Origin of the sequence: Mycolicibacterium palauense (assembly GCF_002592005.1) — a bacterium.
Classification (GTDB): domain Bacteria; phylum Actinomycetota; class Actinomycetes; order Mycobacteriales; family Mycobacteriaceae; genus Mycobacterium; species Mycobacterium palauense.
Genome location: NZ_NVQF01000048.1, coordinates 1 through 44,478, shown reverse-complemented (window position 1 = coordinate 44,478; position 44,478 = coordinate 1). Strand labels below are relative to the sequence as shown.

37 protein-coding genes and 2 tRNA genes are annotated in these 44,478 nt (G+C 69.3%); 18 read left to right on the top strand and 21 right to left on the bottom strand.

The window, feature by feature from the left end:
- The first annotated feature begins 101 nt into the window (after positions 1-101).
- From CSR00_RS18450 to pknB, 4 genes are read left to right on the top strand one after another with little or no spacing between them, the layout of a single operon-like run.
- Positions 102-1,523, top strand: coding sequence for a peptidoglycan glycosyltransferase RodA (locus CSR00_RS18450; protein WP_099023881.1), 1,422 nt, complete (start codon positions 102-104; stop codon positions 1,521-1,523).
- Positions 1,520-2,998, top strand: coding sequence for a D,D-transpeptidase PbpA (pbpA, locus tag CSR00_RS18445; RefSeq protein WP_099023875.1), 1,479 nt, complete (start codon positions 1,520-1,522; stop codon positions 2,996-2,998). Before CSR00_RS18450 ends, pbpA begins: the two co-directional genes overlap by 4 nt.
- Positions 2,995-4,314, top strand: a complete 1,320-nt coding sequence (locus CSR00_RS18440) for a protein kinase domain-containing protein (protein ID WP_099023874.1) — start codon at positions 2,995-2,997, stop codon at positions 4,312-4,314. Before pbpA ends, CSR00_RS18440 begins: the two co-directional genes overlap by 4 nt.
- On the top strand, positions 4,311-6,200 hold the full coding sequence (pknB, locus tag CSR00_RS18435) for a Stk1 family PASTA domain-containing Ser/Thr kinase (RefSeq protein ID WP_099023873.1): 1,890 nt from the start codon (positions 4,311-4,313) through the stop codon (positions 6,198-6,200). The genes CSR00_RS18440 and pknB overlap by 4 nt, the downstream gene beginning before the upstream one ends.
- Here pknB and CSR00_RS18430 read toward each other — a convergent pair.
- Positions 6,178-6,852, bottom strand: a complete 675-nt coding sequence (locus tag CSR00_RS18430) for an aminodeoxychorismate/anthranilate synthase component II (protein ID WP_099023872.1) — start codon at positions 6,850-6,852, stop codon at positions 6,178-6,180. The two genes, pknB and CSR00_RS18430, sit on opposite strands and share 23 nt — an antisense overlap.
- 103 nt (positions 6,853-6,955) lie before the next feature.
- Positions 6,956-7,696: a DUF881 domain-containing protein gene (locus tag CSR00_RS18425; protein ID WP_099023871.1), complete on the bottom strand. Its 741-nt coding sequence runs from the start codon at positions 7,694-7,696 to the stop codon at positions 6,956-6,958.
- A 119-nt stretch (positions 7,697-7,815) separates the two neighbouring features.
- Here CSR00_RS18425 and crgA point away from each other — a divergent pair, with 119 nt between their 5' ends.
- Complete coding sequence (crgA, locus tag CSR00_RS18420) at positions 7,816-8,079, top strand: cell division protein CrgA (protein WP_099023870.1); 264 nt, start codon at positions 7,816-7,818, stop codon at positions 8,077-8,079.
- 147 nt (positions 8,080-8,226) lie between these two features.
- Positions 8,227-8,658 carry a PH domain-containing protein gene (locus tag CSR00_RS18415; protein WP_099023869.1) on the top strand — a complete coding sequence of 144 codons (432 nt, stop codon included), beginning with the start codon at positions 8,227-8,229 and terminating at the stop codon, positions 8,656-8,658.
- A 58-nt stretch (positions 8,659-8,716) separates the two neighbouring features.
- Here CSR00_RS18415 and CSR00_RS18410 read toward each other — a convergent pair whose 3' ends face one another.
- Positions 8,717-9,265: a peptidylprolyl isomerase gene (locus tag CSR00_RS18410; protein ID WP_099023868.1), complete on the bottom strand. Its 549-nt coding sequence runs from the start codon at positions 9,263-9,265 to the stop codon at positions 8,717-8,719.
- A gap of 170 nt (positions 9,266-9,435) precedes the next feature.
- Here CSR00_RS18410 and cwsA point away from each other — a divergent pair, with 170 nt between their 5' ends.
- The 3 genes from cwsA (at position 9,436) to CSR00_RS18395 (ending at position 12,976) form a co-directional block, all read left to right on the top strand.
- Positions 9,436-9,885 (top strand): cell wall synthesis protein CwsA, encoded by a 450-nt coding sequence (gene cwsA, locus CSR00_RS18405; protein ID WP_099023867.1) that lies wholly within the window; start codon positions 9,436-9,438, stop codon positions 9,883-9,885.
- A 15-nt stretch (positions 9,886-9,900) separates the two neighbouring features.
- Positions 9,901-11,253, top strand: coding sequence for an L-serine ammonia-lyase (locus tag CSR00_RS18400; RefSeq protein ID WP_099023866.1), 1,353 nt, complete (start codon positions 9,901-9,903; stop codon positions 11,251-11,253).
- A 100-nt stretch (positions 11,254-11,353) separates the two neighbouring features.
- The gene (locus CSR00_RS18395) at positions 11,354-12,976 is read left to right on the top strand and encodes an esterase-like activity of phytase family protein (protein WP_176562134.1); all 1,623 of its coding nucleotides are present in this window, start codon (positions 11,354-11,356) and stop codon (positions 12,974-12,976) included.
- Between the two features lie 37 nt (positions 12,977-13,013).
- Here the strand turns inward: CSR00_RS18395 and CSR00_RS18390 are convergent.
- From CSR00_RS18390 to dnaA, 10 genes are all read right to left on the bottom strand, one after another.
- Positions 13,014-13,086: transfer RNA gene (locus CSR00_RS18390), tRNA-Ala, on the bottom strand.
- A gap of 162 nt (positions 13,087-13,248) precedes the next feature.
- Positions 13,249-13,322 (bottom strand) — tRNA-Ile (locus CSR00_RS18385).
- A gap of 172 nt (positions 13,323-13,494) precedes the next feature.
- Positions 13,495-14,433, bottom strand: coding sequence for a DUF3566 domain-containing protein (locus CSR00_RS18380; RefSeq protein WP_099023865.1), 939 nt, complete (start codon positions 14,431-14,433; stop codon positions 13,495-13,497).
- 39 nt (positions 14,434-14,472) lie between these two features.
- Complete coding sequence (gene gyrA / locus CSR00_RS18375; protein WP_099023864.1) at positions 14,473-18,087, bottom strand: intein-containing DNA gyrase subunit A; 3,615 nt, start codon at positions 18,085-18,087, stop codon at positions 14,473-14,475.
- Positions 18,088-18,165: 78 nt separating this feature from the next.
- Positions 18,166-20,199: a DNA topoisomerase (ATP-hydrolyzing) subunit B gene (gyrB, locus tag CSR00_RS18370; RefSeq protein WP_099023879.1), complete on the bottom strand. Its 2,034-nt coding sequence runs from the start codon at positions 20,197-20,199 to the stop codon at positions 18,166-18,168.
- A 245-nt stretch (positions 20,200-20,444) separates the two neighbouring features.
- A complete protein-coding gene (locus tag CSR00_RS18365) occupies positions 20,445-21,008 on the bottom strand; it encodes a DUF721 family protein (RefSeq protein WP_099023863.1) in 564 nt (187 codons plus the stop codon).
- Positions 21,005-22,150, bottom strand: coding sequence for a DNA replication/repair protein RecF (recF, locus tag CSR00_RS18360; RefSeq protein WP_099023862.1), 1,146 nt, complete (start codon positions 22,148-22,150; stop codon positions 21,005-21,007). The genes CSR00_RS18365 and recF overlap by 4 nt, the downstream gene beginning before the upstream one ends.
- 8 nt (positions 22,151-22,158) lie before the next feature.
- Positions 22,159-23,052, bottom strand: a complete 894-nt coding sequence (gene gnd, locus CSR00_RS18355; RefSeq protein WP_099023861.1) for a phosphogluconate dehydrogenase (NAD(+)-dependent, decarboxylating) — start codon at positions 23,050-23,052, stop codon at positions 22,159-22,161.
- Positions 23,053-23,087: 35 nt separating this feature from the next.
- A complete protein-coding gene (dnaN, locus tag CSR00_RS18350; RefSeq protein WP_328514732.1) occupies positions 23,088-24,287 on the bottom strand; it encodes a DNA polymerase III subunit beta in 1,200 nt (399 codons plus the stop codon).
- 530 nt (positions 24,288-24,817) lie between these two features.
- A complete protein-coding gene (gene dnaA / locus CSR00_RS18345; protein ID WP_099023859.1) occupies positions 24,818-26,359 on the bottom strand; it encodes a chromosomal replication initiator protein DnaA in 1,542 nt (513 codons plus the stop codon).
- A 554-nt stretch (positions 26,360-26,913) separates the two neighbouring features.
- Between dnaA and rpmH the strand changes: the two genes are divergently transcribed.
- From rpmH to CSR00_RS18300, 9 genes are all read left to right on the top strand, one after another.
- On the top strand, positions 26,914-27,057 hold the full coding sequence (rpmH, locus tag CSR00_RS18340) for a 50S ribosomal protein L34 (protein ID WP_003874369.1): 144 nt from the start codon (positions 26,914-26,916) through the stop codon (positions 27,055-27,057).
- 21 nt (positions 27,058-27,078) lie between these two features.
- Positions 27,079-27,435 carry a ribonuclease P protein component gene (gene rnpA / locus CSR00_RS18335; RefSeq protein ID WP_099023858.1) on the top strand — a complete coding sequence of 119 codons (357 nt, stop codon included), beginning with the start codon at positions 27,079-27,081 and terminating at the stop codon, positions 27,433-27,435.
- Positions 27,436-27,437: 2 nt separating this feature from the next.
- Positions 27,438-27,728 (top strand): membrane protein insertion efficiency factor YidD, encoded by a 291-nt coding sequence (yidD, locus tag CSR00_RS18330; protein ID WP_099023878.1) that lies wholly within the window; start codon positions 27,438-27,440, stop codon positions 27,726-27,728.
- Positions 27,721-28,827, top strand: a complete 1,107-nt coding sequence (yidC, locus tag CSR00_RS18325; RefSeq protein ID WP_099023857.1) for a membrane protein insertase YidC — start codon at positions 27,721-27,723, stop codon at positions 28,825-28,827. Before yidD ends, yidC begins: the two co-directional genes overlap by 8 nt.
- A gap of 160 nt (positions 28,828-28,987) precedes the next feature.
- Positions 28,988-29,575, top strand: a complete 588-nt coding sequence (locus tag CSR00_RS18320; protein WP_407662470.1) for a Jag family protein — start codon at positions 28,988-28,990, stop codon at positions 29,573-29,575.
- Positions 29,576-29,639: 64 nt separating this feature from the next.
- Complete coding sequence (gene rsmG, locus CSR00_RS18315) at positions 29,640-30,347, top strand: 16S rRNA (guanine(527)-N(7))-methyltransferase RsmG (protein ID WP_099023855.1); 708 nt, start codon at positions 29,640-29,642, stop codon at positions 30,345-30,347.
- Positions 30,344-31,288, top strand: a complete 945-nt coding sequence (locus CSR00_RS18310) for a ParA family protein (RefSeq protein WP_099023854.1) — start codon at positions 30,344-30,346, stop codon at positions 31,286-31,288. The genes rsmG and CSR00_RS18310 overlap by 4 nt, the downstream gene beginning before the upstream one ends.
- Positions 31,285-32,274, top strand: a complete 990-nt coding sequence (locus tag CSR00_RS18305; RefSeq protein ID WP_099023853.1) for a ParB/RepB/Spo0J family partition protein — start codon at positions 31,285-31,287, stop codon at positions 32,272-32,274. The genes CSR00_RS18310 and CSR00_RS18305 overlap by 4 nt, the downstream gene beginning before the upstream one ends.
- Positions 32,275-32,500: 226 nt before the next feature.
- On the top strand, positions 32,501-33,241 hold the full coding sequence (locus CSR00_RS18300; protein ID WP_099023852.1) for an acetyltransferase: 741 nt from the start codon (positions 32,501-32,503) through the stop codon (positions 33,239-33,241).
- A 111-nt stretch (positions 33,242-33,352) separates the two neighbouring features.
- Here CSR00_RS18300 and CSR00_RS18295 read toward each other — a convergent pair whose 3' ends face one another.
- From CSR00_RS18295 to CSR00_RS18260, 8 genes are all read right to left on the bottom strand, one after another.
- Positions 33,353-34,576, bottom strand: coding sequence for an N-acetylmuramoyl-L-alanine amidase (locus CSR00_RS18295; protein ID WP_099023851.1), 1,224 nt, complete (start codon positions 34,574-34,576; stop codon positions 33,353-33,355).
- Positions 34,577-34,927: 351 nt separating this feature from the next.
- A complete protein-coding gene (gene trxA, locus CSR00_RS18290) occupies positions 34,928-35,272 on the bottom strand; it encodes a thioredoxin (protein ID WP_099023850.1) in 345 nt (114 codons plus the stop codon).
- Positions 35,273-35,336: 64 nt separating this feature from the next.
- Complete coding sequence (gene trxB, locus CSR00_RS18285) at positions 35,337-36,272, bottom strand: thioredoxin-disulfide reductase (protein ID WP_099023849.1); 936 nt, start codon at positions 36,270-36,272, stop codon at positions 35,337-35,339.
- 61 nt (positions 36,273-36,333) lie between these two features.
- Positions 36,334-36,867 carry an RsmA family anti-sigma factor gene (locus CSR00_RS18280; RefSeq protein ID WP_245906228.1) on the bottom strand — a complete coding sequence of 178 codons (534 nt, stop codon included), beginning with the start codon at positions 36,865-36,867 and terminating at the stop codon, positions 36,334-36,336.
- 74 nt (positions 36,868-36,941) lie between these two features.
- Entirely contained in the window at positions 36,942-37,481 is a 540-nt protein-coding gene (sigM, locus tag CSR00_RS18275) for an RNA polymerase sigma factor SigM (RefSeq protein WP_099023848.1), read from the bottom strand.
- A gap of 76 nt (positions 37,482-37,557) precedes the next feature.
- The gene (gene murJ, locus CSR00_RS18270; RefSeq protein WP_099023847.1) at positions 37,558-41,298 is read right to left on the bottom strand and encodes a murein biosynthesis integral membrane protein MurJ; all 3,741 of its coding nucleotides are present in this window, start codon (positions 41,296-41,298) and stop codon (positions 37,558-37,560) included.
- Positions 41,295-43,631, bottom strand: coding sequence for a hypothetical protein (locus CSR00_RS18265; RefSeq protein WP_245906226.1), 2,337 nt, complete (start codon positions 43,629-43,631; stop codon positions 41,295-41,297). Before CSR00_RS18265 ends, murJ begins: the two co-directional genes overlap by 4 nt.
- 56 nt (positions 43,632-43,687) lie before the next feature.
- Positions 43,688-44,437 carry an NUDIX hydrolase gene (locus CSR00_RS18260; protein ID WP_099023846.1) on the bottom strand — a complete coding sequence of 250 codons (750 nt, stop codon included), beginning with the start codon at positions 44,435-44,437 and terminating at the stop codon, positions 43,688-43,690.
- Between the last annotated feature and the right edge of the window lie 41 nt (positions 44,438-44,478).

Here is a 44,478-nt window from a genome sequence, read left to right as displayed (position 1 = left end):
GCAGCACCGTCACCGACCCCCTCGGCGACCTCGACACCGCCCCCGGTGACCACCCTGCCGCCGCCGGCGCCGGAACCGGGGGTCAACTGCCGGGTGGCCGCATGACGGAACCGGGGCATACCCAGCCGCAGTCACCGGTGGCGGTCACCCCGCCCCTTCCCACCCGGCGCAATGCCGAACTGCTGCTGCTGTGCTTCGCCGCCGTCATCACCACCGTCGCGCTGCTCATCGTCGAGGCCAACCAGGAACAGGGCGTGACCCTGGACCTGATCGGCTACACCACCGCGTACCTGGCGCTGTTCGTCGCCGCGCATCTGGCCATCCGCCGTTTCGCCGCCTACGCCGATCCCCTGCTGCTGCCGATCGTGGCCGTGCTCAACGGGCTCGGGTTGGTGATGATCCACCGGCTCGATCTGGCCGCCAGCATCGACGACGCCACCTCCAAACCCACCGCCAATCAGCAGATGCTCTGGACGCTGGTCGGCGTGCTCGGCTTCTCGCTGGTGGTGATCCTGCTCAAGGACCACCGGCAGCTCTCGCGCTACGGCTACGTCTGCGGGATGGCCGGGCTGGTGCTGCTGGTGATCCCGGCACTGTTGCCGCGGGCGTTCTCCGAACAGAACGGCGCCAAGATCTGGATCCGGTTCCCCGGCTTCTCGATTCAGCCGGCCGAGTTCTCCAAGATCCTGCTGCTGATCTTCTTCGCCGCGGTCCTGGTGAACAAGCGCGGCCTGTTCACCAGCGCCGGCAAGCACGTGCTGGGCATGAACCTGCCCCGCCCCCGCGACCTGGCGCCGCTGCTGGTCGCCTGGGTGGCATCGGTCGGGGTGATGATCTTCGAGAAGGACCTCGGCACCTCGCTGCTGCTGTACGCGTCCTTCCTGGTGATCGTCTACGTGGCCACCGAGCGGGTCAGCTGGGTGGTGATCGGCATGGCACTGTTCGCGGCGGGAAGCGTCGCGGCCTACTACTTGTTCAACCACGTGCAGGTGCGGGTACAGAACTGGCTGGACCCGTTCTCCGACCCCGAGGGTTCCGGCTACCAGATGGTCCAGGCGCTGTTCAGCTTCGCCACCGGCGGCATCTTCGGAACCGGGCTGGGCAACGGCCAACCCGGCACGGTGCCGGAGGCCTCGACCGACTTCATCATCGCCGCGATCAGCGAGGAGCTGGGTCTGGTCGGCCTGGCCGGGGTGCTGATGCTCTACACCATCCTGATCATCCGCGGCCTGCGCACCGCGCTGGCCGTCCGCGACAGTTTCGGCAAGCTGCTGGCCGCCGGGCTGGCGTCCACGCTGGCCATTCAGCTGTTCATCGTCGTCGGCGGTGTCACCAAGCTGATCCCGCTGACCGGGCTGACCACCCCGTGGCTGTCCTACGGCGGCTCCTCCCTGCTGGCCAACTACCTGCTGCTGGCCATCCTGGTGCGGATCAGCCACAACGCACGGCGCCCGATCGTCAGCCTGGCACCCAACCAGCCGCCGCTGGCGGCGGCGAGCACCGAGGTGATTCAGAAGGCATGAACACCTCCCTGCGACGCATCTCGATGGTGATCATGGCGCTGATGGTCGTGCTGCTGCTCAACGCCACCCTGACCCAGGTGTTCACCGCCGACAGCCTGCGCGCCGATCCGCGCAACCAACGGGTGCTGCTCGACGAGTACTCGCGCCAGCGCGGGCAGATCGCCGCCGAGGGCCAGCTGATGGCCTACTCGGTCGCCACCAGCGGGCGCTACCGGTTCCTGCGGGTCTACCCCAATCCCTTTGTGTACGCGCCGGTTACCGGTTTCTACTCGCTGCGCTACTCCAGTACCGGGCTGGAACGCGCCGAGGACGCCGTCCTCAACGGCTCCGATCAACGGCTCTTCGGCCGCCGGCTGGCCGACTTCTTCACCGGGCGCGACCCGCGCGGCGGCAACGTCGACACCACCATCGTGCCGCGGGTCCAGCAGGCCGGCTGGGAGGCCCTGCAGGAGGGGTGCGGCGGCAACCCCTGCAAGGGCGCGGTGGTGGCGCTGGAACCCTCCACCGGCAAGATCCTGGCCCTGCTGTCCTCACCGTCGTACGACCCCAACCGGCTGGCCTCCCACGACACCGACAAGCAGGTGGCCGCCTGGGAGCGGCTGCGCGACGATCCGGACCAGCCGCTGACCAACCGGGCCATCTCGGAGCGCTATCCCCCGGGCTCGACGTTCAAGGTGATCACCACGGCCGCCGCCCTGCAGAAGGGGGTCACCGAGGACGACCAGTTCACCGCGCTGCCCACCATCCCGCTGCCCGACAGCACCGCGACACTGGAGAACTACGGCGGCTCGCCCTGCGGCTCGGGGCAGAGCGCGTCGCTGCGGGAGGCGTTCGCCCGTTCCTGCAACACCGCCTTCGTGCAGCTGGGGCTGCAGATCGGCACCGACGCGCTGAAGAACGCCGCGCTGTCGTTCGGCCTGGACGAGCCGCCCCCCTCGATCCCCCTGCAGGTCGCCGAGTCGACCGTCGGCCCCATCCCGGACCGGGCCGCGTTGGGGATGACCGCCATCGGGCAGAAGGATGTGGCGATGACCCCGCTGCAGAACGCGCTGGTCGCGGCCACGGTGGCCAACAAGGGCGTGACGATGCAGCCCTACCTGGTGGACAGCCTCAAGGGACCCGACCTGGCCAATATCGCCACGACCGAACCCACGGTGCAGCGGCGTGCGGTGTCTGCGCAGGTCGCGGCTAAGCTAACAGATTTGATGGTCGGCGCCGAGCAGCACACACAGCAGAAAGGGGCCATCCCCGGCGTGCAGATCGCATCCAAGACCGGTACCGCCGAGCACGGTACCGACCCGCGCAACACGCCCCCGCACGCCTGGTACATCGCCTTCGCGCCCGCGTCGGCGCCCCGGGTCGCGGTGGCGGTGCTGGTGGAAAACGGTGGCGACCGGCTCTCGGCGACGGGCGGGGCGGTGGCCGCGCCCATCGGACGGGCCGTGATCGCCGCGGCCCTTCAGGGAGGATCATGAGTCCGCGAGTCGGCGTGACGCTATCCGGTCGTTACCGCCTGCAGCGCCTGATCGCCACCGGTGGCATGGGGCAGGTGTGGGAGGTCGTCGACAGCCGTCTGGGACGGCGGGTGGCGGTCAAGGTCCTCAAGGCCGAGTACTCCTCGGATCCCGAGTTCGTCGAACGGTTCCGCGCCGAGGCGCGCACGGTGGCCATGCTCAATCACCCGGGCATCGCCAGCGTGCACGACTACGGCGAGACCGAAATCGACGGCGAGGGCCGCACCGCCTATCTGGTGATGGAACTGGTCAACGGCGAGCCGCTGAACTCGGTGCTCAAGCGGACCGGCCGGCTCTCGCTGCGGCACGCGCTGGACATGCTCGAGCAGACCGGGCGGGCATTGCAGGTCGCCCATTCGGCCGGCCTGGTGCACCGCGACGTCAAGCCGGGCAACATCCTGATCACCCCCACCGGCCAGGTGAAGCTGACCGACTTCGGCATCGCCAAGGCCGTCGACGCGGCCCCGGTGACCCAGACCGGGATGGTGATGGGCACCGCGCAGTACATCGCACCCGAGCAGGCCCTGGGCCACGACGCCACCGCGTCCAGCGACGTGTACTCGCTGGGAGTCGTTGGCTACGAAGCGGTTTCGGGCCGCCGACCGTTCACCGGGGACGGCGCCCTGACGGTGGCGATGAAGCACATCAAGGAGACGCCGCCGCCGTTGCCGGCCGACCTGCCCCCCAACGTCCGCGAGCTCATCGAGATCACCCTGGTCAAGAATCCGGGCATGCGCTACCGCAACGGCGGCGCGTTCGCCGACGCGGTGGCCGCCGTGCGGGCCGGGCGCCGGCCGCCGCGCCCCAACCAGGCACCGACGCTGGGCCGCGCCGCCCCGGCCGCGATCCCCTCCGGGGCCCAGGGTCGCGGAGCGGCCGAACCGCGGCCGGCCACCGCCGGTCGGGCCCGCCCGTCCTCGGGCAGCCACCGGCAGCCGCCCCCGGCGCGCAGCACGTTCTCGTCGGGCCAGCGGGCGCTGCTGTGGGCCGCCGGGGTCCTGGGCGCGCTGGCGATCGTGATCGCGGTGATCCTGGTGATCAACTCCCGCGACAGCCTCAACTCACCCGACAGCACCCCGCAGACGGTCACCAACACCGTCACGCCCTCCACCGAGGAACCGGCGCCGGTCCCGGCCGAGCCGTCGAACTGGACCGGGCTACACGATCGTGATTCGGGGGTACTAAAGCTGGAGGGGCAGCTACCCGACTCCGCCGGACGATCTCCGGCACCGGCCCCGCTGATCCGACTGACCGCCGACCACGAGATACGACCATGACCACCCCCGAGTTGCTGTCCGGCCGCTACGAGCTCGGCGAGATCCTCGGCTTCGGTGGCATGTCCGAGGTGCATCTGGCCCGCGACATCAGGTTGCACCGCGATGTCGCGGTGAAGGTGCTGCGGGCCGACCTCGCCCGCGACCCCAGCTTCTACCTGCGGTTCCGGCGGGAGGCGCAGAACGCGGCCGCGCTGAACCACCCGGCGATCGTGGCCGTCTACGACACCGGTGAGGCCGAGACCGCCAACGGGCCGCTGCCCTACATCGTCATGGAGTACGTCGACGGGGTCACGCTGCGTGACATCGTCCACAGCGACGGGCCGATGCCCCCGCAGCGGGCCATCGAGGTGATCGCCGACGCCTGCCAGGCGCTGAACTTCAGCCACCAGCACGGCATCATCCACCGCGACGTCAAGCCGGCGAACATCATGATCTCCAAGACCGGCGCGGTGAAGGTGATGGACTTCGGCATCGCCCGCGCGCTGGCCGACTCCAGCAGCGTCACGCAGACCGCCGCGGTCATCGGCACCGCGCAGTACCTGTCCCCCGAGCAGGCCCGCGGTGATGCCGTGGACGCCCGCTCCGACGTCTACTCGCTGGGCTGCGTGCTCTACGAGATCCTCACCGGCGAACCGCCGTTCGTCGGTGATTCCCCCGTCGCGGTGGCCTACCAGCACGTGCGGGAGGATCCGGTCCCGCCCTCCCAGCGCCACACCGGCATCTCCCCGGAGCTGGACGCGGTGGTGCTCAAGGCACTGGCCAAGAACCCCGACAACCGGTACCAGACCGCCGCCGAGATGCGCACCGACCTGGTGCGGGTGCACAGCGGGGAGCAGCCCGAGGCCCCCAAGGTGCTCACCGACGCCGACCGCACCTCGCTGTTGTCGGCGTCGCCGCCGCCCCGCGACAGCGACGCCACCGACGAGATCCCCCGGCAGATGCCGCACTACATCGAGCCCGCCGACCGCGCCGGCGAGGGCCGCGGATCGGTGGCCCGCTGGATGGTGGTGGTCGCACTGCTGACCGTGCTGACGGTGGTGGTGACGCTGGCCATCAACTTCTGGGGCGGCAGCCCCCGCGACGTGCAGGTGCCCGACGTGACCGGCAAGTCGTCGGCGGACGCGATCGTCGAGCTGCAGAACCGCGGATTCAAGACCTCGACCCTGCAGAAGCCCGACTCCGAGGTGCCGCCGGATCACGTCATCGCCACCGATCCTGCCGCCGAGTCGATGGCCTCGGCCGGCGACCAGATCACCGTCGAGGTGTCCACCGGCCCCCAGCAGCGCGAGGTGCCCGACGTCTCCACGCTGTCCTACGCCGACGCCGTCGAGAAGCTCAAGGACGCCGGCTTCAGCCGGTTCACCCAGAGCAGCTCCCCGTCGACCCCGGAGCTCAAGGACAAGGTGGTCGGCACCAATCCCCCGGCCAATCAGACCTCGGCCATCACCAACGAGATCACCCTGATCGTCGGCTCCGGCCCGCAGACCGAGCCCGTTCCCGACGTCAGCGGGCAGACCGTCGACCAGGCCCAGCAGAACCTGACCGTCTACGGATTCACCAAGTTCGCCCGCGTCGACGTCGACGGCATTCCCAGTTCGGGCACCGTGCTGGGCACCGACCCGCCGGCCGGACAGAACGTCGCCATCGACACCGTGATCGAGCTGCAGGTCTCCCGCGGAAACCAGTTCGCGATGCCGAATCTGGTCGGACAGTTCTGGACCGACGCCGAACCCAACCTGCGGGCGCTGGGCTGGACCGGGGTGCTGGTCAAGGGGCCCGACGTGCAGGACAGCGGTCAGCGCTCGCACGCCGTGGTCACCCAGTCCCCCGCACCGGGGACCGGGGTCAACTACGGTTCGTCGATCACGCTGAGTTTCGCGTCATAGCCGCCGCGACGGTGTCGGCGACCTCCTGCTCGAGGCGGCGCACCAGGTTCTCCTCCGGTGCGGCACCGCAGAAGCCCAGCCAGTTGGCCAGCATCCGGTGACCGCCCTCGGTGAGGATCGACTCGGGGTGGAACTGGACGCCGTGGATCGGCAGGGTCTTGTGCCGGACACCCATGATGACCCCACCGCGGGTCTCCGCGGTGACGTCCAGCTCGGACGGCAGGGTCTCGGGCAGGATGGTCAGCGAGTGGTAGCGGGTGGCCGTGAACGGGTCCGGCAGGCCCTTGAGCACGCCGGTGTCGCGGTGATACACCGTGCTGGTCTTGCCGTGCAGCAGCTCCGGGGCCCGGTCCACGGTGCCACCGAAGGCGACCCCGATGGCCTGGTGGCCCAGGCAGACCCCCAGCAGCGGCGTTCCGGCGGCCGCGCACGCGCGGACCAGCGGAATCGAGGCACCGGCGCGTTCGGGCGTTCCCGGTCCGGGGCTGAGCAGGATGCCGTCGACCTCGCCGGCCACCGCGGCGACGCGCTCGTCGCCGGTGAGCCGCTCGTCGTCGTTGCGCCAGACCTCGGCGGTGACGCCGAGCTGGCCCAGGTACTGGACCAGGTTGAACACGAAGCTGTCGTAGTTGTCGACGACCAGGACGCGCATCGCCACAGGTTACCGGTGCCGCGCCCGGTGGCGAAAACGTATTAACCGGGGCCCGCCGGCCCACGGATCCTGCGCGGATCCCGCGCGAACCCGCCGCGGACTCTCAGTACCCGATCGGGCCCGCCGGCTGGGCGTACTTCATCCGGACCGGCTCGCTGTAGCCGGGGATCTCGATGTCGTCCTCGGCCTTCTCGGTGTAGCCCAACCCGAACCGGATCACGTACTGCTTGTAGAGGGTGACCAGCGGCGCGTCGGCGAGGGCCGCCTGCATACCGGCGACGTCGCCGATGGCCCTGACCGTGTAGGGCGGACTGTAGGTGCGGCCGTTGAGCAGCAGCGTATTGCCGACACAGCGCGGCGCCGACAGATTGATCAGCCGCTGGTCCTGCATCTGGATGGCCTCGGCCCCGCCGCTCCACAGCGCGTTGAGCACGGCCTGGATGTCCTGCTGGTGCACCACGAGGTCATCGGGTGTCGCATCACGCGGGAACCGGCCCTGGGCGTCGCGCTGGGCGTCGGTGAGCGTGACGACGAGGCCGGGGCCGTGCACCGCGTCCAGGCCCGCCGCACCGGAGAGGTCCCCGGCACGGGCCTGGATCGCCCGCAGGGCGGCGTCGCTGGACCTGCCGTGCGTCGAGTCGATCCGGGAGGCCAGGGCGTCGCGCTCGGCGGTGAGCCGGTCGACGTTGGCCTGGGACTCGCGGACCAGGTCCACCAGCCGGGGGGCGTCACTGCGCCGGATCTCCTCGCCGCCGGACACGCCGTGGGTGGCCGCCAGCAGCAGGCCGGCCAGCAGGCAGACCGCCGGCACGCCGTAGCGCCAGGGCGAACGTCGGGTGCTCACCGGTCACGGTCCTCTCAAGAATTCTCGGGCAGCTGCCGGGCTGGGTTAGTCTCATTACCAGCATCCGTTATCCGCCCCCGAACAATCGTCGCATCGATCACCCTCCTACGAAGGTCAGCATGCCCAAGTCCAAGGTCCGCAAGAAGAACGACTTCACGATCAACCCGGTCAGCCGCACGCCGGTGAAGGTCAAGGCCGGGCCGTCGAGCGTGTGGTTCGTGGTGCTGTTCATCAGCCTGATGTTGATCGGGCTGGCGTGGCTGCTGGTGTTCCAGCTGGCGTCGTCGTCGCTGCCGTGGATGGCCGAGCTGGGGCCGTGGAACTACGCGATCGCGTTTGCCTTCATGATCGCCGGGCTGTTGCTCACCATGCGGTGGCGGTGAGCCGGCGCCGTCCCGCGGATGGATTCAACAGTCGATTTCGGCGGCCGCTGACCCGCCCGGCCCGCCGGCCGCAATCACACCCGTGTTATTCATCCCCATTGTGGATAGCACTTGTGGATAACTGCGTTCCCAATGGTAAGGGTCCCTATGGATCAATCTCAGCAAACTAATTGGGCACCCCAGCCTGCGGCCGTCGCGGCACTCGGCGTGGTGGGGATTTTGATGGCCATCGGCTGTGTGACCCTGGTCACAGACACTCCGGGGCGGCTCCTGATCGGGCTTGCCGCGGCGGGTTTACTTGTGTTTGCAACGTTCTCGTGGCGAGCCCGGCCGAAACTAGCAATCACCGACGACGGTCTGGTGCTGCGCGGCTGGTGGCGCACCACCACTTTGCGGCGCGAGGACATCGCCCATATCCGGATCACCGAATTCCGGCGGATCGCCCGCAAGGTACGGCTGCTGGAGATCGACGCCACCGATGACCGTCTGTCCGTGTTCACCCGCTGGGACCTCGGCACCGATCCTTTGCACGTTCTGGACGCACTGACCGCGGCCGGCTACGCCGGGCCGCGCCGGTAGCAGCACCGGGCACGGGACGCACGCTCGTCGTCGGCATGCGTCCCCGGGCCGGGCTACGTCAGGAGATGGTGATCGACTCGATGACGACGGGCTCGGCCGGCCGGTCGTTGCGGTCGGTGGCCGTGGTGGCGATGGCGTCGACCACCTTCTGCGACTCCGGATCGACGACCTCACCGAAGATGGTGTGCCGACGGTTCAGGTGCGGCGTGTTGGTGACGGTGATGAAGAACTGCGAACCGTTGGTGCCCGGCCCGGCGTTGGCCATCGCCAGCAGGTAGGGCTTGTCGAACTGCAGCTCCGGATGGAACTCGTCGGCGAACTTGTAGCCGGGCCCGCCGCGGCCGGTGCCGGTGGGATCCCCGCCCTGGATCATGAATCCGTCGATGACGCGGTGGAACACCGCACCGTCGTAGAACGGACCCGACGTGCTTCCCGAGGCGTTCTCGGTGGAGTACTCCTTGGTGCCCTGGGCCAGGCCGACGAAGTTGGCCACGGTCTTGGGGGCGTGGTTGCCGAACAGGGCGATCTTGATGTCGCCGCGGTTGGTGTGCAGCGTTGCGGTGGCTGTCTGGATAGGGCTCGTAGTCACGGCATCACAGTGTGCCATTACGGGTGTCCTGGGGGTTCCGTGCCCCCGCGCGCCGCCATGGCTTCCGCGCCGAACACGGCGCCGTCGCGGCCGGCGGGCCACCTATCGGCCGCGAAACCGCCGTGATGGTGGCAGGCTGGAATCTCCGAGCCGGCGCATCGCGGCGCCGGGCCGCAGAAAGGTGGGAGATGAGTTCCAAGACCGACACCAGGCTGACCCACGGACAGCGCCTCGCCCGGGGACTGACCTACACGGCCGTCGGGCCCGTCGACGTCACCCGCGGGGCAGTGGGCCTAAGTGTCGACTCGCTCGGGGCCGCGGCCACCGAACTCCGGCGCCAGTACCGCAAGAGCGCGGTGCGCCGGGAATTGCGCAAGGAGCTGGCCAGCGCGCAGGAGACGGTCAGCCGGGAGCTGACCGCCGCCCAGGCGGCGGCGCAGGAGACCCTGGCCGAGCTGCCGGACAAGCTGCGCGGCGCCGCGCGGCGGCGCCGCAGCCGCAAGACGTGGTTGTTGGTGGCCACCGGCGGTGCCGTCGTGCTGGCCGGGGGAGCGGTCGCGTTCACCATCGTGCGACGGTCGACCCGTCCCGAACCCTCACCCCTGCCGCCGAGCGTGCAGGTCGACCCGAAACCCTGATTCGGAGGGCACCGCATGCCGGTCAGCGTGTTCGACCTCTTCTCGATCGGGATCGGTCCGTCGAGTTCGCACACTGTGGGGCCGATGCGCGCGGCCACCCGGTTCGTGGGTTGGCTCTCCGACACCGCGCTGCTCGAGCGCACCGCCGGCCTCCGGGTCGAGCTGTGCGGCTCGCTGGGGGCCACCGGCCGCGGACACGGCAGCATCGCCGCCGTCATGCTCGGACTCGAGGGTTTCGCCCCGGAGACCGTCGATCCGGTCGCGGCGCGGGCCCGCGTCGCCGAGATCGAGAACGACCGGGGGCTGCGGCTGCCCGGCGGACGGCTCATCGGCTTCGACCCGGAGTCCGACATCGTTCTGATCGTGCGGCCCTTGGACTTTCACAGCAACGGCCTGCGCTTCACCGCCCTCGGTGACGACGGCGCCGAACTGGGCACACGCACCTACTACTCCGTCGGCGGCGGCTTCGTCGTCGACGAGGACGAGGCCGCCCACCCGCCGGAGGCCGAGCGCCACGTTCCCCATCGGTTCGGCACCGCCGACGAACTGCTGGCCCTGGCCGGCGAGCACGGCGTGTCGATCGCCGAGCTGATGGCCCGCAACGAGCCCGCCGGCCGCGACGAGGTTCGCGAGGGACTGCTTCGGGTGTGGTCGGTGATGCAGGAATGCGTGTCGGCGGGGCTGAACACCGGGGGAGTGCTGCCCGGCGGCCTGCGCGTACGTCGCCGCGCCGGCGCACTGGCCGCGGCGCTGGAGTCCGACCCCCACGATCCGCTCTACGCGATGGACTGGGTGACCGTCTATGCGCTGGCCGTCAACGAGGAGAACGCGGGCGGCGGTCGGGTGGTCACCGCACCGACCAACGGCGCCGCCGGGGTGATCCCGGCCGTACTGCACTACTACATGCGATTCATCCCCGGCGCCGACGACGCCGGCGTCGTCGAATTCCTGCTCACCGCGGGGGCCATCGGGGTGTTGTTCAAGGCCAACGCCTCGATCTCCGGGGCCGAGGTCGGCTGCCAGGGCGAGGTCGGTTCGGCCTGTTCGATGGCCGCCGCGGGGCTGGCCGCCGTCATGGGCGCCACCCCCGAGCAGGTCGAGAACGCCGCGGAGATCGGGATCGAACACAACCTCGGCCTCACCTGCGACCCGGTCGGCGGCCTGGTTCAGATCCCGTGCATCGAACGCAACGCCGTGGCCGCGGTCAAGGCCATCACCGCGGCCCGGATGGCCCTGCGCGGCGACGGGGTGCACCACGTCAGCCTCGACACCGCCATCAAGACGATGCGCGACACCGGCGCCGACATGGCCGACAAGTACAAGGAGACCTCGCTGGGCGGGCTCGCGCTCAACGTCGTGGAGTGCTGAGCACGCCCGCCCCGGGCCGGTGGTCGCAGAGGGCGGCGGTACGCACCATTCACCCGCACGCCACCCCCCGGTTGCCCGGCGCTGGTAGGGGTATTTCCCCATGACCTGCAACGCGAAGCCCTGGGCCGCCGTCGGCGCCGTCATCCTCACGTTCTCCGTCGCGGCATGTTCGTCTGCCACCGACACATCCGGCGACGCGGCCGGCGGCACGTCCTCGCCGACCGCCGCGCCGGAGGCGGCCCTGCACACCGCCGCCGGCCAGGCGCTCACCCTCACCCCGGCCCAGATGCTCACGGCGACAGCCGGTTCCACCCCGGTCGCGTTCGCGCAGCCGGCACACGGCACCATCTCCTTCGCCGACGGTGGCGCGGTGGTGTACACCCCCGACGACGGCTTCACCGGATCCGACGAGTTCGAGGTCACCACCACCGACGCGCTGCGCACCTACGCCGTCGACGTCCCGCCGATCACCACCGTCGGGGACGTGGCCATCGGTGACAGCGCCGACGGCTCGGCGATCGCCGCGGTCCCCGGCAGCAGCGACGAGATCTACGGGCTGTCCGACCGCGGCCCCAACGTCGACGGACGCACCGACGACGAAAAAGTGTTGCCCGTCCCGGACTTTCAGCCGCGGATCACGAAATACCGGCTGGCCGACGGCAGCGCGACCGCGGAACAGACCATCCCGCTGACCGGCACCGACGGCCAACCGCTCAACGGGCTGGTCGACCCCCAGGCCACCACCGGCGAGACGATGGTGGACATGCAGGGCACTGCGCTACCCACCTCGGATCACGGCCTGGACACCGAGGGCCTGGTGGCACTGCCCGACGGGACGTTCTGGGTGTCCGACGAATACGGCCCCTTCATCGTTCACTTCGACGCCTCCGGCAAGGAGCTCGAGCGGCTGTCGCCGTTCGACGGCACGCTGCCGGCCGAGCTGGCGCTGCGGACACCGAACCGGGGAATGGAGGGGCTGACGATCACCCCCGACGGTTCCACCCTGGTGGGGATCATGCAGTCCGCGCTGGACACCCCCGGGCTCGAGGGTTCGTCCAAGGCCGTTCCCCTGGTGCGCATCGTCACCGTCAACCTGCGGACCAAGGACGTTGCCGAGTACCTCTACCCCCTGTCGAACCCGCAGAAATCGAAGGTCGCGGTGTCGGAGATCATGGCCCTGACCCCCACCACCTTCCTCGTCGACGAGCGCGACGGCGAGCTGGCGCCCGACGGGGACAAGAAGATCTACGTCGCCGACATCTCCGGGGCCACCGACGTCGGCCCGGCCGCCGACGTGCCGGGTGCGAGCTATGCGGCCGACTCCGGGGGCCTGCAGATCGACGGCAAGCCGATCGAATCGGCCGTCGGGGTCAGCACCGACGCCGAGGCCACCGACATGCTCAAGGCCAAGGGCATCGCCGTCGCGGGCAAGACGCTCAAGCTGGACCTCGGAGCGATGCTCACCGACCTCAACCCCCGTGGCGAGATCTTCGGCAGCGACAAGGTCGAGGGCCTGGCAACCTGGGACGACGCCAAGACCCTGGTCGTGTCCAACGACAGTGACTTCGGCCTGGCCGGCCTGGATTCGGACACCCCGCCGTTCACGCTGAAGCCCAAGACCCTCGCCAGCGGGGTGCAGGACTACGGCCAGTTCCTGGTGATCGACACCGAGAACATGCCGCCGACGACGCAGACCACCACCGTGTCCGTGGAGGTGGGCTGAGAAGGCCCCGGGCTGTGCCCGGGGGCTCTCGAGGATGTGGAGCCTAGGAGATTCGAACTCCTGACATCTGCCTTGCAAAGGCAGCGCTCTACCAACTGAGCTAAGGCCCCTCGGGGGATGGCGCGGGGGAGTCGGTGCTCTCGCCGGAGGCGGTGTGCCAGACTTCGCCGCGCCGTCGGGACCACAGCACCGCGATGCCGAGTCCCACGAGCGTGGCGGCGACGAGCGCGCGGGTCATGAGATGTACCTCCCGCCGGATGATCCCGGTTCCGTGGGCCTAGGAGGACTCGAACCTCCGACCTCTTCGTTATCAGCGAAGCGCTCTAACCGCCTGAGCTATAGGCCCGTATGTACTCACAACCGAGCGACGAGATTACCGTACCGACGGGCCAGTTCCCAAACCGCGCCGGTCCGGGCAGCGGCCGGTCGCCGAAGCCCGCGCTGACCTGCGTGGAAAGTGATATCGCGGGCGCTATCACTTTCGCAATCGCGTCCCGATTCCGGCGCCGCGCCGGCCCTCACTCCCGGTCGGCCAGTGTCACCTCGACGCCGCCGACGATGTCGGTGGACAGGTTGTAGATGAACGCCCCGATCGTGGCCATCGCGGTCAACAGCACGATGTTGACCAGCCCGATCATCAGGGCCCCACCGAAGATGGACCCGGCCGAGACCAACTCCCCGCCGCTACCGCTGGTGCTGGTCAGCAGATCACCGACGTTGCTGTTGAGCTTGCTCCAGACACCCATCCCGCCGAGCACCAGGTACAGAAACGCCACGGCGATCATCCACACGAAGAACAGCGCGATCGACAGCAGCAGCGACACCTTCAGCGCGCTCCACGGGTCGATGCGGCGGATCTGCATGCTGGCCCGCACCGGACCGGCCTTGGCACGCGAGCCCACCTGAAGCTTCCCGGAGCCCGCCGGGCGGGTGCTCTGCTCGGTGCGCTCCGCTGTCTTGCGCTGGACCGGGCGGGGCGCCGACGCCGACAGGTCGGGCAGCTCGCTGGAGTACTCCGGGGCCCGGGCCACCTCGTTGCGTCCCGAGGTCTGCACCGACTCCCCGGACGCCGGTTTTTGCTGCCCCTGCTGCTGCAGCGCACCCGGCGCCGCCGTCCCGGTGATGTAGCGGTGCGCCCGCGACTCCCCGGACGGCGGACCGGCCGGGGGAGCCGTACCCGGGCGCTGCTGCTCGGGCCGCTGGTCGGGCCGCGGCGCCGCGTCGGCGGTGCGCGCCGGCGGCTGGGAGCCGGGCTGCGGAGCCGCCCGGCTGGCCCCCCGCTGCCACGGCGGCACGTCGCTGACCTCGGGCAACCGGGTGGTCGGCGGGCCCTGGTCGGTGAGCCGGTTCGGGCCCGCAGGCCGCGAACCACCGCCACCCGAGCGGTCACCCGGACCGCTTCCGTTCCCGGCGTTGTCGCCGGAACCGGCCTGTCCGGGTTCGTTCGGTGAACTCACCAGTGCTCCTCACGTGGGCCGGGCAGCCCGTGCCGCCCGCTAGTTCGCGTCGTTGTCGAGCGCGGCGTCGACTTCGTCACTTGCGTCGTCCTCGGCGTTGCGCGCGATTGCTATCAGTGTGTCGCCCTCACCCAGGTTCATCAAGCGAACCCCCTTGGTCTGGCGGCCGGCCTTGCGGACCGACTTCGCCGTGGTGCGGATGACGCCACCGCCGGAGGTGATGGCGTACAGCTCGCTGTCGTCGTCGACGATCAGCGCTCCGACCAGGGTTCCGCGCCTACGGTCGTACTGGATCGTGAGGATGCCCTTGCCGCCGCGGCCCTGCGCCGTGTACTCCTCGATGGCCGTACGCTTGGCGTAACCGCCCGAGGTCGCCACCAGCAGGTATGTGCCCTCGCGGACCACGTTGAGCGACAACAGCGTGTCCTCCTCGTTGAACCGCATGCCCTGCACGCCCGAGGTCGCCCGCCCCATCGGCCGCAGTGCCTCGTCGGTGGCCGAGAACCGGATCGACTGACCCTTGGCGCTGACCAGCAGCAGGTCGTCCTCGGCGGAGGCGAGCACCGCACCCACCAGCTCGTCGCTGTCCCGCAGGTTGATGGCGACGATCCCGCCGGAGCGGTTGGAGTCGAACTCGGTGAGCCGGGACTTCTTCACCAGGCCGTTGCGGGTGGCCAGGACCAGGTACGGCGCATCCTCGTAGCCCTTGATCTGGATCACCTGGGCGATCCGCTCCTCGGGCTGGAACGCCAGCAGGTTGGCCACATGCTGACCGCGCGCGGTGCGCGACGCCTCGGGCAGGTCGTAGGCCTTGGCCCGGTACACCCGGCCCTGCGTGGTGAAGAACAGGATCCAGTCGTGGGTGGAGCACACGAAGAAGTGCGCCACGATGTCGTCCTGCTTGAGACCGGCGCCCTGCACGCCCTTCCCGCCGCGTTTCTGCGTGCGGTACAGGTCGGTCTTGGTGCGCTTGGCGTAGCCGGTCTCGGTGATGGTGACGACCACGTCCTCCCGCGCGATCAGATCCTCGTCGCTGACCTCACCGTCGGCGGCCACGATCCGGCTCAACCGGTCGTCGCCGTGCTTGTCGACGATCTCCTTGAGCTCGTCGCGCACCAGCGCCCGCTGACGTTCCGGCTTGGCCAGGATGTCCTCGAGGTCGGCGATCTCGGCCTCGATCTTGGCGAGGTCGTCGATGATGCGCTGACGTTCCAGGGCGGCCAGCCGGCGCAGCTGCATGTCGAGGATCGCCTGCGCCTGGATCTCGTCGATGTCGAGCAGCTCGATCAGGCCGGCCCGGGCGATCTCGACGGTCTCCGAGGCCCGGATCAACGCGATCACCTCGTCGAGGGCGTCGAGCGCCTTGACCAGACCGCGCAGGATGTGGGCCCGCTCGTTGGCCTTGCGCAACCGGTAGGTGGTGCGCCGGACGATGACGTCCAACTGATGATTGACGTAGAGCCGGATCAGCTGATCGAGGCGCAGGGTGCGCGGCACTCCGTCGACGATCGCCAGCATGTTGGCACCGAAACTGGTCTGCAGCTGGGTGTGTTTGTAGAGGTTGTTCAGCACCACCTTGGCCACGGCATCGCGTTTGAGTTCGATGACGATCCGCAGACCGACCCGGTCACTGGACTGGTCCTCGATGTTGGAGATCCCGGTGAGCTTGCCGTCGCGCACCTGCTCGGCGATCGAGGTGATGAAGTTGTCGTGGTTGACCTGGTAGGGCAGCTCGGTGATGACCAGCGAGTTGCGGCCCTTGCTGTCCTCCTCGATCTCGGCGACGCCCCGCATCTTGATCGACCCGCGCCCGGTCGAGTAGGCGTCGTGGATGCCCTGGGTTCCCACGATCAGGCCCGCGGTGGGGAAGTCGGGCCCCTTGATCCGCTCCATCACCGCGGCCAGGGTGGCTTCCTCGTCGGCCTCGTGATTGTCCAGCGCCCAGTACACCGCTTCGGCGAGCTCGCGCAGGTTGTGCGGCGGGATGTTGGTGGCCATGCCGACGGCGATACCGCCGGACCCGTTGGCCAGCAGGTTGGGGAACCGGCTGGGCAGGACGGTGGGCTCCTGCACCCGGCCGTCGTAGTTCGGGATGAAATCGACTGTTTCCTCGTCGATTTCCCGCAGCATGTCCATCGCGAGCGGGGTCAGCCGCGCCTCGGTGTTGTGGCTGACGAACCCGTTGGTGACGAATGCGTGGTCATCGCTTTGCACCCGCAGGCTGTACACCGGCTGCACTCCGGCCTCGGTGACCGAGGCGACCTGCGCGTAGTAGAACCGTCCGTCGGTCAGTTCCTGCGCGATCGCCCGGACGTCTGGATCGGCGATCCGCGAGAGGATCTCCGCGCCTTCGTGCCGCCAGCGCTGCACACTGCCGATGTTGTTCTTGACCAACCATTCCCGGTCGGCACCCGAAGCTGCACCGTGACTACGGATGAAGGCCGCCAGGCCGGGAACCACATCGCTATCCCGGCCCTGCGCACGTTCGGGCAGTGCCGCCAGGATGGCGCGCAGCTCCTCCTGCTTGGCACCACCGAAACCGATCTGCCCCGCGAACGTTTCGGCCTGTGCCCGGCTGGTGACGACGACCTTGTGCTCACCGGTGGCGTGACGGTGGCGACGGGAAACAACCCCGAACTCCAGCAGAAGCTGCTGGACGTCGGCCGCCAGGTGGGCACTCTGCGTGGAGTAGCAGACCTGCACCGTGCCACGCGAAGACGCGGAGCAGGAGCCGCCTCCTTCGAACAGGGCCCGCAGGAAGGCCCGTTTGACGGGCGCAGACGAGTTCCAGATCCACCGCGGCACAACCCTGTTGGACGATCGCAGGCCAACCAGGTCGGCGTTGTTGAACCCGGCGCGATTCGCCGACGTGAACCCCTCGCTCATGAGCGAGCCGGCCAGCTGCGCCTCCGTCACCTCCGAGGAGTCAGCATCGCCGATCTCGGTTGGTGCGGTACGTTGCAGCACCACGTGATCGCCGGGCCGGATCTCCTCGATCAGCTTCCACAGCAGCGTCGGTACGCCGGCAAGGTCCACCAGGCACAGCACAGGGTGGTTGCCCGTGCCGGTGAGTTCGAAGCCCTCGCTGGTGGCCACCGTGAACGTCTCGTGGTCACCGGAGTGGAACACCCGGTCGACCGACACCGGGTCGCCGTGCCGATCGAGCACCTTCAGTTCGACCGGTGCATCGGAGTTGGGTTGCTGGCCGGCCACGATACCGTCGATCCGGACCGATGAACCCAGCGGCAACCGCACCATCGAATCCCCGGTGACGCAGTACCGCATGGCCGCTGGCGGATCGTTGCCCGGCGAACCGAAGTTGCCCTGCCCGTCGACCAGGGGGTAGCGCAGCGACCACGGCTGGGCCATCCGCACCAGGGTGTCGTAGATCGAGGCGTCGCCGTGCGGATGGTAGTTACCCATCGTCTCGGCAACGGAGCGCGCCGATTTCGCGTGGCTGCGGTCCGGGCGGAACCCGGAGTCGTACATCGCGTAGAGCACGCGCCGATGTACGGGTTTGAGACCGTCGCGGACCTCCGGCAGGGCGCGGCCCACGATCACGCTCATGGCGTAGTCGATGTAGCTGCGCTGCATCTCCTGCTGGATGTCGACCGGCTCGACGCGGTCCCCTTCGGGCGGCATGGTGTCAGTCATCGAGTTCCTTCTGCGATCTGTGAGTGTGCACCGGAGGCCAGATCCGCCGCATACACGACGACATCGGGCCTACGGGCGCTAAACATCAAGGAAACGAACGTCTTTGGCGTTGCGGGTGATGAAGCTGCGCCGGGCCTCGACATCTTCGCCCATCAGCACCGAGAACAGCTCGTCGGCTGCGGCGGCGTCGTCGAGTGTCACCTGACGAAGCACCCGGACCGAGGGATCCATGGTGGTCTCCCACAGCTCCTTGGCGTCCATCTCGCCCAGGCCCTTGTAGCGCTGGATGCCGTCGTCGGTGTTGATCTTCTTGCCCGCCTTGCGTCCCGCGTCCAGCAATCCGTCACGCTCGCGGTCGGAGTAGGCGAACTCGGGGTCGCTGCGCTGCCATTTCAGCTTGTACAGCGGTGGTTGGGCGAGGAAGACGTGCCCGTTCTCGATCAGCGGACGCATGAAGCGGAACAGCAGCGTCAGCAGCAGCGTCGAGATGTGCTGGCCGTCCACGTCCGCGTCGGCCATCAGGACGATCTTGTGGTAGCGCAGCTTGGCGATGTCGAACTCGTCGTGGATGCCGGTGCCCAGCGCGGTGATGATGGCCTGGACCTCAGTGTTCTTCAGCACCCGGTCGATACGCGCCTTCTCGACGTTGATGATCTTGCCGCGCAGCGGCAGGATCGCCTGGAACATCGAGTCCCGGCCGCTCTTGGCCGAACCGCCGGCCGAATCACCCTCCACCACATACAGTTCGGATTTCCGGGGATCGGTGGAACGGCAGTCGGCGAGCTTGCCGGGCAGCCCGCCGAGGTCGGTGGCACTCTTGCGGCGGACCAGTTCACGGGCCTTTCGCGCGGCGATACGCGCCTGCGCCGAGGAGACCGCCTTGTTCACCACGGTCTTCGCCTCCGCCGGGTTGGCTTCGAACCAGTGGGTGAGCTGTTCGTTGCAGACCTTCTGCACGAAGGACTTCACCTCGGTGTTGCCGAGTTTGGTCTTCGTCTGGCCCTCGAACTGGGGGTCGGCGACCTTCACCGAAATCACCGCGGCCAGCCCCTCGCGGATGTCGTCCCCGGTGAGGTTGGGGTCCTTGTCCTTGAGCAGCTTCTTGTCCTTGGCGTACTTGTTGACCACCGAGGTCAGCGCCGTGCGGAAACCCTCCTCGTGGGTGCCGCCCTCGTGGGTGTTGATGGTGTTGGCGAAGGTGTGCACGGATTCGGAGTATCCCGCGTTCCACTGCATCGCGATCTCGACCTCATGACCGGTGCCCTTACCGGCGAAGTCCACGACACTGTTGTGGATCGCGTTCTTGGTGCGGTTGATGTGCTTGACGAAATCGACCAGACCACCGGGATAGTGGAAGGTCCGATGCTTGACCTTGTGCGAGCCAACGGCTTCGGCGGCACGGTCCTCCGCGGACTTCGGGGCCGCGGCGGTGTCGCTGACCACCTCTTCGACGACCTCTTCGGCCCGCACCCGCTCGTCGGTCAGGTTGATCGTCAGGCCCTTGTTGAGGAAGGCCATTTCCTGCAGGCGGCGGGCCACGGTCTCGAAGTCGTAGTCGGTGGTCTCGAATATGTCCGGGTCGGCCCAGAACCGGATGGTGGTGCCGGTCTTGCGGGTGTTCTCACCCTGTTTGAGGGTCCCCGGCTGGGCCTTGTCGTAGTACTGCGACCACCGGTGCCCGTCGCGGGCGATGTCGACCTCGAGACGCGTCGAGAGGGCATTGACCACCGACACACCGACGCCGTGCAGACCGCCGGAGACGTTGTAGCCGCTGTTCTCGCCACCGAACTTGCCGCCGGCATGCAACTGGGTCATGACCACGTCGACGGTCGGCGCCCCCGAGGCGTGCATCGCCACCGGGATGCCACGACCGTTGTCGGAGACCTCGACGCCCCCGTCGTCGAGCAGCCTGACGTCGACCTGCGTGGCGTAGCCAGCCATCGCCTCGTCGACGGAGTTGTCCACGACCTCCCAGATCAGGTGGTGCAGGCCGCGCTCACCGGTGGACCCGATGTACATGCCGGGACGCTTGCGGACGGCTTCGAGCCCCTCGAGGATGGTGATGGATTCGGCGCCGTACTCTTTGGATGCACTCTTCTTCTGGGCGGCCACGGTCGGGACGTTCTCCTTGGGGGTTGCATGCACGCGGTCCAGTCACCGCAGCAGGTCTTGGACACAGTCTAGCGCTTGACCACGACTGGACTGATTCTGTAGCCGCGTTTTGACCTATCTAATTGAGCCGTGCACGCAATTTCTCGGGGCTGGGTGCGTCAAGACGGCTGACCTCGCCCAAGATGGCCTTGTCGTGGCAGTCAGACCACACCGGTAACCCACCCGATCGGCCGCCCGCACCGCGCTCAGCCGTAGGTGTCGCGGGGCCCGCGCCCGGCGATGTGCAATCGGCCCTTACGCCACGACGGTGCCGCCGGCCCGGTGATCTTCAGGCTCCTGACCACGCCGTCACCGACGGCGGCCGCGATCTTGGCCAGCAACTGGGCCTGCACCATCCGGAGCTGGGTGGCCCACGCCGTCGATTCCGCCGAGACGCTGAGCACCCCGTCGCGCAGGCCGGTCGGCACGGCATGCTCGGCGATCTGCTCACCGACCACCCGCGGCCACTGCCCGAACACGGTCCCGCCCGCGACCCGGGGAGTCCATCCCCGCGAGCGCGCAAGATCGCGGGTCGCGGCACCGAGCGTCTGGGGGTCCCGGGCGTCGGGACCGGGTCCCGACCACCGGCGGCGGCGCCCCGCTGTCGGGACCGCTCTCGGCTGCGGTGAACGCCGGCCACGGCCGATATCCTTGCCCTGCGACCGGGCCGCTCCGCGGGCCTCCTCGAGAGTGCGGCGCACCAGATCCATCCCCGCCAGGTGGGCCAGGTGAGCCGGTGGGCCCGGCTCGTGTTCACCGTTGTCGCTCATGTCACCACCCTGGAGATCCGGCCCGCATCATTGTCCTCCATCACGACCTGGATCCGGCGCACGTCCCAATCGGTGGGCACGTCCTCGGCCACCGCGGCGGTGACGAGTACCTGCTCGGCCGAGGCCGCCACCGTTGCCAGGGCCCGGCGCCGGGCACTGTCGAGCTCGGCGAACACGTCATCGAGCAGCAGCACCGGATCCGAGCCCTCCGCACGGAGCAGCTCATACCCGGCCAACCGTAGCGACAGTGCCATCGACCACGACTCACCGTGACTGGCAAAGCCTTTCGCCGGCTGATCGCCGAGCCAGAGAACCAGATCGTCACGGTGTGGGCCGACCAGGCACACTCCGCGTTCCAGCTCGGCGTCGCGGCGACGGGCCAGCGCGTCGAGCAGCGCGGCCTCGAGGAACGCCACGTCGTGCTCCGGAGCCTCGAGCTCGACGCTGGCCCGGTATTCGATGCGCGCCGCCCGTGACCCCGGCGCCAACAGCTGGTAGGCCTTCTCGACCTCCGGTCCCAGCTGGCCGACGAGTTCGATCCGGGCGGCCATCAGTTCGGCACCGTGCGCGGCCAGGTGCCCGTCCCAGACATCGAGAGTGTCGTACACACTGCGGTCACCACGAAACCGCGCCGAGGACGCCGACTTCAGCAGCGCGGTGCGCTGCTTGAGCACCTTCTCGTAATCGGCACGGACCGCAGCGATCCGGGGGCGCCGTACGGTCGCCAGTTCATCGAGGTAGCGTCGCCGTTCCCCGGGGTCACCACGCACCAGGGACAGATCCTCCGGAGCGAACAGAACCGCACGCAGCGCACCGAGAACCTCGCGCGTGCTGCGCACCGGTGATCTGTTCAGCCGGGCCTTGTTGGCGCGGCCGGCCGCGATCTCCAGGTCCACCGCGAGTTCGCGGCCCTCGTTGACCACGATCGTCGAGATCACCGCCCGCGAACAGCCCGCCCGGATCAAGGGTGCGTCGGTGGCCACCCGGTGAGAACCCAGTGTGGACGAATACCACAACGCCTCAATGAGATTCGTCTTACCGAAGCCGTTGGGAGCGAGAATGACGGTACGGCCCGGCGTGAGCTCGAGATCCACCGACTCCCACGAGCGGAAGTCGCGCAGAGCCAACCGGCGAACGTGCACAGGACAGGTCAGCCCGACAGCGGGACACGCTTGACGGCATGGCCACCGAACTGGTTACGCAACGCCGAGACCGCTTTCATACTCGGAGAATCCTCCTGGCGGGAGGCGAACCGGGCGAACAGCGAGGCGGCGATCACCGGCATCGGAACGCGGTGCCGGATGGCCTCCTCGACGGTCCACCGCCCCTCCCCGGAGTCCTCGGTATAGCCCGAGATCGCATCGAAGGCAGGATCTTCCTTGAGGGCCTTCGCCAGCAGCTGCTGCAGCCACGACCGCACCACGGTGCCGTTCGTCCAGGCCTGGATCACCGCCTGGGTGTCCTTGATCAACGGTTCGGCGGCCAGCAGTTCATACCCTTCGGCATAGGCCATCATCAGGCCGTACTCGATCCCGTTGTGCACCATCTTGGCGTAGTGCCCGGCCCCGACCGGCCCGGCGTGCACGAAACCGTCGGCCTGATCGCCGGGCGGCCGCAGGGCGTCGAAGACCGGCATGGCGCGTGCGACGTCCTCATCGCTGCCCCCGACCATCAGGCCGTAGCCCTCGGTCAGTCCCCACACACCACCGGAAACACCGGCATCGATGAACTTGATTCCCTTGTCGTCCAACATCTTTGCGTGCGGTCCATCTTCGGTATACCGCGAATTCCCGCCGTCGATGACCAGATCGCCCGGGGAGAGCACACCGGCGAGATCGGTGATCGTCTCGTCGGTGATCGGGCCCGAGGGCACCATCACCCAGACGGTTCGGGGCGCCTTCAGCGCCGCGGCCAGCCCCGCCAGGTCGGGCACGTCGGTCACCTCGGGCCGCGGGTCGTATCCGACGACCTCGTGACCGCCCTCCCGCAACCGCTCACGCATGTTGAAGCCCATCTTCCCCAGACCGACCAATCCCAACTGCATGAACGCCCCTTTCACACTTCGACGAAGTTCGATCCTCAGCCCGGCAGCCGGACCGGCATCAACAGGTACACGTAGTCGGTCTCACCCGCCGGGAACGGTCCCTCCCCGGTGGGAGGCTCCGACTCCCCATCCTCGCCTGCCGGTCGCAGCACCGCAGGCCGACTGGGTGTGGTGAATCCGAAGGCCACCTTCGGAGAATGCAGCGAGCTCAACCCGTCGGTCAGGTAGGTCGGGTTGAACGCGATCGTCAGCGGGTCGCCGGCGAAGTCCACGGGCAGGTCCTCCTCGGCCCGCCCGACGTCGTCGGCGCCGGCCGACAACCGCAGCACCCCTTCGGAGAACTCCATCCGGACCTGTGCACCCCGGTCGGCGACCAGGGCGACACGTTTGATCGCCTCGGTGAGTTCGGCCACGCCGATGGTGGCGACCGCGGTGTGCTCGCTGGGCAGCAACTGGCGGAACTTCGGGAACTCGGCGTCGAGCAGCCGGGTGGTGCTGCACTTGCCGTCGCTGCGAATCCCGAGGAGACCGTCCTTCCCGACGCCGGCGCCCGCGCCCAGCGACAGGTGGACCTCGGTACCGGCGGCACCGGCCTTGGCGGCCTCGGCCAGCGTCTTGGCCGGTACCAGCACCGCGGCCTCGACCCCCGCCCCGGCGGTCGACCAGGTCAGGTGCCGTACGGCCAGGCGGAAGCGATCGGTCGCAGCCAGAACGACGCTCTCCCCGGAGATTTCCACGCGGATGCCGGTCAGCATGGGCAGGGTGTCATCGCGGCCGGCCGCCACCGCCACCTGGCCGATGGCCTCGGCGAACACGTCGGCGGTCAGGACTCCGGTCTCCTCGGGCAGGCTGGGCAGCGCGGGATAGTCCTCGACGGCCATCGTCGGCAGTGAGAACCGTGCGCTGCCGCAGGTCAGCGCCACGCGGGTGCCTTCCACGCTGACCTCCACCGGCTTGGCCGGCAGGGCACGGGTGATATCGGACAGCAGCCTTCCGGAAACGAGAACGCTTCCCGGAGAGGCGATTTCAGCGGGAACGCGCACCTCGGCCGACACTTCGTAGTCGAAGCCGGAGATGGTCAACCCGTCGTCGGAGCCGGTGAGCAGGACGCCCGCAAGCACGGGCACCGTCGGCCTGGTCGGAAGGTTGCGTGCAACCCATGCCACCGCCTCGGCGAAGTCCTCGCGAACCAGGCGGAACTTCAGGTCGGTGAGACCCACTGTCGTCGTGGCCACGGCCATTACGTCCCTTCGTTACATCACAACAAAGCCCCGAGCAGCGGCAAGCGGCCGTGACACGTCCACAACTATGCCCCGCCACGACGACCGAAACCGCGGTCGAAGAACAACCGTAGAGCTTTCTTTGTCATCTTGAAAGCTAATCGTCGGCCCTGACAGGGCCCCACCAAAGGCGCGGGCGCGCTGCGGCCGACGTGGCGGGCTGCACCGTCCCCAGGGCCCTCTTCTAAAGAAGAACCTCGAGAGATAAACCGAGTATCAGTATTAGGGGCTGTGCACGTTGGGGATGAGCCGGTGTCCGCGCAGGACAGGGGTGTGCGGGGGTGTGCATCGGCGGTGGATGACGGTGAGGACCGGTTGCACGGGCTGTGGAGGGATGCCGGTAGTGCGCGGCGTTCACAGCCGACGGACGAGTCGTCGGCAGGTTGTGCACAGGGGAGTGCACACCGATCGAGGGTGACGAATGGGACTGAAGTGCCCAAAGTTTTTTTCCGGTGAGTGGGCGACGTCGTGCCGCGGGAGCCGAATCAGCGCTTGGAGCGCTGTCGGATCCTCGTGGTCAACTCTTTGACGTGATCGAAGACCTCGCGGCGGTAGGCCATTTCGTTGAGGATCTTCTTCTGCGCGTACATGACCGTGGTGTGGTCGCGGCCGAACGCCTGCCCGATCTTGGGCAGGGACAGGTCGGTGAGTTCGCGGCACAGGTACATCGCGATCTGGCGAGACTGCGCCAGGGCCCTGGTCTTGCCCGGTCCGCGGAGCTCCTCGACGGTGGTGTCGAAGTACTCGGCGGTGGCGGCCATGATGGTGGCCGCGCTGATCTGCATGGTGCTGGCGTCGGCGATCAGATCCCGGAGCACGATTTCGGCCAGGGACTTGTCGATCGGCGTCTGGTTCAGGGAGGCGAAGGCGGTCACCCTGATCAGGGCGCCCTCGAGTTCACGGATATTGCGTTCGATGCTGCTGGCGATGAGCTCGAGGACATCGTCGGGAACATCGAGGCGCTCCATCTGCGCCTTCTTGCGCAGGATGGCGATGCGGGTCTCGAGCTCGGGCGGTTGCACATCGGTGATCAGGCCCCATTCGAACCGGGTGCGAAGCCGGTCCTCGAGGGTGGCGAGCTGCTTGGGTGGGCGATCCGAGGAGATGACGATCTGCTTGTTGGCGTTGTGCAGTGTGTTGAAGGTGTGGAAGAACTCTTCCTGGATACCTTCCTTGCCCTCGATGAACTGGATGTCGTCGACCAGCAGGACGTCGATGTCGCGGTAACTGCGTTTGAACGCGACCTTGCGGTCGTCGCGCAACGAGTTGATGAAGTCGTTGGTGAATTCCTCGGTGGAGACGTACTTGACGCGCATACCGGGGAACAGGCGCTGGGCGTAGTTACCGGCGGCGTGCAGTAGGTGGGTCTTACCCAGGCCGGACTCACCCCAGATGAACAGCGGGTTGTAGGCCCGCGCGGGCGCTTCGGCGATCGCCAGGGCCGCGGCATGGGCGAACCGGTTGGAGGCACCGATGACGAAGGTGTCGAAGGTGTAGCGGCGATTGAGGCTGGTGCCCTCGCCGGCGCTCGAGGAGTTGCCGGAGCGGCGGTCGGTGAAGTACGTGGGCCAGCTCTCGTGAGCGCTGGCCAGCGCCGCGTTGTCCTCGTCGTCTTCATCGATGTCGTCGGAGCCGTCGGCGGGCGCGTAGGTTCCGCCGTTGGTGTCCTCGGGGGCTTCGGAGTCGTCGTCTTCGCCGGGGACGGGGGGAGCGATGCGCACGCCCAGTTCCACACGCTGACCCAGCCGTCGGCTCAGGGCGTCGGTGATCTGGATCCGCAGATGGCGTTCGATCTCGTTCTGGACGAAGCTGCTCGGCACCGACAGCAGGGCGAAGCCCTCGACGATGGTGAGGGGTTTGACGAGTTTGAGCCAGGCCCGCTGCTGGGGGGTCAGGGGCCGGTGCAGCGTTTCGCCGTTTCCGAAGCTCGTCGGGGAGCCGGGGGGAAGGTCGACGGTGTCGCCGTTGAGCTCGGAGACGACCTCACCCCACATCGTCGCGAAGGTGGCGCCGGGATCATCGGTCAACGACTGACTCCCCCTGGATCCGAACAGAACGACCAATGCAACGACGACGGTCTGTCCACATGTTTATCCACAGCTGTGGACAAGGGACAGGACGCCTTCGTTGGTTCAGCCTACCGGCGGCGGGCTCTGGCACCGGAGCCTAGGTCGGGTGCGAGGTTGCCGCATACCCGGGGCCGGTCCGTCGTCCGCGTTATGTTGTCTCGCCGCCTCCCGTCGAAGGTGGCACTGGCAGAAGCTAACAGTTTTATTTCGGGGTGCCAACCGTTCTGCAACATTCGGTGAAGGTTTTTGAAAGGGGCACCGGGTGCCGCAATCGTTGTGGCTGGACGGGGCAGGAATCGGGCCGGTCCGAGCAGGTTTGACCCGGGCAAGCAGCGTCAGTACCCTCGAACAGTCGCCCGCACGCGGCGGCACGGCTGCGCGCCGGATCGGGATCGCCGGACACGCGCGCCGGTTACCAGCGGGACACCGAGCTTAGGAACGGCCATCGCCTCTGGACGCACACGATCGTGTGCGTGTCGGGTGCGCTGGCCACGTATTGAGGAGAGACAGCCGTGGCCAAGGGCAAGCGGACCTTCCAGCCGAACAACCGGCGCCGTGCGCGTGTGCACGGGTTCCGCCTGCGGATGCGCACGCGCGCCGGACGGGCGATCGTGTCGGGCCGGCGTCGCAAGGGCCGTCGCGCACTGTCTGCCTGATCCGAACGGGTAGGCGGGACATTGCTCCCAGCGAAGTACCGGATGACCCGGTCCACCGAGTTCGGTGCCACGGTCAAGCACGGGGTCCGGGCGGCCCAGCCCGACCTGGTCGTGCATGTCCGCCGTGATGACACCGACGCCGAGGGACCGCGGATCGGTCTCGTGGTGTCGAAGTCGGTCGGTACGGCGGTGCAGCGGCACCGGGTGGCGCGTCAGCTTCGGCACGTGGCCCGTTCGGTACTCGCGGATCTCGACCCGGAGGAGCGGGTAGTCATCCGCGCCCTTCCCGGGAGCCGTCGCGCGGTGTCGTCGCGTCTGGAGCAGGAGTTGCGGGCGGGGCTGCGCAGAACCCACGACGTGTTGGGCGGGCGCCGGTGAACATCCGTGGATGGCGGCGGCTGCCGGTGCGAGTGGTGATCTTCGTCATCGAGCTCTACCGCGGCATGGTTTCACCGATGCGGTTACCGAGCTGTCGCTTCGTTCCCACCTGTAGCCAGTACGCGGTGGATGCCCTGAGCGAATACGGGTTGCTGCGTGGCGGGTGGTTGGCGACGGTACGGCTGTTGAAATGTGGTCCCTGGCATCGGGGAGGATGGGACCCGATACCCGAGCGCGTGAGTGCGCCCGGCAGTGATGCCGCCGATGGTGGCAGAAACGAGTCCTATGTTTAATTGGTTCAGCCTCGACTTCGTCTATTACCCGGTGTCGGCGATCATGTGGGTCTGGTACAAGGCGTTCGCCTTCGTGCTCGGGCCCACCAACTTCTTCGCCTGGGCGCTGTCGGTGATGTTCCTGGTCTTCACGCTCCGGGCCCTGCTGTACAAGCCGTTCGTCAGGCAGATCCGGACCACCCGTCAGATGCAGGAACTGCAGCCGCAGATCAAGGCGCTGCAGAAGAAGTACGGCAAGGACCGCCAGCGCATGGCGCTGGAAATGCAGAAGCTGCAGAAGGAACACGGCTTCAACCCGATCCTGGGTTGTCTGCCGATGCTGGCGCAGATCCCGGTCTTCCTCGGTCTGTATCACGTGTTGCGGTCGTTCAACCGGACCGGCGGCATCGGTTTCGGGCACCTGAACCTCTCGCCCGTCGAGAACCGCCAGATTCCCAACTACGTCTTCAGCGCGACCGACGTGGGCCACTTCCTGGATGCGAACCTGTTCGGCGCGCCGCTGGGCGCCTACATGACCCAGTCGACGGGGCTGGAGGCCTTCACCGAGTTCAACCGCACCGCGGTGATCCTGGTGGGCCTGCCGTTGATGGTCGCGGCGGGTATCGCCACCTACTTCAACAGCCGGGCCTCGGTAGCGCGGCAGAGCCCGGAAGCGGCGGCCAACCCGCAGACGGCGATCATGAACAAGCTGGCGCTCTACGTGTTCCCGCTCGGTGTGGTGGTCGGTGGGCCGTTCCTGCCGCTGGCGATCATCCTGTACTGGTTCTCCAACAACATCTGGACCTTCGGTCAGCAGCACTACGTCTTCGGCAAGATCGAGAAGGAAGAGGAAGCCAAGAAGCAGGAGGCGCTGGAACGGCGGGCGGCCAATGCACCCGCTCCCGGCGCCAAGCCGTCGAAGCAGAAGAAGGCGGCCTCGGCGGACGCCCAGACCGTGCCCGGCGGCAGTGACGCGGCAGACGCCGCAGACGCCGCGGACGGGGCATCCGACGGCCGCCCGGAACGCAACGGGAAGCCGGGCCCGGGCACGAAACCCTCGGGGAGCGGGGCGGGGCGGACTCCGCGGCCCGGAGCCAAACCGAAGAAACGAAAGCGTTGACTTTCCGCACGCTGAGGACGCGCGTGCGAGGCGCCGGCGGTGCGGCAGCACCGATGACGCCGACAGACCCCCATTGGGCCGAACAGATAGGACGGACATGACTGAGGCTGATATCAGCGCGGAACCCACCGAGGCAGAGGCGACGGTGGACGACGGGACCATGACCGACACCGGGACCGAGACCGGGACCGACGGCACGACAGAGACAGGGACCGACGCTGGGACCGAGACGGACGACGCCGCGGGTGATGCCGGCGACGACGACGCGAAGGTCGACGACCAGGAGGAGCGGCTGGTCGCCGAGGGGGAGATCGCCGGGGACTACCTGGAGGAGCTTCTCGACCTGTTGGACTTCGACGGGGACATCGATCTCGACGTCGAAGGCAGCCGCGCGGTGGTCAGCATCGACGGCGGCGAGGATCTGGTGAAGCTGGTCGGCCGGAAGGGCGAGGTGCTCGATGCACTGCAGGAGCTGACACGGCTGGCGGTGCACCAGAAGACGGGGGAGCGCAGCCGGTTGATGCTCGACATCGCGTCGTGGCGCCGTCGTCGCCGGGATGAGTTGGCGACGCTGGGTGACAAGGTGGCGCGCCGGGTCCTGGAGACCGGAGAACGCGAGCAGCTCTCCCCGATGACGCCGTTCGAACGGAAGATCGTTCACGATGCGGTGGCTGCCGTGCAGGGTGTGCGCAGCGAGAGCGAAGGGGTGGAGCCGTCGCGGCGTGTGGTGGTTCTGCTCGAGGGCTGAGCTCGAGGTACCCACCCGAGTTACACAGATGTAGTTTCGACCGCGCCCGCCTGGATTCCGGAGGATGTTTCACGTGAAACATGACGGCGCGATCCCGGCCCCGGACTCCGCCCGGGAGGTGTTCGGAAGCGGACTCGATCGCGCCCTGCGCTATGCGGAGATCCTGGCGGACGCCGGAGTCGAACGTGGTCTGCTGGGCCCACGGGAGGCCCCTCGACTCTGGGACCGCCACCTGCTGAACAGCGCCGCGGTGGGTGAGTTGATCCCCAGCGGTTCCGTGGTGGGAGACATCGGAAGCGGGGCCGGGCTGCCCGGCATTCCGCTGGCGATCGCCCGACCCGACATCCGCGTCACACTGATCGAGCCGCTGCTGCGGCGGGCCACGTTCCTGACGGAGGTCATCGACGATCTCGGGCTGAACACCGTCGCGGTGGTTCGTGGGCGAGCCGAGGATCCGGCCGTGCGACGGGAGCACGGCGAACTCGATGTCGTGGTCTCGAGGGCGGTGGCGTCGCTGGACAAGGTGGCCCGCTGGAGCGCGCCGCTGCTACGCAGCGGTGGCGTGATGCTGGCGATGAAGGGGGATCGCGCCGAGGCGGAGATGTCGGAGTACGGTGCGACGCTGCAATCGTTGGGCATGACCGACGTGGAAGTGATGAGATGTGGCGTGGACTATTTGATGCCGCCGGCCACCGTGGTCGTCGGTCATCGGACGGCCTCCGGACGGTCCGGTCGCGGTTCACGCCAGCCCGGCGACAAGAAGGGGAGATGACCGTGGCACACGGTCGCGACGACAGCCAGGCGCCCGATGTTTCACGTGAAACATGGCACCAGGGGGACGAGTTCGACACGCCGATCGGCGCGGCCGCCGAACGCGCGATGCAGGTTCTGCACACCAATCAGCGACTGCCGCGGCCCTCGACGCGGCGGGTGTTCACGATCGCGAATCAGAAGGGCGGGGTCGGTAAGACGACCACGGCGGTGAACATGGCCGCCGCCCTCGCGGTACAGGGACTCAAGACGCTCGTCATAGACCTGGATCCGCAGGGCAACGCCAGCACCGCGCTGGGCATCGAGCGACGGCAGTCCGGCACGCCCTCCTCCTACGAGGTGCTGCTGGGGGAGATGCCGCTGGCCGAGGCGCTGCGTCAGAGCCCGAACAATCCGTTGCTGTACTGCGTACCGGCCACCATCGATCTGGCCGGCGCGGAGATCGAACTCGTGAGCATGGTGGCCCGCGAGAACCGGCTCCGCAACGCGCTCGCCGAACTGGACGACACCGATTTCGACTACGTCTTCATCGACTGCCCGCCCTCGCTGGGACTGCTCACCATCAATGCACTGGTGGCCGCACCCGAGGTGCTGATCCCGATTCAGTGTGAGTACTACGCACTGGAAGGTGTCTCGCAGTTGATGAACAACATCAACATGGTGAAGTCCCACCTGAACCCGCGGCTCGACGTCACCACCGTCCTGCTGACGATGTATGACGGCCGCACGAAGCTGGCCGACCAGGTGGCCGACGAGGTACGCCGCTACTTCGGTGACAAGGTGTTGCGCACGGTGATCCCGCGCAGTGTGAAGGTGTCGGAGGCCCCCGGCTACAGCATGACCATCATCGATTACGACCCGGGATCGCGGGGCGCGATGAGCTATCTCGACGCCAGCCGCGAACTCGCCGAGCGGGGCACGACAGAGAAGGGACAAGCATGACGCAGTCGTCACGACGTAAGGGCGGGCTCGGCCGCGGGCTCGCGTCGCTGATCCCGACCGGTCCGGCCGAGGACCAATCGGGCAGCCTGGGTCCGCGGATGGGCGATGCTGCCGCGGATGTCGTGCTCGGGGGACCCGCACCCGCTCCGGTCGTCGGCGATATCGGCGCGGTGTACCGGGAGATCGATCCGTCCGCGATCGAGCGCAATCCCAAGCAGCCGCGGCAGGTCTTCGACGAGGAGGCGCTGGCCGAACTGGTGCACTCCGTCCGCGAGTTCGGCCTGATGCAACCGATCGTCGTGCGTGAGCTGGAGACCGAGGAGCCCGCCGGCGTCCCGCGATACCAGTTGGTGATGGGGGAGCGCCGCCTGCGCGCGGTGCAGGAGGCCGGCCTCGCCACCATTCCGGCGATCGTCCGCGAGACCACCGATGACAACCTGCTGCGCGACGCCCTGCTGGAGAACATCCACCGGGTGCAGTTGAACCCTCTGGAAGAGGCGGCCGCCTACCAACAGCTGCTCGACGAGTTCGGGGTCACTCACGACGAGCTTGCGGCCCGCATCGGGCGGTCCCGCCCACTCATCACCAACATGATCCGGTTGCTGAGATTGCCGATCGCCGTGCAGCGGCGGGTGGCGGCGGGTGTGTTGTCGGCCGGTCATGCCCGGGCATTGCTCACCCTGGAAGGTGGTCCGGAGGCGCAGGAGGAGCTGGCGGCCCGCATCGTCGCCGAAGGGCTGTCCGTCCGGGCGACCGAGGAGGCCGTGACACTGGCCAACCGCGGTGGTGGCACCACACCCACCGCCCCGCGGCGGAAGCCGATTCAGATGCCGGGGTTGCAGGACGTCGCCGAGCGGCTGTCCGGCGCGTTCGACACCCGGGTGACGGTCAGTCTGGGGAAGCGGAAGGGCAAGATCGTCGTCGAGTTCGGCTCCGTCGACGATCTGCAGCGAATCGTCGACCTGATGGACCAAACGCGCGGCTGAGGGGTCCGTCCGACCACACGGGGAAGATACGTCACTGTGACACCAACCTGGTCCGGTTCCGCCCGGTTCGGGCGTCGCGCCGCAAATACTTTGTGGCGCAGGTTCTTTGACTACGGGCCGGCCACATCGGCCGGATATCGTCCGGCACTGGTCGGCACGGGCGATCCTCTCCTATCCTGGAGAGGTTGCGGCGTATGACCGCAGCACATGGAGGCTCCGGTATCTAGTGTCTGCTCGTATCACGCCCTTGCGGCTCGAGGCATTCGAGCAGTTGCCCAAGCATGCCCGCCAGTGCGTCTTCTGGGAGGTGGACCCGAACGCCGCCGGCGGCGACGATCACCTCGCCGACCCGGAGTTCGAAAAGGAAGCCTGGTTGTCGATGGTCATGCTGGAGTGGGGTTCGTGCGGGCAGATGGCCCTCGCCGCCTCCAGGGGACCGGACCGGCCCGAAGCACCCTGCCAGGGCTACGTTCTCTATGCGCCCCCGCACGCGGTACCCCGCGCGCAACGCCTTCCGACCGGACCGGTGAGCGCCGACGCGGTGCTGCTGACGTCGATGGGAGTCGAACCGGGACAGGCCGACGACGGGCTCCCGGAGCAGCTGGTCGGTGGAGTGGTCAACGAGCTCGTCCGACGCGGGGTCCGCGCACTGGAGGCGTTCGGCCGAACCCCGGAGTCGTCGCGGCTGCTGGAGCCCGGGGCGGCCGAGCCGGACGTCCTCGATGCCGTCAGCGCGCTGGGTGACTGCTCGTTCGAGCACTGCATGATCGAGGCGGACTTCCTCGAACGGGTGGGGTTCGTCGTGGTGGCTCCGCACCGTTTCTTTCCGCGGTTGCGCCTGGAGCTCGACAAGGGCCTGGGCTGGAAGGCGGAGGTCGAGGCGGCGCTGGAGCGTCTGCTCGAGAACGCGCAGATGCAGCAGCCGGTGGGCGCGGGGGCGGGGCCGTTCACCGCCGCGGCACGCTGAGCGGCTGTCAAGCGGGAGCCCGGACGCAGGCCCGGGACGTGAACGGGAAGCTCAGACGAGGACCGCGCGCAAACCACGCGTGAAAACCTCTGCCCGGCAGAGGATCTCGACTCAGAGTGATCCGGTCTTGCCGGCCTGTTCCATCGACATCTCGTGGGCGAGGAGCTCGGCGAACGTGAAAGTTCCTGTGGGACGGTCGTTCTTGCCGAGGAGGTAGAGTCGTTTCACCGCGGCGAGGATGCCCTCGGCGATGGCGTCCCGACTCTGCGGATTGACCAGCATTGCGCGGTCGCGCGGATTGGTGATGTAGCCGACGTCGACCTGAACGGTCGGCATGCGGGTCAGGCGAAGCAGATCCCACGTGCGGCCGTGCGTACGGCAATCGCGTAATCCGGTGCGGGCCACGATCTCTCGCTGAATGAAGTCGGCCAGATTGCGGCCGATCGTCGAGACCGACCCGTGCGAATTGCCGAAATGGAAGGACGCGACCCCGCTCGCGGCGGGGCTGGGCAGGGTCGCGCACCGCAGGCTGATCATGAGGTCGACACCGATGGCGTTGGCCGTGGCGGCGCGCTCGGCGTCCGAGGGGCTGTGGCCCGCCGGGCGGGAGGGGAAGGTCTCCATACCGATCGCGGTCATCCGGCCCTCGAGACGACTGGCCAGGTCCCACAGGATGTCCGCTTCACTGATCGGACCCTCGGGGCCCTGGGTGATCAACCCCGGGTCGTCACCGCCTCGGCCCGGGTCGATGATGATCCGCTTGCCGGACAACTTCGGCCCGGATCGGCGGACCTGCTCCTCCTCGCGGATCGCGTGGGGCGAGCCGCCGGTGACGCGGGAACCCAGGAAATACAGCGAACGCAGGGTCTCCGGCCCGCAGATACCGTCGGCGGCCAGACCGTACTCGCGCTGATAGGACATCAGCGCGTTGTGCGTCTGCAGGCCGAAGTGCCCGTCGACCATGTCGGTGTAGAAGCCGAGGTCCTGCAGACGGGACTGCAACGTGGCCACGTCGTCGCCGTACATGGGGGCCCCGAACTGGTGGTGCAGCGTACGGGCACCCAGCCGGTAGGAGGCCTCCTTGAGCGCCCGGTAGGTGGCCTCGCCCACCCGGCCGTCCACCAGCAGGCCCCGGTGCTGCTGGAACGCGCGCACGGCATGGTCGAGTTCGGCGTCGAAAACATCCGCGGCGACGTGGCGGCCGGTGCTCAGGTCCGAGTCCGGACAGTCCAGCAGGCCCAGCGCCGACAGGGCGGCGCGGATCTCGGTGACGGCGCTGCTGCGGTCACCAAAGCGCAGCGCATCGCCGGAGTCTTCGCGGCGCGGACTCGACATAGACCTCGACATAGACAAGGGGCCCTTCGGTTGCTTGGTCGGCCGCCGGCAGGCGCCCACCCTGGCAGAGAAGACTGGCGATATTGTCGCAGACATGCGCCCGAATCAGGAAAACGCCGGGCGCGTCAGCGCCGCCGAACGGGCCGGCCTGGTCGGCGTTCTACCAGGTCGCCGGCTTGTTTCGGGGACGTGCCGGGATTGCGCGGGGACGATGGTTCCAGACCGGCCCGGGGGCCGGCCCGGACCCGGTCCACGAGACGTCCCGGCGGTCATGCCGACGGGGTAGGTCCCGCGGCCGACCTCAGGTCAGGACACTGGGTGTCAGGACACTGGGTGTCAGGACACTGGGTGTCAGGACACGACGTCGGCGAGCTCGCGCAGCAGCGCGGCCTTACCCTTGGCCCCGACGATCCGCTTGAGCGGCTGGCCGTCCTTGAACAGGATCATCGTCGGGATGGACACCACCTGGAAGTCGCGGGCGGTGCCGGGATTGGCGTCCACGTCGAGCTTGGCGACCGTCAGCTGGCCGGCCTTCTCGGTGGCGATCTCCTCCAGCACGGGGGCGACCATCCGGCACGGGCCGCACCAGGTGGCCCAGAAATCGACCAGGACCGGAGTCGAGCTGTTCAGGACGTCCTCGGCGAACGAGTCGTCGGAGACCGCGACGGTGGCGGTGTCCTCGGTGTCAGTGGCCATGGGGTGTGCTCCTATCGGGGGATGTGGCACCGGCGGGTGCCGGGTCGGGATGGACCGGAGGCGGTCAGGCTTCGGCGAGCCAGCGCTCGGCGTCGATGGCGGCCGAACAGCCGGTGCCCGCGGCGGTGATGGCCTGCCGGTAGGTGCGGTCGACCAGGTCGCCGGCGGCGAACACACCGTCCAGCGAGGTCGCGGTCGTGCGACCGCGCACCAGCACGTAGCCGTCCTCGTCCATGTCCACGGCGCCCTTGACCAGCTCGGAGCGCGGGTCGTGACCGATGGCGACGAACATGCCGGTGACCGGCAGCTTGGACTCCTCGCCGGTGACGGTGCTGCGCAGGCGCAGCCCCGTCACGGTGCTCTCACCCTCCACGGCGAGGACCTCGCTGTTGGTGATCCAGCGGATCTTCTCGTTGGCCTTGGCGCGGTCGAACATGATCCGGGAGGCGCGGAACTCCTCGCGCCGGTGCACGATCGTCACGCTGCGCGCGAACTTGGTCAGGAACGTGGCCTCCTCCATCGCGGAGTCACCGCCGCCGATCACGGCGATGTCCTGTTCCTTGAAGAAGAACCCGTCACAGGTGGCGCAGGCGCTCACACCCCGGCCCAGCAGTTCCTGCTCGCCGGGCACTCCGAGGTAGCGGGCGGCCGCGCCCATGGCCAGGATCACCGCGCGGGCGCGGTGGGTCTCGCCGCCGGCGGTGGTGACGGTCTTGACCGGGCCGTCCAGGGCGACCGATTCCACGTCTTCCATCTGCAGGTCGGCACCGAACCGCAGGGCCTGCTCGCGCATCTCCTCCATCAGCACCGGACCGTCGATGCCCTCCTTGAAGCCGGGATAGTTCTCGACCTCGGTGGTGGTCATCAGCGCGCCGCCGAACGACGTCCCCTCGAAGACGAGCGGGGAAAGCTCGGCGCGTGCGGTATAGATGGCGGCGGTGTACCCGGCGGGACCCGAGCCGATGACGATGACGTCGTGGATGGGCGTGCTGTCGGACATGAGAGCCTTTCTGCGGTGGCACGGCAAGCAACAACAGGGTATGCCGCGGTGTTCCCGCGCGTCAGGGCCGGGCGACCCTGGTCTCGGCGAGCAGGCCGGTGTCCGCGGCGCTGCAGGACGGTTCGACCATCAGCGCGGCCAGAATCCCGGGCTTCTCGCCGGCCAGCAGCAGGACCACGGCGCTGCGATCCTCGAGGTGGACGGGCTCGGCGCCCAGTACCGCGGCCCCGGCACGATAGCCGAGTCCGGTCAGGCAGGAGGCCCGGCGCTGCGGGTCGCCGAGCGGGCCGAGGTCGGGGGCACGCTCGAGCAGTGCCAGCAGCTCGGTATCCGACAGCGGTATCACCGGCGCGGCGCGGCTGACGGTGATCCGTTTGGCGGTGGCCAGTGTGCCCGGCCCCGATGAGGTCGTCACGGGGGAGCGCAGCAGCGCCGGGACACCCACGACCACCGCCGCGATCAGCGCGGCGGCCCCGGCGGTCGCCGCGGCCAGCCGGGCCGCAGGGATCGGGCTGCGTGCGGCATGGCGGGCGGGCCCGGGTTCGGGTCTCATCACCCGGTGCCCCGAACCGCCCGGATCGGCCGCCTCGTCCACGGACCCAGTGTGCACGGACCCGGCCCGCACCGGCCCAGTGTGCACCGGCCCAGTGTGCACCGGCCCGCGCGGTGTCACGCCGCCAACAGGGCTGCCAGGCGCGCACGCCCGCGCGCGCATCGGCTCTTGACCGTGCCCGCGGGCACGCCCAGCAGGCGTGCGGCCTCGGCGACCGGGTAGCCGTCCAGGTCGACCGCGGTCACCGCGGCCCGCTGCTCGGCGGGCAGGCTCAACAGCGCCCGCCGCACGGTGACGGCGGTGACGACCTGCGCCGATGGGTCGCACTGGGTGGGCTCGCCGTCCAGTGGCGCGTGTTCGGTGGCCCGGCGCAGCTGATCGAGGCAGGCGTTGAGGACGATGCGGTAGAGCCAGCTGCCCACGGCGGCCTGGTGCCGGAAACCGGCCGCGCCGCGGTGGGCGGCCAGCATCGCGTCCTGCAGCGCGTCGGCGGCGTCCTCGGCGGTGCGGGTGTGCAGCCGGGCCAGCCGGTGCAGCCGTTGGTGGTGCCGGCCGTACAGCTCGGCGAACGCGTGGGGGTCGCCGGCGAGGTGCGCGGCCAGCAGGGCGGCATCACTGCGGTCACCGGGGCGCGGAGCGGGCGGAGGGCTGGCCACCCGACGGACGCTAGGAGCGCGCCGTGCGGGAGGCACTTCACCGGCTCGGCGGCTGTGGACAACCGCCGGGGCCGGGTCAGGAGGCCGCGCGGACCTTGATCTGGGACAGGTCGGTGCGGCTCTCGCCGTCGACGGTGCCCAGCGTCGGGATCCACACCAGCAGGTTCGACGTCGGCGCCGACGCGTTCACCGGAATGGTGTTCTCACCGCGCTTGACCGCCGTCGGCGAGGTCAGGGCGGTGGTGTCGTCGAGGCTGGACGGGTTCGGCGACGACGACGAGCGGATCTGGATCTTCGTTCCGGTGCTGGTGACGTCGAGGCTGACCGACCCCACCCTGGTCGGTGTGGGCAGCTCGAGCATGAGCCCGACGCCGTTCTTGAAGTCGGGGAAGGGCACGGCGTCCGAATAGGTGTCGGTCGACCAGGCGGTGCCGGCCTTGCCGTCGATGGCATTGCCGGCGGTTTCGGGCGAATCGGCCTCCCCCTCGGGGGAGAACACGGTCGCCCGCACGGGCTGCACCAGCTGACCGGCCGGGGCGTTGGCCGTATCCTCCCCGGTCTCCTCCGACGACGGTGGGTTCAGCCCCAGCTGGTCACCGTTGATGCCGCCGCCGACATCCCCGAAGATCCTGCTCAGCACCGTCGCCAGGACGATCAGCGCCACCACCACGACGACCCCGGCGGCCCCGACACCGACCATCAGCGCACGTTTGCGGCGCCGCTGATCGCCGGCATCCTCCTCGGGAGCGTCGGGCTCGGCGGTGGCCGCCACCCGGGCCGGCGGATCCACCGGCTCGATGAGGTCGGTGCGGTCGGCCAGCGCGGTGGCCTGCTGCAACAGGTTCAGCAGGGTGGCCGCCGTGCGGATGCCGCCGCTCTCCTGGACCGAGCGCGCCGCGGCCGCCGAGATCTGGAACGGAATGCGCCGGTCGGTGGCGCGGGGTTCGACCGGCTGACCGGCGGAGTCGGTCTCGGCGGGCGGCAGTCCGCTGGGGGTGCCGTCTTCGGGCAACGGCCAACGGTCGACCAGCAGCGCATACAGCGCCGCCCCGATCCCGCGGATGTCCTGTTCCGGGGTGGCGTCGGGCAGGGTGGCCGGGAATGCCAGGGCGACGTCGCCCTCGATGCTGACCCGGATGCGGCTGGGATGGTCGATCGACAGCGCCACGCCGCTCTGGTGTGCGCTGTCCGCGGCGGCGGCCAGCGACTGGACCGCCCGGGCACCGCCGATCGGGGACGGCGAGGTGTCGGCGACCTCCTGCAGCGACCCGCCCCGGATCCATTCGGAGACCACCAGCCCGCCGGCGCCGGTGTCGGCGACGTCGAGGACACGGGCCACGCCCGTCCGGTCGAGGCGGCTGAGCTTCAGCGTGCGCGACAGGATCTCCTGCAGTTCCCCGGCGGGTAGCGCACCGTCGGGGTCGACGAAGGTGAGCGCCACCTGGCGGTCGAGCGCCGTGTCGAGAGCCTGCCAGAACTGCAGGTGGGGCGGGCCGCCGTGGAACACCAGCAGCCGGTAGCGGCCGCCGGCGATGCTCGCACCGGGGATCAGGTGGATGTCGTCGCCCGACCCGGTGTTGTCGGTGGCCGGCCCGCGCGGGGCGTCGAAGGCCAACGGTTCACGGGTGGGGTCGCCGGCGAAATCCGTGTTGGGACGGCTCGGCGGCACCGGTCCCGACACCGAACCGACCGCACGGTCGGCGGCGGGCTCGGCGGCATCGGCGGGAGCGCCGGTGGGTTCGGCGGAGGAGTCGGTGCTGGCGTCGTTGCTTGAGTCGGTGCCGGACTCGTGCGACGCCGGGTCAGGTGCGGTGACCGACCGGGGCAACTTGGTGGTTCGGGCCCCCCCGATGTCCGAAGGCTGACTGCCCGAGGGGTCGTCGGTCACCACCGGTCCTTTCCCGATGCCGTCCCCGGCGACGCCGGCCGGGGGCCCCGACCGCGGCGGCGACGGCGCCGCCCGCGGACCGGGAATGGGCTGATTCCTCTGCTCAGGGTACGTGACACGGGCCTCGGAGCGCCCGGAGTCGGGGGCCGTCACCGGGCCTGCGCGCCGCCGTCCGAGCCGGCCGCGCACGGCGGCGACGGCGGCCCGGGCCTCGGGGACGTCGGCGCCCAGCAGCACGCCGGCCACGATCGGCACCATGATGACGGCCAGCACCAGCAACCGCAGCAACGAACCCGCACCGCCGTGGTCGGTGGTCAGTGCCGCCAGGCCGAGCAGGCGGTCGGCGAGGTAGGCGATCAGCCCCGCCAGCAACGACGCGGCGATCGTCACCAGAATCGTGCGGATCACCGCCAGATTCAGCAACCGGCCGCCCGGCGGTTGCAGGGCGCGGCGCAGCAGCACGTAGCCGACGACGGCTCCGGCCAGGAACCCCAGCCCGTTGGCGGTGCCCAGGAAACCCGCCACCAGTTCCGGGTCGTCCGTCACGTGCGGGGCCGCCAGCGAAGCGGCGATCTTCACCGCGGTGATGACCACGATGATGAAGATCGGCGTCCAGGGTTGTTCGCGGGCGTAGAACACCCGCAGCTGCAGCAGCACGAGTGCGTAGGGGATGAGCGTGAACGACGACAGGGCGATCGAGATGCCCAGATAGTTGGCGTCGACCTCGCCGAAACGGCCGTAGGCGAACAGGGCGGTGCCGATGGCCGGTCCGCCGACGGTCATGAACGCCACGATCGGGATCAGCGTGATCATCGTCAGCCGGGTGGCCAGCGACAGGTCGGCCAGCACCGCCGGGAGGTCGTCGGCGGCGGCGTTGCGGCTCAGCCGCGGCATCACCACCGTCAGCACGGTCACCCCGATCATGCCGAACGGCAGCTGCAGCACCAGCCAGGTGTAGGTGTAGATCGCCGGTCCCGACGCGGCGGCGGTACTGGCGATCTGGTTGCCGACGACCAGGCCCACCTGGCTGATCAGGACGTAGAGCACCATGGCGGCGGCCATCGCCCCGAAGCGCTTGAGCCGGTCGTCGATGCCCCACAGCGGGCGCAGGCTGATCCGTTCGCGGCGGATGGCCACCAGCAGCACCGCGGTCTGGGCGAACACCCCGAGGGTGGTGCCGATACCGAGCACCAACAGTTTGGCGTTGCCCATCTGCACCGGATCCACCGACAGCGGCCCGGGGACGATCAGATAGAGCCCCAGGGTGGCGATGGCCACCACGTTGTTGACCACCGGCGCCCACGCCGGCGGCCCGAACACGTTGCGGTTGTTCAGGATCGCCATGAACACCGACGACAGGCCGTAGAAGATCACCTGCGGCAGCAACAGGTAGGCGAACGCCCGGGTCAGCGTCTCGTTGACCTGGGGGTCGCCGCCGAGCATCATCCGCACCAGCAGCGGTGCGGCGGCCACCGACACCACCGTGGTGGCCAGCAGCAGCGCGGTGGCCAGGGTGACCAGCCTGCGCACGAACGCCGCGCCGCCGTCGGCATCGTCGCGTTCGGCGCGGGCGAGCACCGGCACGAAGATCGCGGTGAAGGTGGCCTCCAGCACCAGCGCGGCGATCAGGTTGGGCAGCTGGTTGGCGACGGTGAACGCGCTGGACAGCGCCGCGCCGAGGATCGCCGCCAACAGCACGATCCGGATGAAGCCGGTGATCCGGCTGACCAGCGTCGCCAGCGCCATGCCCCAGGAGCGTGAGACCACCGCGGCGTCGGTGAGTTCGGCGCGCACCGCCCGGGTGCGGGCGCCCGGGCGCACCCACACCGACGACGGGCGGTCGGGCCGCTGCGCCCGCGGCGGCGGTCGGCGGTCGGCCGGGTGGGCCCGCGGCGTCGGTGTCCCGGGCGGTGGAGGTCCTGCGGTCATGGTCGGTGTGCTCGGGGCCGGTCGAGGTCGGCGCGGTCGGGCTGGCCGCGGAAGCGATGCCACAGCCGTCGCCCGGTCAGCACCGCCAGCACCGCTCCGGCGGTCAGGGTGATGAAGAACAACACCTTGCCATAGGCGTTGGAATGCACCGACAGGCGTACGGGCTCGCCCAGCGCCAGACCGTCGGGGGTGCGCAGCGAGACGTCGACGGCCACCCGCTGGGTGAAGTGCACCTCGATGGGCACCCGCACGGGCAGGAAGCCCGGCGGCAGTTCCTGTTCACCGATATCGGTGACGGTCATCCCCGGCGGCGCGTCGACCTGCAACCGGACGCGGATGGGCACCGCCAGGTCGTTGCGCAGGGCCAGCGGCAGGGGGCTGCGCTCGGTGGCCAGCGTGTAGGAGCCCCCGGGGTTGACGATCGTCACGGCGTTGAACAGATCGTCGATCGTCGCGCCCACCGCGCCGAGGCGCCGGGCCGCCAGGTCGTTACGGATGTCGGCCGGTTCGGCCTGGCTCAACGCGCGCAGCATGTCCTCGCGCAGTGGGGCGGTGTAGGCCTGGCCCGTCAGCCCGGTCTGTGGGTTGGTGGTCAGCGCCGCGGTCAGCCCCCACAGGCGGCCGACCTGGCCGGAGATCGTGTTGACCACGTCGTCGCTGAACCGTCCGCGCCCGGGCGGGACGGGCCCGCCGAGAACCGGGGGCTGGGCCTGGGCCGGGGCCTGGGCCCGGGAGTCGGCGATCACCGCGCTCAGCGGCCGCGGCACGGCCAGACCGGAGCGGATGGTCATCGCCAGCGCCGACAGCAGCGCCTGGGCGTCCTCGGGGCGCAGATTCCAGGTGGTGGGCGGCATCAGGATCTGGGCGCGGGGCACGGTGTCCGGGCTCAGGCCGCGCCACAGGAGCGAACCGAGCGCATCCTGGCGCCGGGCCGTCAGCGAGTCGTGGCGCAGCGGGATCGTCAGCGACTCGTCGAGGTAGGACGGCGCGGCGGGAGCGGTTCCGGCCGCGGCCAGCGCCGCACCGACGGTCGGGTCGAACGGCGCGGTGACCACCTGCGGCGAGACCCGCTGCGGGGTCAGGTCGGCGGTAGCCGCCAGCCCGGTTCCGGAATCGGCCGCGGCACAGTCGGCCGCGGCGACGGCCACCGTCGGGCCCTGGGCGTCGAGCAGATCGACCACGGCCGGGGTCAGGGGGCCGTCGCCGAGCAGGGTCGCTCCGCGGGTGGTGCGCACGCCCAGGATCTGGTCGGCCAGATCCGCCGACCCCCGGGTGGCGAACGCGCTGAGGCCCGGGTCGCCGACCCGGGCCACCGCGTCCAGGCTGGCCTGGGCGTAGGGGGTGGTCGTCACGCACATCTGCGAGGCCAGCGTGCGGAGCCGGTCCAGCCAGGCCACCGCGGCGGCCTGCCCGATGCCCGGGTGGCTGGGCGCGGTCGGCCCCGCCGCCCCGTCGGTGACGACGTAACCGCCGGTCATCGCGTTGACCGTGACCAGGAGGTCGGGGTCGACCGCCAGGCACAGTGACCGGGCCACCTCCCCGCCGGGGTCGACTGTCGGGCCGGTGATGAACTCGACGGCGTCGAGCAGGGTGTCGAGACGGCCGCCGTCGGCCAGCGACGTGGCGAGCACGTCGTCGGTCAGCCGCACCGGTGTGACGCCGCCGGGGACCCCGGGCGCCAGCCGGGGCTTGTCGGCCAGCGGCCACAGCATGGTGATCTGCACCGGCCGGGTGGTGTCGGGGGCGACCACCTCGTTCACGGAATCCCCTGACGAGCCCCCGGGCGCGGCGCCGGGTGCCCCGCCGCCGGCGTCCCCGGTGCTGCCGGCGCGGGGCGGCAGGCCCAGGACCGGCAGCAGGAACCGCGCGTCGTCCAGGCGCGCGGGCGCGCCGTAGTCCGGTGTGCCGTTGATGTTGACCAGCAGCGGATAGACCCCGGGGGTGTCGAGGCCCAGCGCGGGGTCCGACAGTGAGCGCAACGGGTAGGAGAACCGGAAGTCGGCCTGCTGGCCGCGCTGCAGCTCACCGGCGACGTTGATGAACTCGGCCACCGGCTCGAACTGGGAGTTCTCCCCGCCGAGGTCGGTGCGCAGCTGGGCCGAGGAGCTGACCGCCGGGGCGTGCTCCAACCGGGCGACGATGTCGCGGACCGGTCGGTCCCCGACGTTGGCGACCGTGCCGGTGACGGTGACGACGGGGTCGCTGGCGGTGGTGATGACGTCCGGGCTGACGCTGTCGATGCGCACCGAGAGGAACTGGGTGGAGCCGGGTTCGCCGGCGGCGGCCTGCGGTATCACGCCGGGCAGCAGGACCGCGGCCAGCAGTGCCAGCACCCCCACGATGCGGGGCAGCGGGGGCCGTCGTTGCCGCCCCCCTCGCCGCGCGGGTGTCACGGCGCCGGCCCGCAGCCGTTCGTCCGGCCGGAGGACGACTCGTCGGGACGGCGGCGGTTGCGGGTGTGCGAGTGCGTCTGGGGACGCCGGCGCGGCGAGCTGGGCGGCAACGGGGGCAGGGCCGCCGGCCCATGGGTCTGCAGCATGTGGATCAGCTCCCCGGCGACCTGGGCGAGCCGGCGTTCGTCGGCGTAGGCCAGCCGCGCCGGCAGCTCGTGCAGGGGAACCCAGGCCACCTCGGAGACCTCGACGTCGTCGTCGCTGAGCTCGCCGCCGGAGAACCGCAGCAGGTAGTGGTGCACCGTCTTGTGCACCCGGCGGCCCTCGGTGACGAACCAGTAGTCGATGCTGCCGAGCGCGGCCAGCACCTTGCCCTCGATGCCGGTCTCCTCGGCGACCTCACGGATGGCGGTCTGCTCGGCGGTCTCGCCCTGTTCGATATGCCCCTTGGGTAGCGACCACAGCATCCGGCCCCGCCGGTCGATCCGGCCGATCAGCGCGGCCACCTGCTCCTCCCGCGGCCCGTCGAGACCATCGATGACCAGCCCGCCGGCCGAGGTCTCGTGGACGGTGCGCAGCCGGTCGTGGCCCTTGCGGCCGGGTCGGGAGCGGTGCGGTTTGGACGGCGCCGCCGATGCGGCCGGGCCGCCGGATTCGCCCGGCGCGGCCGAACCGGGAGTCTTGTTGGCGTCGGTGTTGGCGTCGGCACCGACGGCGGTGCGGGCACTCGGAACGGATTCGGGCACGTTCGGTGAGCCTAATGTGCACGCGCGCGGCCGGCCTAATG

Excerpts from the sequence above, each read along its gene's own strand:
- CSR00_RS18365 (WP_099023863.1), bottom strand. The coding sequence starts at position 21,008 with ATGAGCGACAACGGTGAACACGAGCCGGGCCCACCGGCTCACCTGGCC.
- CSR00_RS18400 (WP_099023866.1), top strand. The coding sequence starts at position 9,901 with ATGCCGGTCAGCGTGTTCGACCTCTTCTCGATCGGGATCGGTCCGTCG.
- trxB (WP_099023849.1), bottom strand. The coding sequence starts at position 36,272 with ATGTCCGACAGCACGCCCATCCACGACGTCATCGTCATCGGCTCGGGT.
- CSR00_RS18450 (WP_099023881.1), top strand. The coding sequence starts at position 102 with ATGACGGAACCGGGGCATACCCAGCCGCAGTCACCGGTGGCGGTCACC.
- CSR00_RS18440 (WP_099023874.1), top strand. The coding sequence starts at position 2,995 with ATGAGTCCGCGAGTCGGCGTGACGCTATCCGGTCGTTACCGCCTGCAG.
- cwsA (WP_099023867.1), top strand. The coding sequence starts at position 9,436 with ATGAGTTCCAAGACCGACACCAGGCTGACCCACGGACAGCGCCTCGCC.
- CSR00_RS18415 (WP_099023869.1), top strand. The coding sequence starts at position 8,227 with ATGGATCAATCTCAGCAAACTAATTGGGCACCCCAGCCTGCGGCCGTC.
- crgA (WP_099023870.1), top strand. The coding sequence starts at position 7,816 with ATGCCCAAGTCCAAGGTCCGCAAGAAGAACGACTTCACGATCAACCCG.
- CSR00_RS18395 (WP_176562134.1), top strand. The coding sequence starts at position 11,354 with ATGACCTGCAACGCGAAGCCCTGGGCCGCCGTCGGCGCCGTCATCCTC.
- CSR00_RS18295 (WP_099023851.1), bottom strand. The coding sequence starts at position 34,576 with ATGTCGAGTCCGCGCCGCGAAGACTCCGGCGATGCGCTGCGCTTTGGT.
- murJ (WP_099023847.1), bottom strand. The coding sequence starts at position 41,298 with ATGACCGCAGGACCTCCACCGCCCGGGACACCGACGCCGCGGGCCCAC.
- gnd (WP_099023861.1), bottom strand. The coding sequence starts at position 23,052 with ATGCAGTTGGGATTGGTCGGTCTGGGGAAGATGGGCTTCAACATGCGT.
- CSR00_RS18410 (WP_099023868.1), bottom strand. The coding sequence starts at position 9,265 with ATGGCACACTGTGATGCCGTGACTACGAGCCCTATCCAGACAGCCACC.
- pbpA (WP_099023875.1), top strand. The coding sequence starts at position 1,520 with ATGAACACCTCCCTGCGACGCATCTCGATGGTGATCATGGCGCTGATG.
- CSR00_RS18320 (WP_407662470.1), top strand. The coding sequence starts at position 28,988 with ATGACCGACACCGGGACCGAGACCGGGACCGACGGCACGACAGAGACA.
- trxA (WP_099023850.1), bottom strand. The coding sequence starts at position 35,272 with ATGGCCACTGACACCGAGGACACCGCCACCGTCGCGGTCTCCGACGAC.
- rsmG (WP_099023855.1), top strand. The coding sequence starts at position 29,640 with ATGTTTCACGTGAAACATGACGGCGCGATCCCGGCCCCGGACTCCGCC.
- CSR00_RS18430 (WP_099023872.1), bottom strand. The coding sequence starts at position 6,852 with ATGCGCGTCCTGGTCGTCGACAACTACGACAGCTTCGTGTTCAACCTG.
- yidC (WP_099023857.1), top strand. The coding sequence starts at position 27,721 with ATGTTTAATTGGTTCAGCCTCGACTTCGTCTATTACCCGGTGTCGGCG.
- CSR00_RS18305 (WP_099023853.1), top strand. The coding sequence starts at position 31,285 with ATGACGCAGTCGTCACGACGTAAGGGCGGGCTCGGCCGCGGGCTCGCG.
- pknB (WP_099023873.1), top strand. The coding sequence starts at position 4,311 with ATGACCACCCCCGAGTTGCTGTCCGGCCGCTACGAGCTCGGCGAGATC.
- gyrA (WP_099023864.1), bottom strand. The coding sequence starts at position 18,087 with ATGACTGACACCATGCCGCCCGAAGGGGACCGCGTCGAGCCGGTCGAC.
- CSR00_RS18310 (WP_099023854.1), top strand. The coding sequence starts at position 30,344 with ATGACCGTGGCACACGGTCGCGACGACAGCCAGGCGCCCGATGTTTCA.